Here is a 57,671-nt window from a genome sequence, read left to right as displayed (position 1 = left end):
GGAGGAGAGCGTTGTAGACGCGGCTCTCCACGTAGCGCGGCAGCAGGGCGTCGAGGACGTCCTCCGCCGAGGGCTCGAAGTCGTACAGCGGAAGGATCTCGCCCTTCGGCGCCCCCGCGGCGGCAGCCGCTGATGTCTCGGTCTTCGCGACCTCGTCGAGGCTGAGCGGCAGCAGACGGTCGTCGAGCGCCGTCTGCGTCATCATCGAGACGAACTCGGTGAAGACGATGTGGAGTTCGTCCACGCCGCCGTCCGCCGTGTCCTTCTCGATGGCCTCGATCAGCGGACCCGCGACCTTCTTGGCGTCCGCGTACGTCGGCTCGTCCGTGAAGCCCGACCACGACTCCGCGACCTTGCGCTCACGGAAGTTGTAGTGCGCGAGACCACGCCGGCCGACGATGTACGTGTCGACCTGCTTGCCCTCGGCCTCGAGGCGTGCCGTCAGCTGCTCCGCGGCCTTGATGGCGTTGGAGTTGAAGGCGCCGGCGAGACCGCGGTCGCTCGTGAGGAGCAGCACCGCGGACCGCACGACCGTCTCGGCCTGCGTGGTCAGCGGGTGCTTCGTGTTCGAGCCGGTGCCGACCGCCGTGACCGCGCGGGTGAGCTCGGTCGCGTACGGCGTGGAGGCCGCCACCTTGCGCTGCGCCTTGACGACGCGCGAGGCGGCGATCATCTCCATCGCCTTGGTGATCTTCTTGGTCGCGGTGACGGATCGGATGCGACGCTTGTAGACCCGGAGCTGGGCTCCCATGAGTCAGGTCCCTTCCTTACGTCACTTGGCCGCGGCCGGGGCGTCCTCGCCGAGAAGCTTGCCGTCCGAGGTCTCGAACTGCTTCTTGAACTCGGCGATGGCGTCGGCAACAGCGGTGAGGGTGTCGTCCGACATCTTCGCGCCCTCCTTGATGGAGGTCATGAGGCCCTGCTCCTTGCGGTGCAGGTAGTCCAGCAGCTCCTTCTCGAAGCGGCGGACGTCGGAGACCGGGACGTCGTCCATCTTGCCGGTGGTGCCGGCCCACACGGAGACGACCTGGTCCTCGGTCGGCATCGGCTGGTACTGCGGCTGCTTCAGCAGCTCGACCAGGCGCTGACCGCGCTCCAGCTGCGACTTCGACGCCGCGTCCAGGTCGGAGCCGAAGGCGGCGAACGCCTCCAGCTCGCGGTACTGGGCGAGGTCGAGGCGGAGCCGGCCGGACACCTGGCGCATGGCCTTGTGCTGGGCGGAGCCGCCGACGCGGGAGACCGAGATGCCGACGTTCAGGGCCGGACGCTGACCGGCGTTGAACAGGTCGGACTCCAGGAAGCACTGGCCGTCGGTGATGGAGATGACGTTGGTCGGGATGAACGCCGAGACGTCGTTGGCCTTCGTCTCGACGATCGGCAGACCCGTCATGGAGCCGGCGCCCAGGTCGTCGGAGAGCTTCGCGCAGCGCTCCAGCAGACGGGAGTGCAGGTAGAAGACGTCACCCGGGTAGGCCTCGCGGCCCGGCGGGCGGCGCAGCAGCAGGGACACGGCGCGGTAGGCGTCGGCCTGCTTCGAGAGGTCGTCGAAGATGATGAGGACGTGCTTGCCCTCGTACATCCACTGCTGGCCGATGGCCGAACCGGTGTACGGCGCAAGGTACTTGAAGCCGGCCGGGTCGGACGCCGGGGCGGCGACGATGGTCGTGTACTCCAGCGCGCCGGCCTCTTCGAGGGCGCCACGCACGGAGGCGATGGTCGAGCCCTTCTGGCCGATGGCGACGTAGACGCAGCGGACCTGCTTCTTCACGTCACCGGAGCGCCAGTTGTCGCGCTGGTTGATGATCGTGTCGACGGCCAGGGCGGTCTTGCCGGTCTGACGGTCACCGATGATCAGCTGACGCTGGCCACGGCCGATCGGGGTCATCGCGTCGACGGCCTTGTAGCCGGTCTCCATCGGCTCGTGCACCGACTTACGGGCCATGACGCCGGGAGCCTGCAGCTCCAGGGCACGGCGACCGGACGTCTCGATCTCGCCGAGGCCGTCGATCGGGTTGCCGAGCGGGTCGACGACACGGCCGAGGTAGCCCTCGCCGACGGCGACGGACAGGACCTCTCCCGTGCGCGTGACCGGCTGGCCCTCTTCGACGCCGCTGAACTCGCCGAGGATGACGGTACCGATCTCGCGCTCTTCGAGGTTGAGCGCAAGACCGAGGGTGCCGTCCTCGAACTTCAGCAGTTCGTTGGCCATGGCCGAGGGGAGGCCCTCGACCTTCGCGATGCCGTCGCCGGCAAGGGTGACCGTACCGACCTCCTCGCGCGAGGCCGCGTCCGGCTTGTACGACTGGACAAAGTTCTCCAGCGCGTCCCGGATCTCCTCCGGCCGGATCGTGAGCTCCGCCATCTGGGTTCCCTGCTCTCCTTGTTGGGCCCGAAGTTTCACTTTGGGGGGATGGGGACTCCCCCCTGAAAGAGGTGAATCCTCTGCACGGCCCAACCAGGGCCGCCATCAGTTCGTACTGCGGTCTTGAGTTGCTGCTAGCTCGCCATGCGGCGGGCGGCGTCCTCGATGCGGTCCGCGAGGGAGCCGTTGATCACCTCGTCGCCGACCTGCACCCGGATCCCGCCGAGGACCGCGGGGTCCACGTCGAGGTTGAGGTGCATCGGGCGGCCGTAGAGCTTGGCGAGGGCGGCGCCGAGGCGCTGCTTCTGCGGGTCGCTCAGCGGTACCGCCGAGGTGACGACGGCGACCATGCGGTCCCGGCGCTCTGCGGCGAGCTTGGACAGGGCTTCGAGGCCCGCTTCCAGGCTACGTCCACGGGGCGCGGTCACGAGGCGCGTCACCAGTCGCTCGGTGGCCGCGTCGGCCCGGCTGCCGAGCAGGCTGCCCAGCAGCTCGCTCTTGGCCGAGACGGTGGCCTTCCGGTTGGTCAGTGCGGCGCGCAGCTCGGTGTTCGAGGAGACGATCCGCCCGAAGCGGAACAGCTCGTCCTCGACGTCGTCGAGCGTGCCGGCCTTCTGCGCGGCCGTGAGGTCGGCGATGGACGCCAGCTCCTCCAGCACGTCCACCAGGTCGCGGGACTGCGACCAGCGGGAACGCACCAGGCCGGACACCAGGTCGGCGGCGGGGCCGCTGATCCGGGAGCCGAGCAGACGCTGGACCAGCTCGGCCTTCGCCTCGCCGGCCTGCGCCGGGTCGGTGAGGACCCGACGCAGTGAGACCTCGCGGTCGAGCAGCGCGGTGACGGTCGCCAGCTCGCCGGCGAGCTGTGCGGCGTCCACGGACGTGGAGTCCGTGAGCGCGTCGAGACGCTCACGGGCTGCTGCGAATGCCTCGCGGCTCGCTCCGTGTGCGGTCATCGAGACGCCTCGGCCTTCTCCTCGAGCTCGTCGAGGAAGCGGTCGATGACGCGGCTCTGGCGGGCGTGGTCCTCGAGGGACTCCCCGACGAGCTTGCCGGCCAGTTCGGTGGCGAGCTTGCCGACGTCCTGGCGCAGCGCGGACGCGGCGGCCTTGCGGTCCGCCTCGATCTGGCTGTGCCCGGCGGCGACGATCTCCTCGCGCTGACGCTGGCCTTCCGCGCGCATCTCGGTGATGAGCGTGGCGCCCTGCTCCTGCGCCTCCTGGCGCAGCCGCGCGGCCTCGTGGCGGGCCTCGGCGAGCTGGGCCTTGTACTGCTCCAGAACGCTCTGGGCCTCGGTCTGTGCGGCCTCGGCCTTCTCGATACCGCCCTCGATGGCCTCACGCCGCTGCTCCAGAACCTTGTTGATGTTCGGGAGGAGCTTCTTGGCGAGGAAGCCGAAGACGATGACGAAGGCGAGCAGGCCGATGACGAGCTCAGGGATCGGCGGAACGAGGGGGTTTTCCATCTCCTCGGCCGCCACGATGAGCATCTGGCTCATGTGTATGCCTTTCGTCTGGTCGGCTGGTCCGGGATCGGCGATCAGTAGCCGTAGACGAACGGCATGACCAGACCGATCAGGGCCAGCGCCTCACAGAACGCGAAGCCCAGGATCTGGTTGGCGCGGATCAGGCCGGCCGCTTCGGGCTGGCGGGCGAGCGCCTGCGTGCCGTTACCGAAGATGATGCCGACGCCGACGCCGGGGCCGATCGCGGCGAGGCCGTAACCGATGGAGCCGAGGGAGCCTTCGACAGCAGCAAGGGTCTGGGACATGCCAGTTCTTCCTTTTCTTTACGGACCGGTGGGGGTTGGCCACCGGACGACTCGGGGGAGGGGGGTGCTCAGTGGTGCTCGGCGAGCGCGCCCTGGATGTAGGTGCAGGTCAGCAGGACGAACACGTACGCCTGCAGGGCCTGGATGAAGAGCTCGAAGGCGGTCATCACGACGGTCATCACGAACGAGACACCCGCGTAGGCGATTCCGATGCCGTTCAGCAGGTACCAGCTGGCGATCGTGAAGAGCAGCAGCAGCGTGTGACCGGCGAACATGTTCGCGAAGAGTCGCACGGCGTGCGTGAACGGGCGGATGAGGATGTTCGAGAAGAACTCGATCAGCATCGCCAGCGGGAGCACCGGGCCGAGCGACTTGTCGTAGCCCGTCACGTTCTTGAAGAAGCCTACGAAGCCGTGCCTCTTGAAGGTCAGCGAGACCCACAGGACATAGACGATCAGTGCCAGCACCAAGGGGTACGAGATGATCGACGTGACCGGGAACTGTGCGATCGGCACGATCGACCAGAGGTTCATCATCCAGACGAAGAAGAAGAGCGAGACGATGAGCGGTACGTACTTCTCGCCCTCCTTCTTGCCGATGGTCTCGTAGACGACTCCGCGCCGGATGAAGTCGTAGCCGGCCTCGGCGACCATCTGCAGCTTGCCCGGGACGACCTGAGGCTTACGGAACGCGGCCCAGAAAAAGCCGACGATAATGATCGAGCCGAGCAGCGCCAGCAGCATCGTCTTGTTGAAGTACACGTTGCTGTCCCCGTCGCCCCAGATGGGCTCGAACAGGAACGAGTGCAGGCCGGGAGAGGGGAAGCCACAGCCGTCGAAAATGTGGCAATCGGTCTCGAAGGCGAGCACCTGCGTCGGGTCAGCACTCACCGCGGGCTCCTTCAGCGTGGCGCATAGGTACGGCAACCTCGTTGTGTCGGCGCGGCGCACGGCCGCGGTTCGGCACGGGACTGGTGGTTCGGATGTGGGGGCGGCTTGGGGGCATCGTGCCTCGCGATTGAGCAGGCGTCAGCTCGGATGCCCGCGCCCGCGATGCCGCAGTTGGCACCGGACGATAGCAGGAGATCCCAGACGTCTTTATCCCGGCCCTACCCCTCACGACGAGTGCCCCGATTTGGCGGGCGTCTCGCCCTTCGAGGACGCCGTCGGCGAGGACGGTTCGGGTTCGACGTAGAGGATCTTGGACTTCATGTGGGCCCGCGTCTGGGCACCGATCCAGGCCAGCGTGCCGGCGAGCAGCGTGACCGCGAAGGCCCGGGGGTTGAACAGCGTCGTCTCCTTGAAAGCGGCCAGGAAGACGAACAGCAGCAGGATCTGCGTCGTGTACAGCAGCAGGCCCATGCCTTGGAACAAGTGCGGAAGCGACCTGGCGGTGCGCTGCAGGACGTAGAGGCCGAGCCCCATGAAAGCAATCACCACGACCGTCGCGACACCGGCTCCGATGGCTCCTTTACCGTCCGCGACCACGCCGCTGACGACGGTGGCGATCGCACCGACGGCAACAGTGGGAACGGCGGCCTGGGCCAGGATCCGGACGTCATTGGACGGCATGGCGGCAACTCCGCTTTCAAAGGGGGCAGGTGTCGTCATGGACGAGCGTAGTCCCGGTTCGAGGGGCGAAAGAACTGACGCCTGCCTCGCTCCGAAGAGCCCGCGCACTGGGGCTCTTTGGTTCTGTTCGGGGTTCTCGTGAACCGTATCACAAACTATTTGATGAGGTCTTTACCTGGATGGTGTGCGTACTCTCACACATGAGAGTGACAGTGCGCGTCTGTGCAGAAACCGGGGTGGCTTGTCTGGTAATGGGGGCTTTGCCCACCCCGCGCTCTCCCACGACTTGGCAATGCTCTCGTCAGATTCTTACCTTGGAGCTGCGCCGCCCGCCGATCGCAGTGGCCCCGTTGACCCCCGTCACCCCGACCGTGACAGGCGTCTGACGCTCCTCCTCCGCGCGGGCCGGGACGGGCTCCGCATCCGCCTCGGACGACTCGACGCAGGCCGCCGCGGGCAGCTGCCTGCGAGCGGCCGCGGAGCTCCGCCGGCGCCGGTAGCGCGGCGGGACGAACGCCTCGGCCCACCGCGGGGTGCGCGGCGTGAAGCGCGGCAGCAGAAGCAGCACCAGCCCGATCGCGCTGAGGAACACGACGCCGAGGACGATCCACATGGAAGCCGAGTTGACCGAGTAGGCGAGCGCGCCGAAGGCGATCAGCGCCGACCAGAAGTACATGATCAGCACCGCGCGGCTGTGCGAGTGGCCGATCTCCAGGAGCCGGTGGTGCAGATGCCCCCGGTCCGCGGCGAACGGCGACTGACCGCGCCAGGTGCGGCGCACGATCGCCAGGATGAGGTCGGCGGCCGGGATCGCGATGATGGTCAGCGGCATCACCAGCGGGATGTAGACCGGCACCATCTGGTGGACGGCGGCGCGTTCCGAGCCGGAGAACAGCTTCATCACATCGGGGTCGACCTGACCCGTGACGGAGATCGCGCCCGCGGCCAGCACCAGCCCGATCAGCATCGAGCCCGAGTCGCCCATGAAGATCCGGGCGGGGTGCATGTTGTGCGGCAGGAAGCCCAGGCACATGCCCATCAGGATCGCCGCGAACAGCGTCGCCGGGGCGGCCGCCTCGATGCCGTACGAGTACCAGATGCGGTACGCGTACATGAAGAACGCGGCGGCGGCGATGCACACCATGCCGGCGGCGAGGCCGTCGAGCCCGTCCACGAAGTTGACGGCGTTGATCGTGATGACGACCAGCGCCACCGTCAGCAGCGTGCCCTGCCACTGCGTCAGGGCGACCGTGCCCACCAGCGGCACCGGCAGCCACAGGATCGTCAGACCCTGCATGACCATCACGCCCGCGGCGATCATCTGGCCGCCCAGCTTGATCAGGGCGTCGATCTCGAACTTGTCGTCCAGAACGCCGATCAGCCAGATCAGGGCGGCTCCGGACAACAGGGCGCGCGGCTCGTTCGACTTCTCGAAGACCTCGTTGAGGTTGGTCAGATGGTCGGCGACCAGCAGGCCGGCGCACAGACCGAAGAACATGGCGATACCGCCGAGCCGCGGAGTGGGTTCCCGGTGCACGTCACGGGCCCTGATCTCCGGCATCGCTCCGGCCACGATCGCGAACTTGCGTACCGGCCCTGTCAGCAGATACGTCACCGCGGCCGTGATGCAGAGCGTCAGCAGGTATTCACGCACGGGCTTCCCCACATGTCTCGCCGGCCATCTCAGTCCCACACCCTAGCGATCGACTACGTCACGGCGCATATGTGTGAGGACTTCCGGGTAGTGACGATGGTTTCACGTGAGCCTGTGCACCGTGGCGTACCGGGGTGTGCAGCGGGGGCGCACAGAGCGCGTCTACCCCGGTTCAGGCCGGATAGGGCGGGAACGCGCGGGTCAGTTCGCGCACGTCCTCGCGGGCCGTCCTGGCGTCGGTCTCCTCCCGCAGCACCCCGGCCAGCAGCGCCGCGATCCGCGTCATCTCCGCCTCCCCCATGCCCTGCGTGGTCACCGCCGCCGCGCCCAGGCGCAGGCCGCGGGCGTTGCCGTGCGGCAGGGCGCAGCAGTCCAGGACGATCCCGGCGGCCGCCAGCAGCCCCCGCGCGGCACGCCCGTCGACCCCTAGGGGCGCGGTGTCGGCGGTGAGGAGATGCGTGTCCGTGCCGCCGGTCGTCACGACCAAACCCTCCCGTTGCAGCGCGGCCGCGAGAGCCCTCGCATTGGCGACCACCTGATGGGCGTACGCGGCGAACGCCGGCGTCGACGCCTCCCCGAACGCCACCGCCTTCGCCGCGACGGTGTGCATCTGCGCGCCGCCCTGCGTGAACGGGAAGACCGCCCGGTCCACGCGCTCGGCGAGATCCCTGCCGCAGAGGATCATCCCGCCGCGCGGCCCGCGCAGCACCTTGTGGGTCGTGGCGCAGACGATGTCGGCGTACGGCACCGGCGAGGGCGCCGCTCCCCCGGCGACCAGGCCGATGGGATGGGCGGCGTCGGCGATCAGGAACGCGCCGGCCTCGTCGGCGACCTCGCGGAAGAAGGCGTAGTCGAGGTGCCGGGGATAGGCGATGGACCCGCACACGATCGCCTTGGGCCGGTGCGCCCGGGCCAGCGAGCGCACCTGCTCGTGGTCGACGAGCCCGGTCTGCGCGTCCACCCCGTAGGGGACGAAGTCGAACCAGCGTCCGGAGAAGTTCGCCGGCGAGCCGTGGGTGAGATGGCCGCCGTGGGGCAGGCCGAGGGCCAGCACGGTGTCGCCGGGCCGCAGCAGGGCGGCGTAGGCGGCCAGCACCGCCGAGGAGCCCGAGTGCGCCTGGACGTTGGCGTGCTCGGCGCCGAACAGCGCCTTGGCACGGTCCACGGCGATGCGTTCGGCGACGTCGACGATCTCGCAGCCGCCATGGTGGCGGGCGCCCGGATAGCCTTCCGCGTACTTGTTGGCGAGCGGCGAGCCGAGGGCGGCGAGCACGGCGGGCGAGGTGAAGTTCTCGGCGGCGATCAGCTGCAGCGTCGACGCCTGCCGCTCCCGTTCCCCGAGGACGACCCCGGCCAGCTCGGGGTCCTGGCGGCGCAGGACATCGGTCTCGGGGGCATGGGTGACCGACATGGTGCGCTCCGGGCGTCGACGGTGACGTACGTCCAATGTAGGCCCGCACCGCCCGCCGCGCCCCGCGCGCGCACGGTCAGGCTCGCGTCGGCACCCCGGTCAGGGCCGTCACCACCGGGTCCAGGGCCTGGTGTATCTCGTCGCCGATGGAGCGGAAGAACGGCAGGGGCGCCCCGTACGGGTCGTAGACCTCGTCGGCCTCCAGGGTCGGGGCCAGGAGCCACCCGCGTAGCGCCGCCGCCGCGCGGACCAGCGCCCGTGCGCGCATCACCACGCCCTCGTCCAGCGGCGGGAGCGTGGCCGGGTCTATGGCGTTCACCAGGCGGGTGAACTCCTTCAGGGTGAAGGTGCGCAGCCCCGCCGAGTGGCCCATGGAGATGACCTGGGCCCGGTGGTCGCGGGTGGCCGTCAGGACCAGGTCGGCCATGATGACGTGCTCGTCGAGGAGCTCGCGCCCGGTGAACCCGGTCGCGTCCGCGCCGAACTCGGACAGCACGGTCTCCGCGTTGGCCTCCATCGGCGCGCCCTCGTGGCCCCAGGTGCCCGCGCTCTCCACGATCAGCCCGCCGCCCAGCAGGCCGAGCCGCTGCGACACGAAATGCCGGGTCAGCCGCTCGGTGATCGGCGAGCGGCAGACGTTGCCGGTGCTGACGTGGAGGATGCGGAAGGTGTCGCGCGGATATCCGAACGTCGTCGTCTGCTCCGCGGCACGTTCCCCGTTGCCTATGCCACGCCCCGCGTCAGGGGCTGTCAATTCGCCACCTCGAGGTCGGGTACGACCTTGCGCAGCTCTTCCGCGGAGATCGCGCCCGCCCGCAGGAGCCGCGGCGTCTCACGGCTGACGTCGACGATCGAGGACGGCACGTTGCCGGGGGTCGGACCGCCGTCGAGGTAGACGGAGACGGAGTCGCCGAGCATCTCCTGGGCGTAGTCGCAGTTCTCCGGCGCCGGGTGGCCGGTGAGGTTGGCGGAGGACACCGCCATCGGGCCGACCTCCGTGAGCAGCTCGATGGCGACCGGGTGCAGCGGCATCCGCACCGCGACCGTGCCCCGGGTGTCGCCGAGGTCCCACTGCAGAGACGGCTGGTGCTTGGCGACGAGCGTCAGCGCGCCCGGCCAGAACGCGTCGACGAGCTCCCAGGCCAGCTCGGAGAAGTCCGTGACGAGGCCGTGCAGCGTGTTCGGGGAGCCGATGAGGACGGGGGTGGGCATGTTGCGGCCCCGGCCCTTGGCGTCCAGCAGGTCGGCGACGGCCTCCGAGGAGAACGCGTCGGCGCCGATCCCGTACACCGTGTCGGTCGGGAGGACCACGAGCTCGCCACGGCGGACGGCGGACGCGGCCTCGCGCAGACCGGTGACCCGGTCGGTCGCGTCGTTGGTGTCGTATCGCCGAGCCATCTAGCGAGCCTCCTCGTACACGGAATACACGAAGTACACGAATGCGGACGCGTACACGTCCTGCTGCGGGTCGAGAGTGCGGGGGGCGCTCACGGCATCGCCCTGCGGGCGGTGGCGAAGCGCGGACGGTTGTTGAGGTCGGGGTGGTCGGCCGCGTCGGCCCAGCCCCGCTCCTCGGTGAAGATCCACGGCACCTGGCCGCCCTGGGTGTCGGCGTGCTCGATGACGACGACGCCGCCCGGACGCAGCAGCCGGTGCGCGGTGCGCTCGATGCCGCGGATCAGGTCGAGCCCGTCCTCACCGGAGAACAGGGCCAGCTCGGGGTCGTAGTCACGGGCCTCCGGGGCGACGTACTCCCACTCGGTGAGCGGGATGTACGGCGGGTTGGAGACGACGAGGTCGACCTGCCCGTCGAGGTCGCGGAACGCGTCCAGCGCGTCGCCCTGCCGCAGGTCGACCCTGGAGCCCTCCATGTTCTTGCGGGTCCACGCCAGGGCGTCCTCGGACAGCTCGACGGCGTGCACCCGCGAACGCGGGACCTCCTGCGCGAGGGCGAGCGCGATGGCGCCGCTGCCGGTGCACAGGTCGACGATCCTGGGCTCGACGACGTCCATGGCGCGTACGGCGTCTATGGCCCATCCGACGACCGACTCCGTCTCGGGACGCGGCACGAAGACCCCGGGGCCGACCTGGAGCTCCAGGTACCTGAAGAAGGCCCGGCCGGTGATGTGCTGGAGCGGCTCGCGCTGCTCGCGCCGGGCGATGGTCTCCCAGTACCGGGCGTCGAAGTCGGGGTCCTTCACGGAATGGAGCTCACCGCGCTTCACACCGTGCACGAAGGCGGCGAGCTCCTCCGCGTCGTTGCGCGGCGAGGGCACGCCGGCGTCGGCCAGCCGCTGGGTGGCCTGAGCTACCTCAGCGAGCAGCAGACTGCGAGGGCTCGGGGGGCGTCCCCCAAATGATTGCTGCACGCAAGTCCTCCGTGTCGTCCTCGTCGTGCGTCCGTCCTACAACGCCTACGCGGCCGCGAGCTTGGCGGCCGAGTCCGCGTCGACGCAGGCCTGGATCACCGCGTCCAGGTCGCCGTCCAGGACCTGGTCCAGGTTGTACGCCTTGAAGCCGACGCGGTGGTCCGAGAGGCGGTTCTCCGGGAAGTTGTACGTGCGGATCTTCTCGGAGCGGTCGACGGTGCGGACCTGACTGCGGCGGGCGTCGGCGGCTTCCCGCTCCGCCTCCTCCTGCGCCGCCGCCAGCAGCCTGGAGCGCAGGATACGCATCGCCTGCTCCTTGTTCTGCAGCTGGCTCTTCTCGTTCTGGCAGGAGGCGACGACTCCGGTGGGCACGTGCGTGATGCGCACGGCGGAGTCGGTGGTGTTGACGGACTGGCCGCCGGGGCCGGAGGACCGGTACACGTCGATGCGCAGGTCGTTCGCGTTGATCTCGACGTCGACCTCCTCGGCCTCGGGCGTCACCAGGACGCCGGCGGCGGAGGTGTGGATCCGGCCCTGTGACTCCGTCGCGGGCACCCGCTGCACGCGGTGCACTCCGCCCTCGTACTTCAGTCGCGCCCAGACGCCCTGACCGGGTTCCGTCGCGCCCTGCCCGCCCTTGGTCTTCACCGCGACCTGGACGTCCTTGTAGCCGCCGAGCTCGGACTCGGTCGCGTCGATGATCTCGGTCTTCCAGCCCACGCGCTCGGCGTAGCGCAGGTACATCCGCAGCAGGTCGCCCGCGAACAGGGCCGACTCGTCGCCGCCCGCGCCCGCCTTGATCTCGAGGATGACGTCCTTGTCGTCGGACGGGTCCCGGGGCACGAGCAGCAGCCGCAGCTTCTCGGTCAGCTCCTCGCGCTGCTTCTCCAGCTCCTTGACCTCGGCGGCGAAGTCCGGGTCGGAGGCGGCGAACTCGCGCGCGGTCTCGACGTCGTCGCCGGTCTGCTTCCAGGAGCGGTACGTGCCGACGATGGGGGTGAGCTCGGCGTAGCGCTTGTTCAGCTTGCGCGCGTTGGCCTGGTCGGCGTGGACCGACGGGTCGGCGAGCTTCTTCTCCAGGTCGGCGTGCTCTCCGAGCAACTCCTCGACGGCCTCGAACATGGTGGGCTCCTGAATGACGTACGTGGGGGAAGGGCGGGCGACCAAAAACGCCGGTCCCGGCGTGTCCCGGGCGGGGACACTGCCGTGGACCGGCGAAGAGGGGCTCGCTACTTCTTGGAGCCGGCGGCGGCCTTGCCGAAGCGGGCCTCGAAGCGGGCCACACGGCCACCGGTGTCGAGGATCTTCTGCTTGCCCGTGTAGAACGGGTGGCACTCGGAGCAGACGTCGGCGCGGATGGCACCGCTTCCGATCGTGCTGCGGGTGGTGAACGACGCGCCACAGGTGCAGCTGACCTGCGTCTCGACGTACTCGGGGTGGATGTCGCGCTTCAAGGTGTCTCCTAGTTTCGGGAGGGCGCCGGGTCGCTGCCGCGGGATGCGGCAGACGTGAACCGGAGCCGACGTACCAGTCTGCCAGCACTGGCCGTATCCCCCAAAACCGGGGGGCGGGGCGATCTATTCCCCGGGGGTCCACGGCGCCCGGGGCGGGCGGACCCGCGCCGCTACGGCGAGGTCACGACCCCGGCCGCCTCGCCGCTGGCGTTGCCCTCGGTGGCGGCCTTCGGGACGGGCCGGTCGTTCTTCAGGGCCGTCCACACCTGCTCGGCCTTCGTCTCGGAGACCAGGACGCGGTTGAGGTTGGACGGGTCGTACCGGACCGGCATCGTCACCATGGTCATGTCGTCGGCGCCGATGCCCTTGAGGCCGCCCGCGAAGGACATCAGGGAGTTCAGCGACCCGAGGTGGGAGTCGGTGGTGACGGCCTTGGTGGCGGTGTCGGCGAGGTCGTACAGCTTGGCGCCGCCGGAGAGCAGACCGATGTGCTTGACCTGCTCGACCAGGGCCTTGAGGAAGGCCTGCTGGAGCTGGATGCGGCCGAGGTCGGAGCCGTCGCCCACGCCGTGCCGGGTGCGGACCAGGCCGAGCGCCTGGCCGCCGGTGAGCGTGTGGGCGCCCGCGCCGAGCCGCAGATGGCTCTCGGGGTCGTCGATCGCCTTGGTGGTGGTGACCTGGACGCCGCCGAGTTCGTCCACGAGCTTCTCGAATCCGGCGAAGTCGACTTCCAGGTAGTGGTCCATGCGGATGCCGCTCATCGCCTCGACCGTCTTGACCGCGCAGGCCGCGCCGCCCGTCGAGTACGCCGAGTTGAACATCACGTCGGACGCGGCGGGGTGCGCGCCGCCCTTGGCGTCCGTGCAGGCGGGCCGGTCGATGAGGGTGTCGCGCGGTATGGAGACCACGCCGGCCCTCTTGTGGCCTTCGTAGACGTGCACGACCATCGCGGTGTCGGAACGGGCGCTGCCGTCGTCCGCGCCGCCGCCGAGCTTCTTGTTCGCGCCGGAGCGGCTGTCCGAGCCCAGGACGAGGATGTTCTCCGAGCCGTTGTCGACCTTGGCGGGCCGCGACGTGCCCAGCGCATGGTCGATGTCGACGCTCTTGATGTTGCCGTTGAGCGTGAAGTACAGGTATCCCGCTCCGGTGCCGCCCAGCACGAGGACGCCCGCGGCGCTCCACGCGGCGATCAGCAGGCCTTTGCGTCGGTCGCCGCGCTGCCTGCGGTGGCGCGGACCGCGCCGACCGTCATGGCCGCGCCGACCGCCCGGACCGCTGCGGTCGGCTGCCCCGTTCGTCGTGCCGGCCTCACCCGGTGTGCCGGGCTCCGGCGTGCTCTCGGCAGACATGTGCTCCTCTGTTCTCGTGGAACCTCACCATCGTCGCCCCGTCAGGGCAGACGGGATAACTCGGGACAGGGTTGCACGACGCTCTGTGCACGAAACGGGGCGCACCGAGCACGGAACGTGATCGCAGGTGAGGGCCGAGTACGGCTCCCACCTGCGATTTCGCGAGGCTTCAGCCGAAGATGTCGTACTGCTTGAACGTCGTCCCGAGTGACACCCTTGTGGCAAAGATCGCACTCGTGGGCTTTCCGGTGCCCTTGTACAGATAGAGCGTTCCGGCGGGCGTGCGGGCCAGCAGGTCGGCGATGCCGTCCCCGCTGACGTCGCCGACGGCTGCGACGGCGTTGTACGTCGCGGTGCTCCAGGCGGCGACCTTGACGCGGGCCGCGAAGGCGGAGGCGGCGGCGCCGTTGCCCCGGTACAGGTAGACCGCGCCGGTGCTCTTGTTGCGGGCGATCAGGTCCGCCCTGCCGTCGGCGGTGAAGTCGCCGTGTCCGCGCAGGACGTCGTACTGGTTCCAGCCCGTGCCGTTCTTGACGCGCGCCGCGAAGGAGCCGGCGCCGTTGCCCGGGTAGACCCACAGGACGCCTGCCGAGTCGACGGACACCAGGTCGGGAAGCCAGTCGCCCGTGACGTCGCCGGGGGCGACGATCTGGGTGCGGGTCTTCCAGTTGTCCGCGATCAGCTTGGTCGCCCAGGTGCCGCTGGAGGGCACGTAGTGCTTCCAGAAGACGTCGCCGTCGGAGGCGCGCCGCAGGACGAGGTCCTGGACGCCGTCGCGGTCCAGGTCGGTCTGCAGGACGAGGTTGAAGCCGCTCCAGGTGCCCCAGGACTCCCGGGAGCCCAGCGAGGCGCCCTTGGAGTCCATCTCGTACCCGGTCTTGGTGGACGCGGTGCGCGCCCACAGGTCGGCCAGGTGGTCGCCGCTGAGGTTGGCGTCGTCGACGCGCGGGTAGGCGCTGCCGACGTACGCGGAGACCTTGCTGAAGACGCTGTACGCGCCGCTCTCGACGCAGTTGGTGACGCCCCAGGAGACGACGCCCACGATCCTGTCCTGACCTGCGGCGTTGCGCACGATCAGCGGCCCGCCGGAGTCGCCGTTGCAGGCGGAGACAGTGCCCGCGTCGACGCCGGTGGCGGGCGTGCCCGCGCACACCATGTGGCCCTTGCGGTAGTCGGCGCCGTAGTAGTCCGAGCAGGCGGCGTCCGACTTCATCGGCAGCACGGCCGTCTTCAGCGTCTCGGAGAGGTCGTCCGTGGCGGAGGTGGTCCGGCCCCAGCCGTACAGCGTGGCCTTCGTGCCGGACGCGTACGAGGCGGTGTCCGTGCTCGTCGTCATCTTGATCGGCGTGGCCCTGACCGGCGTCTCCAGGGTCAGCACGGCGATGTCGTTGTCGATGGTCGTGGCGCTGTAGGACGGGTGGTTCCACTGCCGGCGGACGTAGGCGCCGGTCCCGCCGTGCAGGCTGCCGTCGTCGGACATCAGCTGGGTGCTGCCGGTGACGACATAGCCGTGGGCCTGCCAGTTGTAGCCCTTGACGCAGTGCGCGGCGGTGAGGATCTTCGTCGGCGAGACGACCGAGCCGCCGCAGAAGAAGCCGACGTCGTCGGAGGTGGTGCTGGTGCCCCGGTCGTCGCCGTACCAGAGCTGGGCCATCCACGGGGCCCGGGCCACGGTCGTCGTCGTACCGCCGATGATCTTCGGGTCGACCCTGGTGGCGCCGACGCTCGTGCGCCCGCTGAGGGAGGCCTTCGCGGCCTGTCCCGGCGTCTCGTCGCCGTTGACCGCGACGTCGATCAGCTTCCGCAGCTCCTTGGCCGACTTCGTCGCGGCCGTGGCGGGCGCCGGAGCCGTCTCGGCGGCGTGCGCGGACGACAGGAACAGGGCGCCGGCGACGGCCGCCGCCAGACCTGCCGCGGCGACGGGCAGGGCGATCCGTATCCGGCGTCTGTGCCGGCCGCCGCCCCCGGACATGGGTATACCCACGCGAGTCCCCCCTCAGGGATCAGGATGGTGGAAGAGCGAGATCGTATCCCGCCCGTGAAACGCGGATCAGGGCCGCCCCGGCGTGCGGGGACGGCCCTGATCCGATGTCGGGGCTACGACGTCAGTCGTTGTTGTTGCCCGGCGACGGCGTCGTCTTCTGGATCTGCATCAGGAACTCGCCGTTCGACTTCGTCTGCTTCATCTTGTCCAGGAGCAGCTCGATCGCCTGCTGCTGGTCGAGCGCGTGCAGCACTCGGCGCAGCTTCCAGGTGACCGCGAGCTCGTCGTTGCCGAGCAGGATCTCTTCCTTGCGGGTGCCGGACGCGTCCACGTCCACCGCCGGGAAGATGCGCTTGTCGGCGAGCTTGCGGTCGAGCTTGAGCTCGGCGTTGCCGGTGCCCTTGAACTCCTCGAAGATCACCTCGTCCATGCGGGACCCGGTGTCGACCAGCGCGGTGGCGAGGATGGTCAGCGAGCCGCCGTCCTCGATGTTGCGGGCCGCACCGAAGAAGCGCTTCGGCGGGTACAGGGCCGTCGAGTCGACGCCGCCGGACAGGATGCGGCCGGAGGCCGGGGCGGCGAGGTTGTACGCACGGCCCAGACGCGTGATCGAGTCGAGCAGCACGACGACGTCGTGGCCCAGTTCCACCAGACGCTTGGCCCGCTCGATGGCGAGCTCGGCGACCGTGGTGTGGTCCTCGGCCGGACGGTCGAAGGTCGAGGAGATGACCTCGCCCTTGACCGACCGCTGCATGTCGGTGACCTCTTCGGGACGCTCGTCGACCAGGACGACCATCAGGTGGCACTCGGGGTTGTTGTGCGTGATCGCGTTGGCGATCGCCTGCATGATCATGGTCTTGCCGGTCTTCGGCGGGGCCACGATCAGACCGCGCTGGCCCTTGCCGATCGGCGCGACGAGGTCGATGATGCGCGTGGTCAGGACGCCCGGGTCGGTCTCCAGACGGAGCCGGTCCTGCGGGTACAGCGGCGTCAGCTTGTTGAACTCGGGGCGTCCGCGCCCGGATTCGGGAGCCATGCCGTTCTGCGAGTCCAGGCGGACGAGCGCGTTGAACTTCTCGCGGCGCTCCCCGTCCTTCGGCTGACGGACGGCGCCGGTGACGTGGTCGCCCTTGCGCAGACCGTTCTTGCGGACCTGGGCGAGCGAGACGTACACGTCGTTCGGGCCCGGCAGGTAGCCGGAGGTCCGGATGAACGCGTAGTTGTCGAGGATGTCCAGGATGCCCGCGACGGGGATCAGCACGTCGTCGTCGGCGAGCTGCGGCTCGGGGGCGCCGATCTCGTCGCGCCCGCGGCGGCCCCGGCGGTCGCGGTAGCGGCCGCGACGGCCACGCCGGCCGTCGCCGAACTCGTCGTCGTCCTGCGGGCCGTTGTCGCGCTGCTGGCCCTGACGGCCGCCGCCCTGCTGCTGGCCCTGCTGGCCGCCGCGCTGCTGCTGGCCGCCCTGCTGGTCGTCGCTCTTGCGACGGTCGCCGCGCTCGCCGCGGTCACCGCGCTCGCCACGGTCGCGGCCGCGCTCACGGCGGTCGCGGCGACGGCCCTCGCCGCCGTCGGCGTCGCTCTTGGCGTCACCGTGCGGCTGGGCCTGGGCCTGCGCGTCGGCCTGGGCCGGCGCGGGCGTCTCGGCCTTCGGCGCGCTCTTGGCCTCTGCGGCGACCGTCTCCGGGCTGCCCGCGTCGGCGGTGGCACGACGGCGACGGCGCTCGGTGGGCGCGTCGGCTCCCCCGCTCTCGGCTTCGCTCGAGCGGGCGGTGCCCCCAGCCGGCTGGCCGGGAATCTCGATCTGCTGCTGGGCCACGGCCTTCTCGGCGGCCTCGGCCGGGGCGGCGTCCGCCTTCCTGTCGGCGGCCTCTCCCGTGCGGGCCTTGGAGGCGGCGCGGCGCTTGGGCTTGGCCTCGGCGGCCGGGTCCTCGGCCTTGGCCGGGGCGCCGCCGCCTCCCGCCTGCGCCTCCTTGATGACCTCGATCAGCTGGCTCTTGCGCATCCGCGCGGTGCCCTTGATGCCGAGGCCGGATGCGACCTGCTGCAGCTCGGCCAGCACCATGCCCTCGAGGCCGGTACCGCGGCGTCGCCGGGAGCCTGCACCGGTGGCAGGCGCGGAGGCGTCCGTGGCGGGCGCGGCAGCGGTCTCCTCGACACGTGCGCCCATCAGATCGGTGGTGTCGCTCACGAAGGGTCCTTCCCTGGAGCGGACGTCGGCCTGTCTGGCTCGGCGACCGTTTGTGCTGTCCGACTTCGGTCCTTGCTGAGGCGAAGCCGGGGCGGTGGTCCGCCTCATGCGGCGGAAGAGAATTTGCTGGTGATGGCGCTTCCCCGACGAGTCGTGACACCCAGTGTCACGTGGCGTGGTCAAGCACCGATTCCGGAGCTCCCCCAGAGGGGGTACCCCCACTTGCGGACCGTTCAGCGTCGTTGCACGGCGTACTGCCCAGGTACGACGTACGGAACGCAGTGCGGCTTGGGGAGCTCCCGGAAGAATGTCTGTCCCGAAGCGGGACACGAAGCACCTCGCCGTGGTGGGGTCGGGTGCAGACTTGAGGTTAACACTACCGGATCCAACAAACATTCCCCCTCTCGAAATCCGGCAACCGAGCGCTTTTAAATGTCGCCGGAGGGCGCAAGAGGCAGCACGCACGCCCCTTGCAGGTCCATGGCCAGGCGATTCGCGGCCCAGTCCGCGCCGGCCGAGGACTCGATCTTGTCGGCGGTGTCCGCGTCGGCCAGCGCCATCACGGTCGGTCCGGCGCCGGAGATGACGGCCGGGATCCCGTCGGCACGCAGCCGCTCCACCAGCGCGGCGCTCTCCGGCATCGCCGGCGCGCGGTACTCCTGGTGCAGACGGTCCTCGGTGGCGGGCAGCAGGAGCTCGGGACGCCGGGTGAGGGCTTCGACGAGCAGTGCGGCCCGGCCGGCGTTGGCCGCCGCGTCGACGTGCGGGACGGAGCGCGGGAGCAGGCCCCGCGCGGTCTCGGTGAGGACCGGCTTCCCGGGCACGAAAACCACCGGAACGATGGAATCGGCGGGCTCCGTCCTGATCGCACGCGCCGCGCCGGCCTCCATCCAGGACAGGGTGAAACCGCCGAGCAGACAGGCCGCCACGTTGTCCGGGTGGCCCTCGATCTCGGTCGCGAGCTCGAGCAGCGCGGCGTCGTCGAGCCTGCTCTCGCCGCCTATGGTCACCGCGCGCGCGGCGACGATGCCCGCGCAGATGGCGGCGGAGGAGGAGCCGAGGCCCCGGCCGTGCGGGATGCGGTTGGCGCAGACGATCTCCAGTCCGCGCGGCTGGCCGCCGAGGACGTCGAAGGCGGTGCGCAGGGAACGGACGAGCAGGTGCGTCTCGTCACGCGGCAGCGTCTCGCTGCCCTCGCCCGCGATGTCGATGTGCAGCCCGGAGTCGGCCACCCGGACGACGACGTCGTCGTAGAGCCCCAGCGCGAGGCCGAAGGCGTCGAAACCCGGGCCGAGGTTGGCGCTGGTGGCGGGAACGCGCACGCGCACGGGGGCGGCACGGAAGGCGGGACCGGCCATCTTGCGATGACTCTCCTTGAGCTGCGGGGCTGTCGAATGAGATGCGCTACGTACTGGGGGACCCTGCCGCCGCTACGGCGACGCGGCACCGCGGCATATGCGGCGGGCGGGTTCGGTACAGCCTATCGAAGGAAGGTTCTGCGGCGACATAGGGCGCACAGGAGGCGCACGATGCGTGTCGTAAGCCCCCTGTGCACCCCTGATGGGGAAGTCCCGTCGGGGTCTCTCGACGACTCGCCGTCAGCCCGCCGCCGGACCGTCGTCAGGCGGCTGTCGGACTGCCTTCAGGCTGCTGCCGGGCCGCTGCCATGACGCCGCCGGGTCGTGCCGGGGTCTTCGCCGAGGTCTCGGCCCGCATACCGCCCGGTGGGTGTTCCTGGCGGAAGCGGTGTCGCCGGCGTTTCCAGTCGTCCTGGTGTTCCCGGTGTTACCCGTGTTGCCGACCGTTTCCCGTGTTCCCGGCGTTTCCCCTGTTCCCGGTGTTTCCGGGCGGGTGGGCCGCCGTGCCTCCGTCGGCCGGCGGGCGCCCGTGGGCCGCCCGCCGGTCGGTGGAGGAGTCGGTTACGCGAGTCCGAGGCGTTCGGCCGCCGTGACCGCGTCGACCGGGACGGTGACGGGCTGCGGGGCGCCGGCCACGGCCCAGTCGGGGTCCTTGAGGCCGTTGCCGGTGACGGTGCAGACGATGCGCTGGCCGGGGTCGACCAGACCCTGCTCGGCGGCCTTCAGCAGACCGGCCACCGAAGCGGCGGACGCGGGCTCCACGAAGACGCCCTCCTGAGCCGCCAACAGCCGGTAGGCACGCAGGATCTCACGGTCCGTCACCTCGTCGATGCGGCCGCCGGACTCCTCCTGCGCCGCCAGCGCGTACTTCCAGGAGGCGGGGTTGCCGATACGGATCGCGGTGGCGACGGTCGACGGGTCCTTGACGATCTCGCCGCGCACGATCGGAGCGCTGCCGGAGGCCTGGTAGCCCCACATGCGCGGCGTCTGGGCGGCGATCTTGTCGGCGGCGTACTCCTGGTACCCCTTCCAGTACGCGGTGATGTTGCCCGCGTTGCCGACCGGCAGGACGTGGATGTCGGGGGCGTCGCCGAGCATGTCGACGATCTCGAAGGCGGCCGTCTTCTGCCCCTCGATGCGCACCGGGTTCACCGAATTGACCAGCGCCACCGGGTAGTTGTCGCTCAGCGAGCGCGCGAGGGTGAGGCAGTCGTCGAAGTTGCCGTCGACCTGGAGGATCTTCGCGCCGTGGACGAGGGCCTGCCCCATCTTGCCGAGCGCGATCTTGCCGCGCGGCACGAGCACGGCCGAGACCATGCCCGCGCGGACGGCGTAGGCGGCCGCGGAGGCAGAGGTGTTGCCCGTTGAGGCACAGATGACTGCCTGCGCGCCCTCCTCCTTGGCCCGCGTGATCGCCATCGTCATGCCGCGGTCCTTGAAGGACCCCGTCGGGTTGGCGCCCTCCACCTTGAGGTGGACCTCGCAGCCCGTGCGCTCGGAGAGCACCTGCGCGGGCACGAGCGGCGTGCCGCCCTCGCGGAGCGTCACGACCGGCGTGCTGTCGGATACCGGCAGCCGGTCCCGGTACTCCTCGATGATTCCGCGCCACTGGTGGGTCATTGGTTACTCTCCTTCAACCCGCATGATGCTGGCGACACCCCGCACGGTGTCGAGCTTGCGCAGCGCCTCGACGGTCCCGGTGAGGGAGGCGTCGGACGCGCGGTGGGTGACGACGACGAGAGAGGCCTCGCCGTCGCTGTCCTGCCGTCCCTGCTGGCGCACCGTATCGATGGACACCCCGTGCTCGGCGAACACGGTCGCCACCTGGGCGAGAACGCCCGGTTTGTCGGCGACGTCCAGACTGATGTGGTAGCGCGTGACGACATCGCCCATGGGCGACACCGGCAGGGCGGCATACGCCGACTCGCCGGGCCCCGTCGCCCCGCTGAGCCGGTTGCGGCAGACGGCGACGAGGTCGCCGAGCACGGCGGAGGCGGTGGGTGCACCGCCGGCGCCGGGGCCGTAGAACATGAGCTGGCCGGCCGCGTCAGACTCGACGAACACGGCGTTGTAGGCGCCGCGGACCGAGGCGAGCGGGTGGCTCAGCGGAATCATGGCGGGGTGCACCCGCGCGGTCACGGAGCCCCCGTCGGCCGCCCGCTCGCAGATGGCGAGCAGCTTGATGGTGCAGCCCATCTCCCGGGCGGAGGCGAAGTCGGCCGACGTCACCTCGGTCATGCCCTCGCGGTAGACGTCGTCGAGGCGCACGCGCGTGTGGAAGGCGATCCCGGCGAGGATGGCGGCCTTGGCGGCCGCGTCGAAGGCCTCGACGTCGGCGGTCGGGTCGGCCTCGGCGTACCCGAGGGCGGTGGCCTCGTCGAGGGCCTCCTGGTAGCCGGCGCCCGTGGAGTCCATCTTGTCGAGGATGAAGTTGGTGGTGCCGTTCACGATGCCGAGCACCCGGTTCACCTTGTCGCCGGCGAGGGACTCGCGCAGCGGCCGGATCAGCGGGATGGCGCCGGCGACGGCGGCCTCGTAGTAGAGGTCCTTGCCGTGCTCGTCGGCGGCGGCGTGCAGCGCGGCGCCGTCCTGGGCGAGCAGCGCCTTGTTGGCGGAGACGACGGAGGCGCCGTGCTCGAACGCGGCGGTGATGAGCGTGCGGGCCGGCTCGATGCCGCCGATGACCTCGACGACGACGTCGATGTCCCCGCGTTTGACGAGGGCGGTGGCGTCAGTGGTGACGAGGGCGGGATCGATGCCCTCGCGGACCCTCGAGGGCCGTCGCACGGCGACACCGGCGAGCTCCACGGGAGCGCCGATCCGCGCGGCGAGGTCGTCGGCGTGCGTCGTCATGATGCGCGCCACCTCTGAGCCGACCACTCCACAGCCCAGCAGCGCCACCTTCAGCGGACGCGTACGCATCATCCGACCTCGTTTCCTGAATACCGTCTACGGCTGTTTCCGGTTGGTTCAGTCTCACTCACCGGACCGGGGTTTCTATCCCTGGTCCGGATCGTGAGACATGTATTTCATTTTCGCAGAGGCGGCAGACAGGAGATCTTCCGTCCTTTCCTCTCCGCCGCCCCATTCTCCTTCGCGGCGCCGGTTTCCCGGCCGGCCGCTCAGCCCACGTCGAGCCGCAGCAGGTCCTCCTCCGTCTCCCTGCGCACGACGACCCTCGACTCCCCCTCGTGCACGACGACCACCGGCGGCCGCAGCACGTGGTTGTAGTTGCTGGCCATGGAACGGCAGTACGCCCCCGTCGCGGGGACGGCGACGAGGTCACCGGGCGCCAGGTCCGACGGCAGGAAGGCGTCCTTCACCACGATGTCCCCGCTCTCGCAGTGCTTGCCGACCACGCGCGCCAGCATCGGCTCGGCGTCGCTGGCACGCGAGACGAGCGCGACGCTGTACTCGGCGTCGTACAGCGCGGTGCGGATGTTGTCGGACATGCCGCCGTCGACGGAGACGTAGGTCCGCAGCCCGTCGAGCGGCTTGACGGTGCCCACCTCGTACAGCGTGAAGGCGGTGGGTCCGACGATCGCGCGGCCCGGCTCGACGGAGATGCGCGGGGTGCGCAGCCGTGCGGCCTCGCACTCCCGGGTGACGATCTCGGTCAGCGCCTTGGCGATCTCGTGCGGCTCGCGGGGGTCGTCGTCGCTGGTGTACGCGATGCCGAGACCGCCGCCGAGGTCGATCTCGGGCAGCTCGACGCCGTGCTCGTCCCTGATCACCTTGAGCAGCCCGACCACGCGGTGGGCGGCGACCTCGAACCCCGACATGTCGAAGATCTGCGACCCGATGTGCGAGTGGATCCCGACCAGCTCGAGTCCGTCGAGCTGCAGGGCGCGCCGCACCGCCTCGGCCGCCTGACCGCCGGCGAGCGGGATCCCGAACTTCTGGTCCTCGTGGGCGGTGGCGATGAACTCGTGCGTGTGGGCCTCGACGCCGACGGTGATGCGGATCTGGACCCGCTGGCGCTTGCCGAGGGACTGCGCGATGTGCGCGACCCGCACGATCTCCTGGAAGGAGTCGAGGACGATGCGCCCGACGCCGGACTCGACGGCCCGGCGGATCTCCTCCGTCGACTTGTTGTTGCCGTGGAAGGCGATGCGGTCGGCGGGCATGCCGGCCGACAGGGCGGTGGCCAGCTCGCCGCCGGAGCAGACGTCGAGGTTGAGCCCCTCCTCGTGCAGCCACCGCACGACGGCCCGGGACAGGAACGCCTTGCCGGCGTAGAACACGTCGGCGTCGTCGCCGAACGCGGTGCGCCAGGCGCGCGCCCGGCCACGGAAGTCCGCCTCGTCCAGGATGTAGGCGGGGGTGCCGTGCTGCTCGGCGAGGCTGAGGACGTCGACGCCGCCGACGGTCAGCACACCGTCGGCGTTGCGTGTGACGGTCTGCGCCCAGACCTTGCCGTCAAGGGTGTTCAGATCGGCGGGCGGCGCGGAGTAGTGGCCCTCGGGCAGGACGTCGGCGTGACGGGGCCCGGCGGGGTGGGCGGAACGGCTCATCTGGGCGTGCTCTCTCAGAGGTGATCGGGTGCGTCGATGCCGAGCAGGGACAGGCCGCCGGCCAGCACCGTCCCGGCGGCTTCGGCAAGCGCGAGCCGGGCACGGTGGGCGGCCGAGGGTTTCTCCTCACCACGGGGCAGGACGCCGGGAAGCAGGACGAGGGTCACGTCGGCCAGCGCGAGAAGGTGCCGGGCGAGACGGGAGGGAGCGCCGGCGTCGAGGCCGGGGGTGACCGGCTGCGGGACGTCGATCACGGCCGTGGCCAGGATGCGGGGGTAGTCCGCGAGAAGGGCGAGCAGGTCATGGTCTTCGGGGGCGGTGTTCGCGAGGGCGTCGCGCGGACCGGGGTCGGACCGGGGCCCGAACCCGAGATCGGCGGCGTTGCGACTCACGGCCCGGGTGCGGGCGTGCGCGTAACGGACGCGGAAGAGGGGATTGCTCTCCCGCTGGACCAGATGATCGGCGGTGATCCGGGGCCGGTCGTGCGGAGCCGGATGCAGCAGGGCCCAGCGTGCGGCGTCGGGCCCGAGCGGGGCGGGGTCCTCGGGGGCGGGCGCGGGCCGCAGGGTGACGGGCCCGTCGTGACTGATGTCGACGCGGCCGCCCTGCGCCCCGACGATCCGCGCGAGCGCGTCGGCGACGACCTCAGCCCGCACCTCGTACGGCACCCGCAGCGCGAACACCTGCCCGGCGAGCCTGTCGTCGTGCCCGTACCGCGGCCCCTCGGCGAGAACACGCCGGACGAGGACGGCGGCGGCGGAGCCGTCGAGGCGGAGGTTGAGGAACCCGGGCCCGGTGATCTCGACGCCGGCGACCCCTTCGGAGGCGGCCAGGTACGACCGCAGCACTTCGGCGACACGGAGCGGGGGCTGCCCGGCCGGGCGGGCGAGCTGCAGGGCGATGTTGGTGGCGTAGTCCCCACGCCCGCCGGGTCCCGGCGGCGCGACCACGGCACGTGCGGGAACGGCCACGCTGAGCTCCCCGGCCTCCACGGCACGACGCACCGCGCACAGCACGGTACGGGAGAGCTCGACGGGGGTCACGGCACAAGCGTAGGGGAGAAGGGGGGCGGGTATGCGAACCGGTTTCCGAGAGGTCCGCAATGTGGACGCCAGCACGGAGGGGGGCCGCGGGCGGCCGGGCGGGGATGGGGATGCTGGGTGCCGCCGGGGGCGGAGGGAGCCGCACGGAGTGCAGGGGGCGAGAAGCACAGCCCCAGGCACAGGCACAGGCACAGGCACGACTGCGCCATGCTCGCGCCATACTCGTCGAAACCCGGCCCCTTCAGGTCCCTACTGCGGTCATGCTTTCAGGTCCCTACTCGGTCATTGGCCCCGCGCCGGACCCGCCCCCCGTCCCGGCCCCCACGCCCTCCCCCGCGCCGCTCTCCCGATCCATCAAGGTCCGAATGAGCAGAACGAGTTCGGCGGGATCGAAGGGCTTGGCGAGGAACGCGTCGACACCGACCTCCAGACCGGCCTCCACCTCGTACTGCGTGCACGCACTGATGATGGCGAGCGGAAGATCGCGCGTCCGCGGATCGGTACGCAGTCGAGCGGCGGTACGCAGCCCGTCGAGCCGCGGCATGGCGACATCGAGGGTCACGAGATCGGGTCGCACCTGATGGACGACTTCCAGACACTCGACACCATCGGACGCGGTCACGACCTCGATGCCCTCCAGCTCGAGGTTGACCCTGATCAGCTGCCGGATGACCTTGTTGTCGTCGACAACAAGCACCCGGCCCGACGCGCCTGGCACACCTCGAGAGTAGGTCGGGACCGGCCACCGCGTCCGGGTTTTCCCCACTTCCACCCCTCGCGGGCGACGCTCCGGCCCGCGGAAACACGTTCATGAACACCCCGAGGGAGCTGGTAGTGTTCTACCCGTCGCCGCGAGCAAACAACTCCGGCCCGACACGCCCCCGTAGCTCAGGGGATAGAGCAACGGCCTCCGGAGCCGTGTGCGCAGGTTCGAATCCTGCCGGGGGCACTGCAGGCCAGAGGGCTAAAACGCCAACTGACCAGCGCAGATGCCAAAACGAAGTAACTGCAGCTATATGCAGCCGAGGGCCAGCGAAAGCAGCCGTAGGACGCACACTGCGGGACATACGCGGGATCGGACATTGGGTTACCAAACGCCCGATCCGCCACATAGCAAACGCCCCGAGGGTTCACCCCCGGGGCGTTCAGTGTGATCATCGTCACTCGTATTCGAGCAACAGATCCTCGATTCGTTTGTTGGCCACCACATGCCTCCCATGGAGACACTTCGCATACCGAGCCAACAGCACCTCCACGGTGTTTCCGGCTCGCTCTGCGACCTCCGTCGGATCGACTCCGGCGTTCAGCCACGTGGACAGCGCCGAGTGGCGCAGGTCGTACGGACGGTCCGCAAGTGGACTCGCGACGAGTTCCGGTGGCAGGCCAAGCTCTCGGGCCTCGGCCCACACGCGCGAGTAGGTCGAGGAGCCGACCAGTCCGCCTCGCTCGTTGAAGAAGAGTCGGCCGTCATCTGCCGTGCCGAACGTGTCGATGCTGTCGCGCCAGATGGCCACGAGGGCCGGCGGCAGAGGCGTCGGACGCACCTCCTCGGGATCGCGGTTCTTCAGCCCGCGGTCGTCGTGGACTTCGCCCGTCTTGGTCCACTTCTTCCCTGCCGTCGGTCTGGTCCGGTGGAGGTTCGCCAGCCCCCAGCCCTCCTCGGGGAGGTGGCAGTCCTGGACCGCGACGCCGACGGTCTCCGCCGGGCGCATCCCGGCGTAGTACATGCCAGCGAACATGCCCACCAGTCGTCTGCCCCTGGCTCGGTGGTAACCGCCCACGTACGACACAGCGCCGATCAGGTTGCCGGCCTGCTTCGGGTTCGCCACGACGCGGGGGTCAACGGCAACGATTCTTGACGGTTTCTGCATGGAAACCGAGTTGACGGGATTCTCGTCGAGCTTGCCCAGCTCCGTGGCGTAGTTGAGCGCGTTGACGAGGACCTTACGCTTGCGCTTGAAAGTTTCACTCGACGCCGCTTCTCCATCGAGTTTCAACTTGAGCGCTTCCAGCACTCCTCGCATAACTGCGGGCTTGGCCAGATCGGCAAGCGGCGGAGAATTTCTGGCCACCCAGTCGACCACGGCTCTGACCTCGGGCGGGATTTCGCGATCTTCCGGGCCGGGAAGAACGAATGCGCAGTCCCGAAGCGCCCGCTGCATTGCTGTATCCGTCGGCCGGCCGGGCCGCTTCGGCATGAGCGCCTTTGTGACACCCGTCAGCGCCTCATTGATCTCATCCCGATAGTTCGGCGCTGCATGCGGCCACTTCACCTTCAGATACTTCAAGGCGAAGGCGTACCAGGTGAGAGCCGGCGCCTTTTCCTCCATCGATGGAGGAAACCCTGTCTCTGTGTCGAACTGCTCCCCATTCTCCTGGGCCATGAGGAGTTGCGCGCGCAGCTTGTCGGCAAGCCCCTTAGTGCGACGTGAGCGGGATACCTCGCGCCCCGCCACGACCCAGCGCACCTCATAGGTGTCCTTGCCCTGGCGCTGCTTTACCCTAACGTCCCATATCCGAACGTCGGTCGTCTTCAAGCTGCGGCTTCCTCTCTCTCATGCAGCCATTCCATAAATACGCTCCGCCAGACGCGCAACTCGCCGTTCGGGAGCTTCAGTACCGCAGGTCCCGTGCCCATCTCTCGCCACCGATAGAAAGTTCGGCGGGAAGTCCCTTTGAGCTCCGCCAGCACCTCGGGGACAGTCATCAACTCGTCACCTTTATCGCCCTTCCTCACTCAGCGCCTCCCGCGCCGAGCCGCCAAGAATCGAAGCGCCGCTGTGCAGCAGCCGGTACGCCATCAGGCACGAAGAAGCTTTGCGGCCAGTGCGCACGACTCGGTTTTTGGGCAGGGGGTATCACGAAAGGGCGCATGAGGGTTCCTTACGAGGTGGCGCAGAATCCACCGCGCTGCGGCGGGCGAATGACCGTTTGGCGCGGTTGGTGCCTTTCTTGGATTCACGGGGTCTGGTCCTGCGCGCTGAACAGGCGCTAGACGACGTCTGGGCACCAGGACGGCGCTGTCCGCTCCAGGTCCACCGCCAAGTAGCCGGTGCGAACGACATCAATACTCCGGACGATCGCCGGTTTGGCTAACCGGCGATCGTCGGCTATGTTGCGCGCCGCCCGCACAAGGAAGTCTCCGGACACTCCTGGAGGAGAAGCTCAGGAGACCAGCCGGTACGACCAGAGACCGAAGGGCGCGCCGTCCGTCACGACTACCAGGAGCCCATTGTCAGAGAGCCGGTCGAGGCTGCGAGCCACGACGCACTCGGGAGCACCAAGGGCTCGGGAGACGTGTCGGGGTGCGGCTCCGGGGTGTGTCGCGATGTGCGCGAGCACCGCTCGCTTCCGGCGGTAGCCGCGTGCAGCAAGTCCTCGCCGAACAGCCTGGTCGCACAGGGCTGTAGAGACGGCGCCGTAGTCGCCTCGCTGCTGTGTGGTCGCGTTCAGGGCGCCAAGCGCCAAGCGGATGGGAGAAGTGAAACAGGCGGATCGGAGAGCGGCATTCGACATGTACTCCTGGGGGCGGGATCTCTGCGACGAGGCCGAGCAGCACGAGGTACCAGCTACCGTTATGGCCGACCTGTCTGTTGGTCGGCCCGGAGGCCCGCCTGCTGACCTGGTGTTTCCGGGACGTTGTACGTTGACATGATCCCGGACCACGTTCCAGTGTCTTGGGGCTCTTTCTCGTCTGCCGTGGGCGAATCCGGCGGGAGACTGTCCTTTGACAGCCAACTCAGTCCGGTCGAAAGCTCCTGACCTGCGACCCTGCGACGACTGGATTGACTGTCAAAGCCCCCGCGGTATCGAAGCGCAGCAGGTTGAGTCCGCTGACCTGGGACGACTCGGTTGGATGGCAAGGATCGGCGTCGACTGGGTTCGCTGTCGAAGGACAGAGACGCCCAGCACTGCGACGGCTGTGGCTGGGCTTATCCGGCATCGCAGGTCTCCCTCGCCCTGATCGCGTAAGGGCTGGGCGATCTCATCGATGGCAGCTTGGTCGCCACCGGCCCGGCCACGCCACCTCGGCTTGGCGGAGGTCCGCCCTCAGCCCGACGACGGATGCTTGGACCTGCGCGTGGGTAGCGGATTCACCGAAGGCAGCGTAGCCGCGGCAAGCAGTGCCACTCGCCGCCCAGGGGGGTGACGCCGCGTGAGAGCCAGCGCGGATCCGACTTCACGGAGGGTGCGTACAGGCGTCCACTGCCGAGAGCGCGCTGAAGAGGTCGGAAAACGGCCTCTCTGCCCCGACCCCAGGTCGATTGTCAGTGGCGTCTGTCAGGGTATGTGCAATGCGTGGCGAGACGAGGGGCGGCATAGGTGTTTCAGCGTGATGACTCGGGAGTCGCCGAGTCATTCGATCTTGATTCGTTGACGGTGGGTGACCGCCTGCGCCTGTTCAATTTCACGCAGCGTGATGATCCTTTGGCATATCTGTGGGTGCTGCGGGCGATGAACGTGCTCCGGGCCGTTCACCAGCTGCAGGTCCACCCCGACGACGTGGCGAACGCACTGAGCGAGCTCGCGGTAGCGCACGATGAGGTGCCGTCCGCCGCGGACTTGAACCTGCGGGGCATGCTCGACAACCTCTCCTCGGACACTGAGCAGGTTCTCTACCGGGTGGAAGACCCGTTGCGTTGCGGCAATCTGGCCGCGTACCGAAACCGGCAGTCGGTCTACCAGTTCACGGAGATCGGCTACCGCGTCTACTGCGCGGTGGAAGAGGTCATCGGCTCCCGGGTACAGGACGCGAACCTGTCGCGGCTGGTGTTCGCCGACATCCTGGCGGACTTCAAGGCGCTGGCGAGTGCGAACCGGGAGGGCGACCAGGACGAGGTGTATCGCAAGCTCGCCCGGCTGGACAACGTGCTGGAGGACATGACGCAGCGGGCGGCACGCTTCTACCTGACCCTCAACGATGTGGCGCGTACGACGGACGTCTCCCCTGAGACGTTCCTGCGGTACAAGCACGCGCTGCTGGCGCACATGAGTGAGTTCACGGCAGAGCTGGAGCGTTACGCGCCCCGGCTGGCCGAGGCCGTGTACGAGGTGGAAGACAGCGGGGTGGAGACGCTGTTGGAGCGGGCCGCCGCGGTGGATGAACGGCCGATGATGCGGCCGGCCGCGCGGCTTGAGGACTGGCGGCGGCGGTGGATGGGGCTGCGCCAGTGGTTCTTGGCCGACAGCCGTGGGGAGACGAGGGCCGCTCAGCTGCAAGGCGCCACTCGCACTGCCATCTCCGGGGTGATTGCCCTGCTGCGGCAGGTGACGGAGTCACGCCGAGGTGGGGTGAGCCGGACCACCCAGCTGCGGCATCTGGCCGCCTGGGCTGCGGCTGCGCCGGACGAGCAGGCGGCGAACGCGCTGGTGTCCGCCGCTTTCGACTTGCGTTCGGTGCGGCATCTGTCGGGTGCCCACGACGACGATGACCAGATTTCGCCGCGGGCGACGTGGTGGGATGCGCCTGGTGTGGAGATCAGCGTCAGCCTGTTCCGGCATGGCAAGCGGCCTGCGCCGGGCGGGCCTCAGCCGATCCGGACGCCTCGTGGCGCGCACGCCCGGCTGCGAGAGCAGCAGCTGGCGGCTCGGGCCGCGGACCGGGAGGCCGCCACGGATCTCCTGGACCGCGGTCCCCACGACCGGGTGCTGAGCGAGGCGGAGACCCGAGCCGTGCTCAAGCTGCTGACCCGTGCCCTCCAGGCACGAACCGTCGTCGCGGGACGGCTGCGTTCGGGTACCGGCAGCAGCGACGTGCTGACGCTGCGTCTGGTCCCGAACGAGCGCGGCAGCCGGCTGCGGACCGAGACCGGCACACTGCACCTGCCCGGCTTCGCCCTGGAGATCAAGCCCCACGGTGCGATGCGCCGGCGCCGAACGGAGAAGCCCTGATGCCCGCCCATCGCGTCGCCTCCTCGGTGGAGCCTGCGGACCTCGGCTCGTACCAGCAGGCTGCCCGGCTCATGCTGTTGCACGGCGTCGTCACCGAGAGCTACCCCCGAGCCAAGGCGCTCGCTCTGGTGCTGCAGTGGTCAGAGGAACTGGCCAAGGACTTCCGTGACTTGTTCGGATACTCCTTGCAGACCAGCGCCCGGCACGCACGGCTGCTGAGGCGGCTGGACGCGTTCGATGCCAGCCAGGCGTTCCTCACGGTGAAGAGCAAGAGGCCGTTCGACCGGCGGCGTCTGGCCTACCTGTGCCTGATCCTGGCGTGCTTGCACCGATCACGCATCGAGATCAACCTCGCCGATCTCGTCAAGCTGCTCACTCCGTCCGCCAACGCGATCGAGCACCTGGGCTTCGATGCGACCGCGCCGGGACACAAGGACGCGGTCGTGGATGTGATGGACTGGCTTGTCGACCGGGGTGCGCTGCGGATCTCCGATGGTTCTATGGAGGACTGGGCCCGTGACCACGACCGCGGCGATGCGCTGTTCGACATCGACCACGACACCTGCGCGGCGCTTTTCAGGCCGAACAAGCCGCTGCAGCACCTGGTCAGCGCTGCCGGCCTGCTGGACACCCCGACCGCCGGCACCGGACGTGACCCTCGTCGGCGGTTTGCTGCCCAGCGAGCTCGCCGACTGCTGATCGAGTATCCGGTGGTGTATTTCAGCGACACCGACGCGGAGACGGCGATTGCGCTGCGCCAGCCCACCCTGGCGGAGGACATCGCACGGCTGACCGGATTGCCGGTCGAGCGCCGCGCAGAGGGGATCATGCTCGTCGACACGACAGGGCACTTCACTGACAAGCGATTCCCCGGCCGCGGCGGGGCGGTCAACCGCACGGCCGGGCTGATGCTCGCGAAGATCGCGGACTTGCGGGAAGACCCGGACCGGGCCGCCAGTCTTCAGTACCTCCTGCCCGCCGGACCAGGGGAGGAACAAACGGACCTGCTGAGCCGCATCGACATGGCTCTGCCGCAGGCCGGCACGCTCGCAGCCTTGGCGCAGGACCCACATGCGGACGCTGGCTGGCACGCGGACGATGCCGATCCGGACGTGCCGGTGCATGAAGGGCAGACGGGCCTGCCTTTCGTGGAACACGGCACGTTGGAGCAGATGATCAACGAGCTCTACGAAGAGTTCGGCCCCTCCTCCTTCACCAACAAGTGGCAGGCCGACCCCGGCGGCCTGCTGGCAGAAGCGGTCGCGCTCCTGGCCGACCTGCGTCTGGTCCACACCGTCCCCGGCGGGATCCTGGTCCGGCCCGCGGCCGGCCGCTACCGCAACATCACCGCCGTCCTGCCGCGCCCCGCGCACGGCCAGTTCGCTCTCGACTTCCCCCTTGAGGACACCTCTCGATGACTCTCATCCCCCACTCCCGCGCCGCTGACGAGTCGGAGGTTCGCTTCAAGCCCACCCGCGCCGGGGTGATCGGCCTGTGGGACTACACCGACGAGGAGTTCGTCTTCGCCGATGGCCGACTGGTCCTGCGGGGGCACAACGGCTCCGGCAAGACCAAGGCCCTCGAAGTGCTCTTCCCCCTCGTGCTGGACGGTGTCCTCGACGCACGGCGTCTTGATCCGTTCAGCGGCGAGGAGCGGACCATGAAGTCGAACCTGCTCTACAAGGGGCAGGAGTCCGCCTACGGCTACGTGTGGATGGAGTTCGCCCGCACCGCCCCGGACGGGGAGGTCCTCGAAGCCGTCACCGTGGGGATCGGCATGCGGGTGACCAAGGCGATGTCCACACCCGCGCGCTTCTTCTTCGTCACCGACGGCCGAGTCGGCATCGACTTCGGCCTGCTGGACGGCGCCTCGCGCCCGCTGCGGGAGAAGGCCCTGGAGACGCTGCTGGGCAAGAAAGCCATCTTCAATACGGCGGAGGCATATCGGGAAAAGATCGATGACCGGCTGTTCGGGCTGGGCCGTGAGCGCTACAGCCAGCTGGTCAACCTTCTGCTCCAGCTGCGGCGCCCGCTGCTGGCCAAGGATCTTGACCCGGTCAAGCTGTCCGACACCCTTACCGCCGGCCTGCGCCCCGTCGACGATGACCTCATCCTGCAGGCCGCCCGCGACTTCGAGAACCTCGCCGAGATCCAGGCGCTCCTCAACGCCTTGACGGGGGCGGATACCGCGGTCCGTAACTTCCTGCGTGAGTACACCACTTACCTGCGCGCCCATGCCCGTGACCGCGTCGACCAGGTCACCGTGCGCATCCAGGACACGGCCGCCCAGTGCGAGAAGATCATGGAAGCCGCGCAGGACCGCCGCACCTCGGAGCAGCAGCTGGCTTCCGCACAGCAGGAGCGGGATGCCGCCGAACGCCAGTGCAACGAAATCGGCGCCCGCTTGGCCGAGTACAAGAACCACGACGCCATCAAGCAGCGGGACGGGCTCAGAGAACTGCGCGAGCGCGTACGCGCAGAACGCCGGGGCATCGCCGACAGCGAACGCCACCTCAACCAGGCCCAGAAGAGCTTGGCGGCCCTCAAGGGGGAGGCGGAGCGCGCTGTCCAGCGGCATGACGAGCTGTGCAAAGCGGCCTCCCGGCACACCCGTAACCTGATGGACGCCGCGCGCCGCTGCGGCATCCTGCACGACGACGCCACGCTGGATCTTGGTGCCGAGCTGGACGCAGACGTGGCCGGTCGCGTAGCCGCGCGGCGCAGCGAACTGGAGGACGTACGCGCCCACCTCGCCGCGTTTGAGGACGCCAAGAAAGACCAGGACCGCGAGCAGGACCACTGGGACGCGGCCAGCGGTGAGCTGACCGAGGCCGAGCGGCAGTCCGCCGCAGCCGCCGAGCAGCTCGAGACCGCCCGCACCACGGCCAGTCAGAAGCTGGACGAATTCATCAGCCGCTGGAGCAGCGGCGACGGCATCGCGGTCCTGGCTGCCACCGACGGTGACGCGCTGCGCGCGGCCATCGACGCCGTGGGGGAACCAGAAACGGCCCCGCTGCCGGAGGTGTTTCATTCCCTCACCGACCAGCGCCGCACTATGGCCATGACCCGCGTCGAGACCTTGAAGCGGGAGCACAGGGACGCTGCGGATGCTCTGCGCAGCAGGCAGGATGAGCGCGACACCGTGGCCGCCGAGGCCGATGACGCGCCCCCACCCAGTGACCTGCGCCCTGCCAGCCGCGTTGACCGGCCCGGCGCCCCGCTGTGGCAGCTCGTGCGGTTCGCCGATCACATCCCCGACAACCACGCAGCCGCCGTGGAGGGCGCCCTGTATGCGGCCGGCCTGCTCACCGCCTGGCTGCACCCCGACTCCGCACTGACCGACCAGGCGCTGCACGACAAGGTCGCCGACGCCTACCTGCGCCCGCTGCCTTCCGCGCAGCGTCCGAGCGGACGAACCCTGGCCGATGTGCTGGTCGTCGAAGATCAGCAGTCCGTCGACGCCGCGGCCGTCCAGGCGGTCCTGGCATCCATCGCCATCACGGACGACATTCCTGCAACGGGCGACGCGCTGTCCCATCCCGCGGTCACGACGGGCTCACACTTCTGCCTCGGCGTCCAGATCGGCGCGCATCCCAAGGACCAGCCGGAGTACATCGGGGCCACCGCGCGAGCCGCTCGTCGGCGTGAACGGCTGCGCCTGCTCGACGAATCCATCACCGCCCTGGAAACTCAGCTCGCCGACATTGAAGAACGGCAGCGGTACGCGCAAGAAGCATTCGACGACTTCGACCGCGCCAGGAACGAGCTCCCCCGCACCCAGCCGATCACCGATGCGGTAGGCGAGGTGGCCGTGGTGGCGGAGAAGGTCGCCGGCGCCCGCCGCCGCCTCACCGAGGCCCGCAAACGGCTCGACGGGGCGATCGCACGCGCCCATGAGAAAAACCGGCAGCTTCGGCAGGCCGCCACGGCCGCACGGCTGCCCACCGTCCGTGAGGAACTGAACAACGTCGCCCAGGCCATCGGCGACTTCGCCGACGCCGGCAAGGCGCTCTCCACCTGCCGTGAGCAGGCCGACGCCGCCGAGCGCGACATCGCCGGCCGCAGAGAGATCATCGCAGCGCACACGGAGTCCTGCGCAGAACAGGCTGAGGCGCTACAGGCGCGCAAGGATGAGTTCGCCGTTCAGGAGGAACGTCTACACACCCGGGAAGCGACGCTCGAAGCCCCACTTCAGAAGCTTCTGCAGCAGATCGCGGACGCGGAGGAGCAGCTCGCCGCGGCACAGAAGACGTACGGCCGTGCGAAGAAGGACGCGGAAGATCAGCGAGACCGGCTTCTGAAGGCTGACCATGCCCTGGAGTTCGGGCGTACAGCGCTGGCCACGGCCGTGGCTGAGCAGATGCGCACCACGCTCACTCTGGAGCCGTATGCCCGGCCAGACCTTCTCGGCCTCCTCGAAGCGAACGCCGAGACCGTCTGGCTGCCGCACGACATGTGGCCGAGCCCCGAGCAGGCCGTCCAGGCCCTCATGGACCGCCTGACCTCGCCCGGCGCTTCCCTCACAGGCGTGGAGGCCGCCCGGAACGTCGTCCCCGCATCCGTCGCCTCCCTGATCAACGCGCTCGACGAGGCGACCCGAGGCCGGCCGATCACCGCGAGCCTCCTGAAGACCGTGACAACCAAGATCTCTACCGCTATCACCGCGCTGGAGGCAGCCCTGCTGGAGTCCGATCAGGGCTACCTCTTCGAGTGGGAGCCGGCCGGTGACATCATCCTGGCCCGGGTCACCGACAGCGAAGGGCCGGCTCCCGTGGCGGACTTCGCCCGCCGCCTGGCCGAACAGCTCGCCGATCAGAGCGTGCTGCTGGAAGACAAGGAACGGACCGTCCTGGAGGACGGCCTCCTGACCGGGCTGGCCGAACAGATCCACGACCGCACCGTCGCCGCCCGCGACCTGGTCAGGAGCATGGACGCCGACACCCGCTCCAAGCCGATGTCCTCCGGCACGACGGTGGGCATCAACTGGGTGATCTCCGACGCGCTCACCGACTCCCAGCAGGCCGTCAACAAACTGCTCGACAAGGACGCCTCCGGTCTCGGCCCGGCCGGGCTGGCCGAACTCCGCTCCCACCTGCGCAGCCAGATCCGCGCCAAGGCCGCTGCCGACAAGAAGAGGAGCTACCAGCAAGTGATCGCGGAAGTCCTGGACTACCGCGCCTGGCGCAAGTTCGAGCTCCGTCTGTTCCGGCCCGGCATGAGCGAGGAGGAGCGGAAAAAGGGAGAACTGCTCACCAAGGCCAAGCACAGCGTGATGTCCGGCGGCGAAAAGTCCGCCTCCATCCACCTGCCGCTCTTCGCAGCGGCCCACGCCCAGTACACCTCCGCGTACCCGACCTGCCCGCGGCTGATCGCCCTTGACGAGGCTTTCGCCGGCATCGACGAGAAGTACCGCCCCGACCTGCTCGCCCTCACGGCCAAATTCGACCTCGACCTCTTCATGACGGGCTACGACCTGTGGATCACCTACCCCGACGTGCCCCAGATCTCGCACTACGACATGAAGCATGACGAGGCGTCCCACACCGTCTCCGCCATGCTGCTCGTCTGGGACGGCGAACAGGTTCTCGATGACCTTGAGTACCCCGGATCCGACGATCTGGCCGCCGAACTCCTCGGCTTCACGCCCCGTCGGCACGTTCCCGCCCAGGCAGGACTGCTCGCGGACATCCCCGAGGACGAGCCGATGAACGACGAGGCCGAGGAAGCGGAATGACTGGGTCGACAGAGGCGTACGAGCGCTACCGGGCTCCTGAGTTCCGCCGGCTCCTGGCCGCTGCCCGTCGCTCGCTCGAGCGTAACGGCGGCAAGGTCAAGGGCTCCATCGGCCTGGCCAACCCGACCACGGCCGAACGCAACGCCATCATCGGCATCACCGGTACGTACCGGTCGGCCGACGTCCGCCGCATCACCATCCCCCTCTCAGCGTTGGAGCAGAGCGTCCGCAACGTCACGGGCATGTCGCTCCTCGATGTCCTGGAAGGGATCGGCCCCGAGCTTCGCTTTCGCGCCGATGAGCGGACCGCGCTCGATCAGGCACGGCAGTCGATCCTCGCCAAGGGCGAGGCCAGCCCGCTGCACGCCGCGCACTCCTGGTACCGGCAGTGGCTGGCCAGCCTCGCATCATCCGACGGCACGATCACAGCACTGATCAATAAAGAGGACACCCACCTCTTCAGCCAGGCCGTCCGCGTCCTGGAACACCTCTACAACCGGCCCAGTGACGCTCCACCGATCATGCTCCCTGCCTTGGCCGACGCCACCACAGGAGACACCAAAGCCCTCAACCCCGGCCGCGGCTCGCTGCCGACTCTGGTCCTGCGAGCCCTGGCCATGGCACGTGGAATCCCACTCGAATCAGGAGCCGAGGCTCGGCGCGAGCTGTGGGACGCCTTCGACGTCATCGTCGACGACCTCGCCAGCCGTGTCCTCGTCCTCAACCTCCCCGCGACCGGCCAGGGACTGGGCCAGTGGCTCACCGACGCCGCCCGCTACGGCACTCCCTTCCACGTCACCCTCCACCAGCTCATCACCCTCCCGATCGCCGTGAACCTGCCAACGGTGTACGTCTGCGAAAACCCGGCTGTTCTCCGCCGCGCCGCCGGTGAGCTCGGTGCCGGCAGCCCGCCGCTGATCTGCGCCGAGGGCCGTCCCTCGACCGCCTTTCACCGGCTGGCGCGACTGATCATCGAAACTGGCGGCATCTTGCGCTATCACGGGGACTTCGACTGGCCCGGCATCGACATGACCAACCAGCTCCGCGCCCGCTACCAGGCCGAACCCTGGCGGATGAGCGCCGCGGACTATCTCAGTGCTGTTCGCGCCGACAGCGATCACGTCCCCCTGAGCGGCAAAGCACAGGACACCGCCTGGGAGCCAGGACTCGCTGAGGCCATGAAGCGGGAGAACCGCGCGGTCTACGAAGAGGCCGTCGCTGACGTCCTCCTGGCGGATTGGAAGGGCCCGGCCAGGAAGGAGGGCGACGGGCAAGCGCCAGGGCTACGGCACGGCCTCCCCCATGAGATACAAGCGCGTGCCCAGTGACGCTCATCGCTCAAGCACCTTTTTCAGGCCAATGTCGGTCCGCGGTCCACCCAGCCGCTTGGAGCGTCGGATCATGGTCATGCCCTGCGTGGCTTTCGGGAGCGGGGCTGGTTGTCAGGAGTGTTCGGATAACAGGCAAACTGATGGGCGACGTGAATCTGGGAGTGCGTACGTGGAAGGGCGTGGACTGAGCTCATGACCAAGAGCCCCACTCTGATCGGCCGCTACACGGTGGCGAGGGAGCTCGGCTCGGGCGGCATGGGTGAGGTCTACCTTGCGTACTCCCCCGCAGGGTCTCCGGTAGCGGTGAAGGTGATCCGGAGCGACAAGCTCGACCCCATGACACGGGCGCGCTTCGAGAAGGAAGCATTGATCGCCCGGACGGTGGTGGGCACCAACCGCGTGGCGCGGTTCCTGGACGCCGACCCATACGCGGACCGGCCCTGGCTGGCCATGGAGTACGTGGCCGGACGCACGCTGCTGGCCTGTGTGGACAGCGACGGCGTCCTTCCGCTTTCTCTGGTGGCCAGCCTTGGCGCGCTGCTGGCAGAGGGCCTGGATGCCGTACACCGCGCCGAGCTGCTGCACCGGGACCTGACGCCGAAGAACGTCATCATGGGGGGCGACGGCCCGATGATCATCGACTTCGGACTGAGTGCGTTCATGGATGCTACTCAGGAGTCCTTGTCACACAGCGGCATGATCGTCGGCACTGTGCGTTGCATGCCTCCCGAGCAGGCGAGCGGCCATCCGCAGGTGACGCCGGCCGCTGACGTGTACGCCCTTGGGACGGTTCTGCTGTACGCGGCGGCCCGCCACTACCCGTACGACGGGTCGCGGTGGGAGGCCATCGTGGCTCAGATCGCCAACGCCGGGATCGCTCCGGATCTCAGCGGTGTGCCCTCTGGGCTGGTGCCGTTGCTGACGTCGATGCTCGCCTACGCTCCGGAGGACCGGCCGACACTCGATCGCGTCGCTGATGCGTGCGGCGAGCTCATGGCGGCTTCGGGGATGGCGCCGGCGGACGCGCGGCTCGCTCTGATCGCGCGCTCCACAGCGGAGCAGGTATCGGGGCCGTCCGTCGAGCCCTTGTCCCCTGCGGTCGAGAAGGTCCTCGCAGAGCAGGCTGCGCTCTTCGAGACCCCGGCCAGTCCGCTCGATGTACCACCGGGAGCAGATGCAGCCGCCGTGGCGGAAGAACAGGAGGACCAGCAGGCTACGCCGTCCGAACCGCCCGCGAGTCCGCACAAGAAGGCTGCGCGTCCGTCGCGCCCCAGCCGGCCACCGGCGTCCGAGCGGGTGGCCGGGGAGCTTCGATCGGCGTACGCAGCGGCCGCAGCCCTCTGACCACGGGCGCTGTCGGTGCCCGGTGGAAAGCTGATGCGACGGGTGTGTACCCCGCCAAGACCGGTGGCGTATGTATCTGGTGGACGACGAGCGGCAGCCAGTGCTGCTGGTGAGGGAACGGAGCGTACGTTGAGCGTCGAAACTGGGGCCACGGGCGGCCAAGGCGATGCAGTGTGGGACGCCTCGGAGCCCGACGAGCCGCCAGCGGGCGGGCAAGGCCGGTTGTCGGCCAGCTACGCACCAGGGGCTCAGGTACTGATCCGCGACGAACTGTGGCTCGTACGCAAGGTCACCAACACCCGGCATGACGGGTGGATGGTCGAAGTCACCGGCGTCTCCTCATTCGTCCGCGGCACCGACGCCGTGTTCTATGACCGGCTGGACGACATCCAGGTCCTCGATCCCCGCGAGACGCAGCTGGTGCCAGACGACTCATCCAACCATCGGCGCGCCCGCTTGTTCCTCGAAGCGGTGATGCGCAAGACGTATCTGCCGCAGACCGAACACGGCCTGGCCCTGTCCGACGGCTTTCTGATGGACCAGCAGGTCCATCAGCTACGGCCGGCGGAGCTAGCGCTGTCCATGAAGAACCCACAGCCGCGGATCCTGATCGCGGACGTGGTGGGTCTCGGAAAGACCCTGGAGATCGGGGTGCTGCTGGCCGAGCTCATCCGGCGCGGGCGCGGTGAGCGGATCCTGGTGGTCACCCCCCAGCATGTGCTGGAACAGTTCCAGCGCGAGCTGTGGACCAGGTTCGCGATCCCCCTCGTGCGACTGGATTCGACCGGCATCCAGCGGGTGCAGCAGGAGATCCCGGCCGGACGCAATCCGTTCGCCTATTTCAAGCGCGCGATCATCTCCGTGGACACGCTAAAAAGTGATGTCTACGCCCATCATCTGGAACACACCGACTGGGATGCGGTCGTCATCGACGAATCACACAACCTGGTCAACCGGGGCACAAAGAACAATGTGCTGGCCCGGCTGCTGGCGCAGAAGACCGACGCCCTCGTCCTCGCCTCAGCCACGCCGCACAACGGTGACGCCGCCTCGTTCGCCGAGCTGATCAAGATGCTGGACGAGGCCGCGATCGCCGATCCGTCCAAGTACGAGGTGAAGGATCTCGAGCACCTTTACATCCGGCGTACGAAGACAACCGCTGAGGTACGCGAGGGTCTCAAGGGTGCGTGGGCCGACCGTGGCCCCTCACAGCCCCTGCACGTGCCGGCCGGGGAGAAGGAGCTCGCGGTCTTCAGGGAGCTGGCCTCTCGCTGGATCCCCGCCGACCCTTCGAGGCCGTCCGTGAGTACTTATCAGCTCGTCCCTTACCAGCTGCTGAAATCGTTCTTGTCCTCGCACCGAGCCCTGCTGAAAACGATCAAGACCCGCCTGGCGAACCTGGACAAACCACCGGCCGAGAAGCCGGCCACCAACGCCAAGCGCAAGACGCGCCCGGTTGATCCCGCAGTCCGCGAAGCAGCCCGCAAGGCAGAGCGGGCCGCTCTGGTCGAGCTGCAGGCCCTCGCCGAGCAGATCCAGGACGACGACTCCGCGAAACTCGCCGCACTGCTGAAGGAGCTGCGCGCGCTGGGCGTCGGACCCGGCTCGGACACCCGGGTCGTGGTGTTCTCCGAACGCATCCCGACCCTAAAGTGGCTGGCGGAGACGGTGCCGGCGGCTCTGGGCTTTCCTCGCGGCACCGCTGCCGATCCGAGCAAGCCCTGGCTGGACTTCGGCGGAGCGGTGCAGGTCATGCACGGCGATGCCACCACTGACGAGGAACAGACCGACATCGTCGAGAAGTTCGGGCTGCGCGATGACCCGGTGCGCATCCTGTTCACCGGTGACGTCGCCTCGGAAGGCGTCAACCTGCACCAGCAGTGCCACCTACTGATCCACTACGACCTTCCGTGGTCCCTGATCCGCATCGAGCAGCGCAACGGCCGCATCGACCGCTACGGACAGGAACATCAGCCACAGTTCAGGGCGCTGATCCTTACCAGCGACATCCCGTGGCGCACCGACGAAGCCACCGGCCAGCCCCGCACACTGGATGACCGTCTGGTCGGCGAGAAGCTCCTGAAGCGCGAGGAGCAAGCACACAAGATCGAAGGATCGGCCGAGGCCGTCACTGGCCTGTACCGGGCCCAGGAGGAGGAGAACCGCCTCACTCAGGATCTGATCGCTGGCCGTACCGTCGAGGACTCGATCAAGCAGTCCCAGCAAAGCGGCGCCGCCTTCCTGACCGGCCTCCTCGGCCAGGTCGGTGCCGTGCCCGAGCACCCCGAAGTGCCCCGCGCAGCGGTCCCCAAGCTTTTCCGCTCCACGGCCGACTACTTCAACGAGGCGCTGCGGCAGGTCTGCCATCCCAATCCCGAGGATCAGTTGTCGTTGCTCCGCTACGACGACGGCACGATCGCCTTCGAACCCCCACGCGACCTGCTGTACCGGCTGAAGTCCCTGCCGAAGTCCTACCTAGACGAACAGCGGATCCTGCCGCGCAAGAACGAAAAGGGCCGGATGCGCATCACCTTCTCCAAGACACTCGCCACTGCACGGCTGAAGGCTGCCCGGGATTCCTCCAAGTCGCAGTGGCCCAACGTGTCCTACGTGAGTGATGTGCACCCGGTGCTGGACTGGCTCACCGACAAGGTGCTCGTGCAGGTCGGCCGCCACCAGGCACCGGTGCTCGCAGCCGGGGCGAACCACCCGGTGTTCCTGGTCCAGGGCATCTACTCCAATGCGATGGGCCGCCCCACCGTCGTCGAGTGGATGGCCGTCACTGGCCTTCCCGACGCCCCCGAGATCAAGCCGCTGACCGCACAGCTGCTGGAAGACTACGGCGTCGGCCCGAACATGCCGGGCCGCGCAACTCCCGTTGACCTGCCGGGACTCGCCGAACTCGTGCCTGCCGCCATCGACGAGGCCGAGCGCTTCCTCAAGAGCAGGGAAGAGGACTACAAGCTCCAGATCGACAAGACACTCGCTCCATACCGCAAGCGCGTCACTCACTGGAAACAGGAAGCCCTCTTCGCCGGCACACGCCACGACAAACAGGAAGTCGACCTGACCGCCAGCCGCCGCCTGAGCCTGGTCAAGTCCCTGGAAACGGCGGGCAAACCGATGCTGCGTCTGCTGGCCGTCCTGGAACCGCACGCCGCCACCGCAGGGGACACCGCACAATGAGCATCGAGTTTGACTCCTTCACCAACCGCGGCGAATACCTGTCCGCGCACTACTTCGCCGAGCAACTCGGCAACGACCTCAAAAAGGGCCTGTTCGCCACCTGGACCATGCGCGAGGGCGACGACAACGACCCACGCAAGACCCCCCGCGAACAACTGCGCACCCTGCGAAGCACCTACCACACCCCGGAAGTCCGCGGCTACTTCGCCGAAACCACCCAGCTCGACGCCGCCGACGAATCCCGGCTACGCACCTACGACAACCCTGAGTGGACCAAGCGGCTGACCTCCTGGCACCAGGATCTGCTCAAGACCCTCGGCTACGACGCCGCCCCCGGCGATCTCACTGTCCACCGCGCCGGCCGCACACACACCCTGCCCGTTGCCTACCACGGCCACGGCATCATCGCGATCGACTGCGGATGGGCCGCCGACAACGACGCCGCCCTCGACCCCGACGGGCCTGGACGCCTGCTGTCGCCCCAACACGTGAGCAGCGGTGAAACCTACGAGGCCGGGGCGGCCCTGGCCTCCTGGCTGTTCCAAAGCGAACTCGGCAAACCCGGTGGCCCGCACCCGCGGTTCATCCTGCTCCTCCACGGCGGAGTACTCCTGCTCGCCGACCGCAGCGCCTGGAACGAAGGTCGCTACCTGGCCGTCAACCTCGACGCCGCTCTGGAGCGCAACGACCGCACCCAGCAGGGCGAACTCGCCACCATCGCCGCCCTGTTCAGCCTGGAGATACTCCGGCCCGGCGAGAACGACCAGACCCGCCCCATCGACGGCCTCCTCAAGTCCTCCAGTGCCAACGCCGCTGGCGTCTCCGGCGAACTGCGCTATGGCCTGCAGCGCTCCGTCGAGATCATCGCCAACGAAGTCCTGCGGCGCATGGCCGAGCCGCAGAACAACGTCATCCCGGCCGACATCGAAAGCCCCAAGATCCCCTTCACCCGGGAACTCACCCGCGAAGCCCTGCGCTACCTCTACCGCATCCTCTTCCTCCTGTATGCCGAAGCCCGGCCCGAACTCGGCATCCTCCCCGCCGACGACGGCACCTACGAGGCCGGCTACTCCATGGCCCGACTGCGCGAACTCGTGGCCACCGACGAGGAACTCATCGACGAGGAAGCCAAGAACGGCTTCCACCTTTTCCAGTCCCTCGACGTCCTGTTCAACAAGGTCAACTTCGGCCATCGCCCGTACGGCACCGAAGCCGACGACGACCAGCCCGGCGACGATGAGGCGACCCGCAAGGCCAAGGCCGGCCGCCGCAGCGAAGCCCGTTTCGGCCTGCGCTTCGAGCCCCTACGCAGCGAGCTCTTCGAGCCCGCCGCCATCCGCCTCATCGGCCGCGGCGTGCTGGACCCGAACCGCGACGAGGACAGCGCCCCGCGCTGGCTCGACCTGCGCCTGCGCAACTCCGCCCTGCACGAAGTGCTGCGCCTGCTGACCATGAAGAGAGGCAAACGCGGCGAGCGAGGCGGCTTCATCTCCTACCGCAACCTCGGCATCAACCAGCTCGGCGCCGTATACGAGGGCCTGATGTCCTACACCGGCATCATCGCCAGCGAGGAGCTGTGCGAGGTCGCCAAGGGTGGCGACCCGGAGAAGGGCTCCTGGCTCATTCCCTCGCACCGCCAGGACCAGTACCCCGACAAGACTCTCGTTCACTACAACGAGGACGACGCCCGCAAGGGCCTGCGTGGAGTGAAGAAATACGCGAAGGGCGAGTTCGTCTACCGGCTCGCCGGCCGCGCCCGCGAGACGTCCGCGTCGTACTACACCCCGGAATCGCTGACCGAGGTCACCGTCGAACTCGCTCTCAAGAACCGCCTCGACCAGGAACGCGACGCCGACGGGAACATCATCAAGACCCGGGCCTCCGAACTCCTCAAGTTCAAGATCTGCGAACCGGCTCTCGGCTCGGGAGCGTTCTTGAACGAGGCCATCAACCAGGTCGCTGACGAGTACCTGCGCCGCCGCCAGGACGAGCTGGGTACAAGCATCCCGACGGCCGATGCCCTCACGGAGAAGCAGAAGGCCAAGGCGTACATCGCCCTGCACAACGCCTACGGAGTGGACCTCAACGCCACTGGCGTCGAACTGGCGGAAGTCTCCCTGTGGCTCAACACCATGCACCCCGGCATGCAGGCGCCCTGGTTCGGTCTCCATCTCCGCCGCGGTAACTCGCTCATCGGCAGCCGACGCGCCGTATATGCGGGGGACGACGTGGCCTCACCGGACAAGGCGTGGCTCAAAGCCAAGGGCGCCCTGGCACCGACCCCGTTGCCGTTCCTCAAGGAGGGCGTGCCGCAGCCGCTGCCTCAGGATGCCGTGCATCACTTCCTGCTGCCGAGCCCGGGATGGGCCGCGGTCACCGGGTCGAAGGAAGCCAAGGAACTAGCCAGGGAAGGCATCGAACAGCTGGCTGCCTGGAAGAAGGGCATCCTCCAGCGGCCCAAGCGCAGCACCGCGCACCTCACCAAGGACGGCAGCGCCAAGCTCGACCCGAAGACCAGGCAGCCGAAGGCGGAAGCCTCGTCACAGTTCACGCGACTGCGCGATGCCGCCCGGCGGGCTGAGTTCCTGTGGTCCCTCGTAGTCAAGCGGATGGAGATCTCCGAGCGGGAGATCTCGCGCAGGATCGATGTCTGGAAGGCCGACCCGGCCGACCCGGAGTACGCCTTCATGAAGCGCCCCGACCAGGCGGTGCCCAAGGAGAAGGTCTTCAAAGACCTCTTCAACACTGCCGACACCCCGTACTGGCGGCTCAAGCAGATCATGGACACTTGGTGTGCTCTGTGGTTCTGGCCGGCGGAGAAGGCGCAGCTGCTGGACGGCACGGACAACCTCTACAGCCAATCCGCGAGCATCAGCACCGTGGACAGCCTCAGCACCCTGCTGGGAGGTGTGCCGATGTTCGATGAACAGCCCAGCGATCCGGCCCCCGAGTCCGCCACCGCACCGGTGCCGACAGCCGCACCCCGGGTGGTGGAGAACATCGGCTTCTTCGAGGTGGAGAAGGGGCAGAAGACCCTGGAACACCTTGAGCTGACAACCGGCGACGAGGTCGTCGTCGAAACCAAACAGATCTCTCCCAAGACCCAGAAGTTGGGGCAGCGGAAGCAGCCCTCACGACGACCGGTCATCCCGCTCAAGGATCTGGACGACTGGCTGGACTTCCTGGAAGCGATGCTGGGTACGGCCGAAGTACCCGAAGGCACCCTCATCGACCAATTTGAGACACTCGACGAACTCAGTGAGTACGAGCGGACGCTCCCGGACTTCATGGGCATGGACACCCGTGAACCCGAAGCGCGATTCCCATGGCTGCATCAGGTGCGAAAGATCACCCAGAGCCAGGGCTTCCTGCACTGGGAGCTGGAGTTCGCGCTCATCTTCGCCCGGGGCGGCGGTTTCGACCTTCAGGTCGGGAACCCACCGTGGGTACGCCCTGAATGGAAGGAGAATGCTGCTCTGGCGGAGTATGAGCCGTGGTTCATGCTCACAGAGAAGCCCACAGTGGCGGAGAAGAACCGGCGGCGGGCCGCCGAGCTGGCCAAGCCCAAAGTCCGAGACTACGTCCTTGGCGAACTCACCACGACAGCAACCACAGCCGAGTACCTGTCCGCCTCGCAGATGTACCCGCTGATCGCCGGAAGCCAGCCAGATCTCTATCGCGCCTTCATGTGCCAGACGTGGGACCACACGGCGCCCCATGGCACCGTCGGCCTCGTGCATCCCGACACCCACTTCAACGGCGACAAGGAAGCCGTGCTGCGCGAGGCGGCGTACCGACGTCTTCGTGTGCATGCAGACTTCGTCAATTCCGGAAACCGCTTCTTCCCACCACCCGTGGGCCGGTCCAGCCACTTCGGCCTGCACATCTACGGCGAACGCGGTGAGATCGACTTCGACCACCTTTCGTGGCTCTTCTCCGTCGACTCGCTACGGCTATCGGCGGCACACGACGGAAGCGGCGACGCACCCGGCGTGAAGTATCAGGGGGATTGGGACGAGCGCCCGCATCGGGAGAGGGTCATTCGCGTCACTCCGAATACCTTGGCTCGATGGCAGCGCCTCTCTGGCGAGCAAGACTTGCCGGTCGAGCACGCCCGTCTGCTAACGCCGGTAAGTACAGCAGAGGACCCAGCCATCGACGCGCTGTCTGGGTACCCATTGCGCCTCGGGGCGCTCGATCCGCAGATCAGTAGCGGCTTCCACGAAAGTGGCGCCAAAAAGTCCATCTACGGTCCGAACAGAGACACTCCACTTATCGACTACAACAAGCGCCAGGAGGGGCGCACGGACTACCGGGCAGATTCCTGGAAGGATGTCATCCTCAAGGGCCCACAACTTGGCGTCGCAAATCCGCTGTTCAAGCAACCCAGCCAGGGCGGCGGCGAAGTGCGCGGACTGAACCACGAGGAAATCCCGTCAGACGCAGTGCCGGAATCCGAGTACCGTCAGGTGGCGCCCGACTCTGTATACCGTGCGGCACAGGACCAGTGGCTCGACCATGCGCTATTGGAGGAGCTGCGCCTGTCAGAGGACGAGTTCAACGCGACTCGGACGAAGTTGGCCATGGCAATGAAGTGCCCCGAGGCCGAAATCACTGATGAAGCGGTGGATGACGCATTCAGCGTCCAGGCTACCAAGCCGTATAGCGATTTCTACCGGCTTGCCTGGCGGAGGCAGATCGCTCCTGACACTGAGCGGGCATTGTACGCGGCACTGATTCCCAAGGGGCCGGCGCACGTTGAAGGCATCCATAGCCTTCGACACGAGTCCACAATTCAGACGGCTCTCGTAGCCGGGTTCTGGTCTGCAATTACATTGGACTACCTCCTACGCATCACTGGGCGGGGAGATTTGAGAGCAGCTGGAGTCAAAGCACTTCCTGCCCCGGCTCTTGATCACCCCCTCGCCCCCGCCCTACTCGTCCGCACTCTTCGTCTCAACTGCCTCACTACCGCCTACGCAGACCTCTGGAAGGAGCTCTACGCCCCTAGCTGGCCTACCTCTGAGCGCTGGGCGTGTACCTGGAAAGGGATGAAGACGGAACTCCACGCCGTAACCCCCGAATGGCAGCGGCGCACTCCACTCCGCTCCGAGTACGCCCGTCGCGCTGCTCTTGTCGAGATCGATGCCCTTGTAGCTGTATGGCTCGGCATCGACGCGGACACGTTGGTCACCATGTATCGGGCTCGTTTCCCGATCATGCAGGATTTCGACCTGGTCACGTGGTTCGATGCCAATGAGCGGAAGATCGCCGGCGATCGGTACACCTACGGGCACGAGCAAGACAAGGAACACTGGCAGCAATTCCAGGCATATCTGAAGGACCACAACGAATCGCCGCCCGACGGCTACACCGCACCCTTCTACAAGGCGGATCGCGAGTCGGAGATGCGGGAAGCGCACGCAGTGTTCCAGGCGCGGCTGGATGCCGCGGTCGCCCGCGGTGAGTGGGACCCGGAGAAGCAGGAGGTACCGAAGCCGTGAGGCCGACGCTGGAGGCGCGGGGGCTCAAGGAGAGCCTGCTGCAGTACTTGTCGACAACGTACGCGCTGACGGACGAGGGGGCGCGTGAGGCGCTGCACCGGTTCCTCGGGGACGAGACGTCGGGGATGTTCCGGGGCCCGTTCCTGAGGATCCGTACGCCGTTCACGGTGGCCGGTGAGGAGTGGCGCGCGCACCTGGAGTGGCAGCGGGAGGGATGGACGCCGTACGCCCACCAGGCGGCTGCCTTCGCACGCTTGACGTCGGCGAACGGGCACACTCCGCAGCCGACACTGGTGACCACGGGCACGGGCTCGGGCAAGACGGAATCGTTCCTGTACCCGGTGCTGGACCACTGCCGCCGGGAGCAGGCCGCGGGCAAGGCCGGCATCAAGGCGGTCTTCCTGTATCCGATGAACGCGCTTGCCACCGATCAGGCACAGCGCATCAACGAGCTCCTCACCGGGAACGAGACGGAGCTCGGCAAGCTGTCGGCGGGCCTGTACATCGGGGACCGGGCGGCGACTCGGTACGAGAAGGTGTACACACGGCGCTCCGACATGCAGCTCTCCCCGCCGGACATCCTGATCACGAATTACAAGATGCTGGATCTGCTGCTGCAGCGTTCTGACGATGCCCCACTGTGGCGGGATGCGGACATCCGCTATGTGGTGGTGGATGAGTTCCACACCTACGACGGCGCGCAGGGCACCGATGTGGCGATGCTGCTGCGCCGGCTCGCCGCGGCCGTAGGCGCGGCCGAGGAGGACCGGCCCCTCGGTCGTATCTGCCCGGTGGCGACGTCGGCGACGCTCGCGTCGGGGACCGACCGGGCGGGGATGGCCAGCCTGCTGGAGGTCGCGACGCAGGTCTTCGGCACGGAGTTCACCGCCGAATCCATCGTCGGAGAAGACCGGCTGTCGGTGGAGGAGTTCATCCCCCTGACGGCGATCAAGATGCAGCCGCAGCCAACACCGGACGAGCTGCTGGCGCTGCCCGATCCCACCACGGGTGATGACGCCCTGTTGGACCTCATCGAGGCCGTGACCGGGGTGCGCGATCCGGACCCGTTCGCGCTGGGCGACAACCTGAAGCGTCATCTGTTCACCCGAGCAATCATGCACGGGCTGGGCGGTGAGGTCAGGACCAGCGCCGAGGTGCTGGATGTCATGTGGCGCGCCGGAGCGGCCGGCTGGTCGGAGGCGGTGGCCAGCAGACCGGAGCAGGCCGCCGAGGCACTGGCCCGTTTCGTGGCTCTGCTCTCCTACGCCCGTGATCCCGAGTCCAAGCCCGGGGAACCGCGTCCGTTCGTGCATCTCGAGGTGCATCAGTGGGCCCGCTCGGTGACCCGGCTGCTGCGCGGCGTGCTGCCGTGGCCGAAGGCGGAGTTCCGCTGGGACATGGCGGGGGCGACGGATGCCGGTGCGGCAGACAGTCACCGCATGGCGCCGGTGACCACGGCGACATCCGGGCAGAGCGCGAATCTGTTCCTGCCGGCGATCTACTGCCGGGACTGCGGGCGGTCCGGGTGGGCGGTGTTCTCGCCGGAGAGTGACGACCACGACGTCCAGTTCGACACCTACAAGATCCGTCGCGCCTCGACCGGGCAGGACAAGATCCGGGTGCGGAACCTGATCGCGGCCTCCGACCAGGAGGCCCGCGAGGGGTCCGGGGCGGCCCCGATGCCGGCCAGTGGCCGAAGTGGCAGGGGTGCCTCTCCTGCGCTGCAGGGGGCCGGCGGGATGCTGATGGTGCTGGACGGGGCACGCAAGCGGCTGCGGCTGCCCGATCCGCTCAACGACTACGACAAGGACACCAAGGAACCCCGCCTCACGGCCCGGGACTCGGCGTTCGTTCTGGTCCACTTCGGGGCGACCGCGAATACGGCGGCCAGGGAGGACTGGTGCCCGGCCTGCGGTGAGCACAACGCGATTCGCTATCTGGGTACGGGCGCGGCGGCGATGGCGGCGGCGTCGATCACGCGGCTGTTCACGGGCGGGGAGCTCGACAAGGAGCTGCGCGAGGACAAGACGCTGATGTTCAACGACTCGGTGCAGGATGCCGCGCACCGGGCAGGGTTCGTCGCCAACCGTTCGTACACCTTCTCGCTGCGCGCCCTGCTGGCCCGGCACCTGCGCCACGACGCTCCCACGGCGCTGAATGACTTGATCGCGAACGTGGTGCAGGCGACCACCGACAAGGACACGCTGTCCGCCGTGGTGCCTCCGGATCTGCACGGTTTCAAGGGGGTGGACCGTCTCCTGTCCGGACAGGGCCGCGGCGGCGACTTGAAAACGTGGCGGCTGATCGGTCAGCGGCTGGCCTTCGAAGCGCTGATGGAGTTCGGATTCCGCTCCCGTAACGGCCGCACGCTGGAATTGACCCGGACCGCTGCGGCCCAGGTACGGATCGAGGATCCGGCCGCGGCGGCGGCCCTGGTCAAGCGCGTCCACGAGGAGTGCAACCGCGACGACCTGACGTTGGTGGAGCAGAGCGACGACCGGTACCTGGCGTTCCTGCGGGTTTTCCTGGAGCGGCTGCGTACCCGAGGTGCGGTATCCCATAAGTGGCTGGACAAGTACGTGGATGAGGCGGGCACCACCCGCTATTTCATCTGGGGCAATCGTCCTCCGGGCATGCGGGCCTTCCCCAGGGGTGTGGCGGCACCGGTGTTCCTGCTGGGCCAGCCCAAGGACCGCAGCGAGTTCGACTTCGCCACCGGTCGGCTGTCCTGGTACGAGCGGTGGGCCGGACGCTGCCTGGACGTACCGCGGGAGGTGGCGCCGGAGTTCTGGAGCCGTCTGCTGCCTGAGCTGGCCGGGGCCGGGCTGCTGTCGGTGCGCACCCCGAACGACAGCTCACTGCGCGTCTACGGCCTCAAGCCGGGAAACATCGAGGCGCTGCTGCTGGACGACGAGCAGGTGCGGCACTCCTATGTGCGCTGCCCGGTGTGCTTCTGGGAGCAGACGGTCCACCCGTCGCTGCTGGATCAGTGGCATGACCAGCCGTGCCCCTCCTACCGGTGCCGCCGGGGCCGGCTGGTGGCCGGTGACCGGCCCGAGGCCCTCGGAGTCCATCACCGCGACCGGGACTACACCCAGGACTACTACCGGCGCCTGTACCGGAAGGCGGGGCCGTATCAGGTGGTCGTCGCCGAGCACACGGGGATGCTTACCCGGGCGCAGCGGGAGAAGGTGGAGGAGGCGTTCAAGCGCGGCGGGGGTTTCAAGGACCCCAACGTGCTCTCCTGTACCCCCACGCTGGAGATGGGTATCGACATCGGCGACCTGTCCGCGGTGGTGCTTGCCGCGCTCCCGCGCCGCCCGGCCAACTACGCGCAGCAGGTCGGCCGGGCCGGGCGCCGGACCGGCAATGCGTTCTTGCTGACCATCCCCGACCGGCGCCGTCGCGACCTGTACTTCCTGGAACGTCCCAAGGACCTGATCGCGGGCACGATCGTGCCGCCGGGCTGTTACCTGTCCGCGGTGGAGATCCTGCGCCGCCAGTACCTGGCGCACCTGCTTGACCTCGCGGCAGCGGGACAGCTCGTGCGGGCGGACGGCATCGTGCTGCGCGCGATCCCGAACAAGGCGCCCGCCCTGTTCGGTCCGTCGGGCTACCTGATCGACCTGGTGGAACTGGCCATCGCCCAGGGCGAGGTCCTGGTCGACAGGTTCCTGAAGATGTTCCCCACCGGCATCAGCGACCAGGCGAAGGCCGATCTCAAGGCGTATGCGACACACGGCTTGCGCGGCAAGGTGGAGGAAGCCGAACGCGAGTGGCGCCAAAGCGCACAGGACCTGCGGGCGCGGCTTCGCGAGATCGATGAAGCCTACGGCGAGCTGCACGACACCGATCCCGAACAGGCACGGCAGAAAGCCGAGCTGGACGCTGAGCGGCGCGGCGTGGGCAAGCGGCTCCTGGACCTGGGTGAGACGCCGGCGCAGAGCGCGCTGTGCGACCTGGGTCTGCTGCCCAACTATGCGCTGATCGACTCGACCACCACCTTGTCCGCGACCTTGTACGGGGTGGAGGGGATCGACCCCAGGACGGGGAAGGTGGTGTTCACCTCCACGACCACCGCCTACGAGCGACCGCGCCGCTACGCCCTCCAGGAGTTGGCCCCGGGCAATACCTTCTACGTCAACGGCTACCGGCACGAGATCACCGGGCTGGAGATCTCCACGGGCGGCGGGCAGGCGTGGCGCAGCTGGCGCGTGTGCCCGGGCTGTGGATACGTGCGCACCGAGGACGCCGCCACCGACCGCTCGCCCTGCCCTCGCTGTGCCACCAGCCAGATCGCGGATGACGGCTCGTGCCTGTTCCAGATCGTCGAGCCGACCACCGTGACGTCCAGGGGCAAGCGGGACGATGCCCGGATCCGCGATGACAAGGACGACCGCGACCGCCGTTTCTATACGGTGGTGGATGCGGTCGACATTCCTATCGAGGACATCGAACCGGGTTCGTGGCGGCATACGGAGCAGACCTTCGGCGTCGACTATTGCCGTACGGCCATGATCCGCCGGATCAACGTCGGACCGGTCCGTTACGACGCCCCGGCGCGTGACGACTTCGCCGGCCACTATGTGCGGCTGAACCCGTTCCATGTGTGTACGGCGTGCGGCGCGGCGGTCGCGGACGGCAAACCCGTTTTCGACTATGACACCGATGCGCTGAGCTCCTCGGCCGCGCGCACCCCGCAGCTCAAGCACCACCGTCCGTGGTGCCCGCTGCGGCGCGGCAAGCCGGGCGGGGTCACCCAGGAACCGGTGTTGCTCGCTCACCAGTTGAAGACCGAGGCTCTGCGGGTGCTGATCCCGGCCGCCACGGCGGACATCGACTCCAAGGTGCAGTCCTTCCGGGCCGCGCTACGGCTCGGGGTCGATCTGCACTTCGGTGGTGACCCCCAGCACCTGGACACCACCGTGTCGTCCATGCCGGACGCCGAGAGCGGTGAACGCCGCTGGTTCCTGGTCCTGTTCGACTCCCTGCCCGGCGGCACCGGCTATCTGGACCGGCTCACCAAGCCGGATGCCTTCCGCGAGACCCTCGCCAAGGCGTACGACCTGCTCAAGCAGTGCCCGTGCCAAGAGGAGCAGCGCCGGGCCTGCCACCGCTGCCTGCACCGCTATGCCCCGGAGCAGTTCCAGGATGTCGTCTCGCGCAATGCGGCCCTGGCCATGCTGGAGTCGCTGCTGTTCAAGGGCGAGGGAGAGGACGGCTGGGAGACCACCGAGGTCCGGCACACCGGAGTGGTCGGCCTGGACAAGCAGGTCGAGTCCGACTTGGAGGCCCGGTTCCTGGCCGCGCTGCGGGGCTGGGTGAAGGTCACCGACGATGCCGCCCTGGACGAGGACGGGCATGCCAGCGGGCATCTGCGCTTCACCAGCGGCTCGGACGTCATGCACTGGCGGCTGACCGCGCAGCAGCAGCTCGAAGGGACCCGGACCGACTTCACCTTCACCCGTGTCGACGGTCCGGTCCAGAGCGTGAAGGTCTATCTGGAAGGTTTCCGTTTCCACGCCAGCCGCGAACACAACCGGATCGCCACCGACGCGGCCCAGCGCACCCGGCTGCGCGCCGGCGGCGAAGTGGTCTTCCAGGTCACCTGGGCAGACATCGACCTGTTCGAGCAGCGCCCCACCAAGTCAGCACCCGTCTGGCCGCCCTACCCCGGCACCGCGCAGGAACAGGCCAAGGCCGCCTACGAGCAGTACGGCGGACAGCGCGCCCATTTCGCCGAAGCGGTGTTCGCCAACCCGATCGACACGTTGATCGCCTATCTGCGCGACCCCGACGCCGCGCGCTGGGCCCGTCGTGCCCGGGCCTTGGTCACGGGGCTCGTCGCCACCGCCGGCGCCACCCAGGTCGCCGCGACTGGGCGGCGCACCGAGCTGGTGGCCGCCCTGCGCAACCAGCTCGCCACCTTCATCGACGGCCAGCGCAACGATGCTCCCCTGGCACCGGACGCCGCCCAGATCGGCCCCGTCCACGTCTTCCGGACCCAGGACAGCAGCGGGCTGCCGATCCTGTTCACCCTGGACGCCGCCGACCCCGAGAACCCCCGTTGGTCCGCTCTCGCGGTCCTGGACAACACGGACGCTGTCCTGGAGACGGAAGAACACAAGCTGCGCTGGCGGTCTTGGCTGTACTGGACCAACCTCACGCAGTTCCTGTCCCTGGCCGGCGGCGACGGAGTCCAGCTGGCCACCAGCGATGCCGCTGGCTTCGAAGTCGAGGTCCTCGCCGTGTGCGGTGGGGTCGGTGAACTCGAGTCGCTCAACGGCGTCACCGCTCCCGCCACCGCCCAACCGGCCGTCCTGGAACCTGCTGCGGAGGCCCCAGCTGCCCCGGCCCCGGCACCTCGGGATGCGGCCTGGGACGAGGACATCCTGGAGATTCTGCGCGAGGATCCCAGCGAGGCACCCGAACTCCTGCGCCTCGCTGAGATCCTGGCCGACCACGGCAAACGCGCACCGGTCTTCGGCTACGAACTCGGCAACAGCGGCTGGCAGGCCGAGTTCGCCTGGGACACCCCCGGCATCAAGATCGCCGTGGTGACGGCCCCCCACGGCACGGACGACCCTGAGGCACAGCGACGCGATGCCGCGTACGCCGAGGCCGGCTGGACGGCGCGCACCGCCGCCGAATGGCTCGACCACCTCGACGAGCTGCTCCCCCAGCTCCCCCGTACGGAAGGCACCACCCGATGACCGCCCGGCTCAGCCTGTACCGCAAGGCCGAACAGGAGCTCCACAAGCTCGATCTCTCGATCAAGACCGACTTTTACGACTTCTGCCATGCCTTCCGGGACAACCCCGACCAGCAAGGGCTGGTCAAGCGGAAGCTCAAGGGTGACTCCCGGATCTACCGCGCCGAGATCAACCAGCACTACCGGGCGCTTCTGACCCGCACCGGCACCGACGCGGACGGCACCGAGGACTGGCTGATCATTGCCGTCCGACACCGCAAGGACGTCTACGAAGAGCTCCAGGTCGCCGTCAACCGTGTCACCGGCGAGATCGAGTTCGTCGACCTCGCCGTCGTCGGTGACAGTGCTCTGCGCCGCGCCGGCATCACCCTGACCCCCGCCGAACCGGACGACGCCCCTAAGCCCCCCGTCGCCGAACCGGCACAGCCCGAGGCAGCGCCCGCCCTGCTCGCCGGGTACAGCGCCGACGACCTGCGCGGGCTGGGCGTTGCGGACCAGATCATCGACCTTGCACTCACCGTCACCGACAGCCAGGAACTCGATCAGCTGGTCGAGGGCGCCCCCCTGCTGTCCAAGGACATCCTGTACGGCCTCGCCGCCGGCATGGGCATCGACGAGGTCCGCAAGGAGATCACCGCACCGGTCGAACTCCGCCAGGAGCCCGACCCCGACGATTTCGCAGCCGCCCTTACCCGCACCAAGGTCACCACGGTCGACGACGCGGTACAGGCCGTCATCGAGGAAGGCGACTTCCGCGCCTGGAAAGTCTTCCTCCACCCCACTCAGGAACGCATCGTCCACCGCCACTACACCGGCCCCGCCCGTGTCTCCGGCGGTCCGGGCACCGGCAAGACCATCGTCGCGCTGCACCGTGTCAAACACCTCGCCGAACAGCTGCCCCCCGGGCACAACAAGCCGATCCTGCTGACCACCTTCACCAAGAACCTCACCACCGATCTGCGGCTGCGCCTGGCTTCCCTTGTCGAGCCCGAACTCCTGGCCCGTGTCGAGATTGCCCACATCGACCAGCTCGCCTCACGCGTCCTGGGAGAGAACACCGCACCAGGCCGCGGCAAACAGCGCGTCTACGACAACGTGGCACTCAACGAGATGCGCCAGCTGCTCGCCGAGCTCGACGACCGCCGCTGGGAACCCGAGTTCCTGCTCGAAGAATGGGAACAGGTCATCCTCGGCCAGTCGGTACCGACCCGCTCCGCGTACTTCCAGGCCCGCCGCGCCGGCCGGGGCCGCGCCCTCACCCGCCCCGAACGCAACCACGTCTGGAAGCTCATCGAACAGTTCACCGCCCGCCTCGACAAGCTCGGTGTTGAAACGTGGGGACAGGCCGCAGAACGTGCCGCCCGCTATGAGATCGAGCGCGCCGCGAAGATCCAGGCCCGCCGCGCGCACAAGGCCGAAGTCGGCGGCAAGGACCTCATCCACCGCGACGACAGCTCCGGCATGCGCTACCTCAACTACCGTTATCGGCACATCGTTGTCGACGAGGCCCAGGATCTGCGCCCAGCGCACTGGAAAATGCTGCGCGCCATGGCCGACCCCGATCTGCCCAACGATATGTTCATCGCCGGTGACACCCACCAGCGCATCTACGACCACCAGGTCGCCCTCGGCGCCCTTGGCATCAACATCCGCGGTCGCGCTTCCCGCCTCACGCTGAGCTACCGCACCACCAAGGAGATCCTCGCCGAAGCCCTGCGAGTCGTGGAAGACAAACGCGTCACCTATGACGACCTCGACGACGGCACCGACAATCTCGCCGGCTACCGCTCCGTCCTCCACGGCCCCGCCCCCACCTTCACTCCTTTCCGCTCCTGGGACGACGAGCTCGCCGGCCTCGCCTCCACCCTGCGTGCCTGGCGCGAGGAACTGGCCACCGGCGGCAACGGCCCCTACCGCGACCCCAGCGGCCGGATCGCCGTGTGCGTCGCCGACCGCGACATGGTCAGCCAGACCATGTACTACCTGATCACCAAGGCGAACATCACCTGCGCCGAACTGACCAAGGACGGGCCCAAAGGCGACGGCGAGGTCCACGTCGGCACCATGCACCGCTTCAAGGGCCTCGAATACCAAAAGCTCGCCATCGTCGGCGTCAGTGACGGCATCATCCCGCGCACCAGCATCATCGAGCGCTACCGCACGGACGACCCGCCGCGCTACGAGCGCGAGCAGCGCAAGGCCCGCTCCCTCCTCTTCGTCGCCACCACCCGCGCCCGCGACGCGCTGAACATCAGCTGGCACGGCAAACCCAGCCCGTACCTGCCGGTCTGACAACACAGGTGCCGGCCTTCCGCCCTGCCCTCTGACCGTCTCGCGCATGGTGGAGGGCAGGGCCAGGCCGGCACTCCGCTGCATGCCCCGATCAGGCGCTCGACAGAGAACTCGCCTCGTACCGCAGCTGGTAGGCGCGCACCCCACTGCCGTTCATCCGGTAGATCGTGATCGCCGACAAGAACTGCTCCTTGACCTCCAGGGCGCGCCACCGCTCCTTCTCTGCGATACCGCTGATCCACCGCTCCACATGCTCCGGGAGCTTGAACGCCAGCTCGTATGCCCCCTCGGCGGCCACCGGCGAAACGGTCCACTCCGCCGCCGCTCCGTGTCCCCGCCGCCTGATCCGCACCGCATGGTCCGGCATCGACTCCGCGTAGGCCAGGAATCCTTTGTGGTCATCAGCCGCAAGGGGAAGGATGAACGGAGCCGACGGGAACCCGAGCAGGAGTTCCGCATCGTTGTGCTGCTGGAGCACCGCGACGAACTGCGCGATCGCCGCTTCGGCAGCCTGCTTGAACTTGCCCTCGCCCAAAGACGCCGAAGGCAGCAGGTGTGAACGATCACGTAATTCCCCGGGCCCGGCGTCACGTAATTCCCCAGGTCCTGACCTCGTCCATGTCTACTTGATCGAGGGCTTGTTTGTCTT

The 57,671-nt window shown here is 68.5% G+C and carries 35 protein-coding genes and 1 tRNA gene (1 of these 36 running past the window's edge); 10 read left to right on the top strand and 26 right to left on the bottom strand.

The window, feature by feature from the left end; genetic code table 11:
* The 23 genes from ABT300_RS11730 to ABT300_RS11620 all read right to left on the bottom strand — a co-directional run.
* Positions 1-751, bottom strand: the 5' portion of a protein-coding gene (locus ABT300_RS11730) for a F0F1 ATP synthase subunit gamma (protein ID WP_351674168.1). The gene continues 191 nt to the left of window position 1, outside the view; the window shows 751 of its 942 coding nt (coding positions 1-751); its start codon is at positions 749-751; its stop codon lies beyond the left edge, outside the window.
* Positions 752-772: 21 nt separating this feature from the next.
* Positions 773-2,362 carry a F0F1 ATP synthase subunit alpha gene (gene atpA / locus ABT300_RS11725; RefSeq protein ID WP_351674166.1) on the bottom strand — a complete coding sequence of 530 codons (1,590 nt, stop codon included), beginning with the start codon at positions 2,360-2,362 and terminating at the stop codon, positions 773-775.
* Between the two features lie 134 nt (positions 2,363-2,496).
* Positions 2,497-3,318, bottom strand: coding sequence for a F0F1 ATP synthase subunit delta (locus ABT300_RS11720; RefSeq protein WP_306949250.1), 822 nt, complete (start codon positions 3,316-3,318; stop codon positions 2,497-2,499).
* Entirely contained in the window at positions 3,315-3,860 is a 546-nt protein-coding gene (locus ABT300_RS11715) for a F0F1 ATP synthase subunit B (RefSeq protein WP_329413641.1), read from the bottom strand. The genes ABT300_RS11720 and ABT300_RS11715 overlap by 4 nt, the downstream gene beginning before the upstream one ends.
* Positions 3,861-3,901: 41 nt before the next feature.
* Positions 3,902-4,132, bottom strand: a complete 231-nt coding sequence (gene atpE, locus ABT300_RS11710; RefSeq protein ID WP_009321656.1) for an ATP synthase F0 subunit C — start codon at positions 4,130-4,132, stop codon at positions 3,902-3,904.
* A gap of 68 nt (positions 4,133-4,200) precedes the next feature.
* Positions 4,201-5,022: a F0F1 ATP synthase subunit A gene (gene atpB, locus ABT300_RS11705; RefSeq protein ID WP_319171262.1), complete on the bottom strand. Its 822-nt coding sequence runs from the start codon at positions 5,020-5,022 to the stop codon at positions 4,201-4,203.
* 225 nt (positions 5,023-5,247) lie between these two features.
* Positions 5,248-5,703, bottom strand: coding sequence for a Cg1360 family ATP-synthase-associated protein (locus ABT300_RS11700; RefSeq protein WP_351674176.1), 456 nt, complete (start codon positions 5,701-5,703; stop codon positions 5,248-5,250).
* A 301-nt stretch (positions 5,704-6,004) separates the two neighbouring features.
* Complete coding sequence (locus ABT300_RS11695) at positions 6,005-7,357, bottom strand: MraY family glycosyltransferase (RefSeq protein WP_351674162.1); 1,353 nt, start codon at positions 7,355-7,357, stop codon at positions 6,005-6,007.
* 172 nt (positions 7,358-7,529) lie between these two features.
* A complete protein-coding gene (gene glyA, locus ABT300_RS11690; RefSeq protein WP_351674160.1) occupies positions 7,530-8,768 on the bottom strand; it encodes a serine hydroxymethyltransferase in 1,239 nt (412 codons plus the stop codon).
* 76 nt (positions 8,769-8,844) lie between these two features.
* Positions 8,845-9,522, bottom strand: a complete 678-nt coding sequence (locus tag ABT300_RS11685; protein ID WP_351674158.1) for an arsenate reductase/protein-tyrosine-phosphatase family protein — start codon at positions 9,520-9,522, stop codon at positions 8,845-8,847.
* Positions 9,519-10,166 carry an L-threonylcarbamoyladenylate synthase gene (locus ABT300_RS11680; protein ID WP_351674156.1) on the bottom strand — a complete coding sequence of 216 codons (648 nt, stop codon included), beginning with the start codon at positions 10,164-10,166 and terminating at the stop codon, positions 9,519-9,521. The genes ABT300_RS11685 and ABT300_RS11680 overlap by 4 nt, the downstream gene beginning before the upstream one ends.
* Before the next feature lie 89 nt (positions 10,167-10,255).
* Positions 10,256-11,095 carry a peptide chain release factor N(5)-glutamine methyltransferase gene (gene prmC, locus ABT300_RS11675; RefSeq protein WP_351674175.1) on the bottom strand — a complete coding sequence of 280 codons (840 nt, stop codon included), beginning with the start codon at positions 11,093-11,095 and terminating at the stop codon, positions 10,256-10,258.
* A gap of 87 nt (positions 11,096-11,182) precedes the next feature.
* Complete coding sequence (gene prfA / locus ABT300_RS11670) at positions 11,183-12,259, bottom strand: peptide chain release factor 1 (RefSeq protein WP_057584061.1); 1,077 nt, start codon at positions 12,257-12,259, stop codon at positions 11,183-11,185.
* 107 nt (positions 12,260-12,366) lie between these two features.
* The gene (gene rpmE / locus ABT300_RS11665; RefSeq protein ID WP_055632551.1) at positions 12,367-12,591 is read right to left on the bottom strand and encodes a 50S ribosomal protein L31; all 225 of its coding nucleotides are present in this window, start codon (positions 12,589-12,591) and stop codon (positions 12,367-12,369) included.
* Between the two features lie 170 nt (positions 12,592-12,761).
* Positions 12,762-13,940 (bottom strand): LCP family protein, encoded by a 1,179-nt coding sequence (locus ABT300_RS11660; RefSeq protein ID WP_351674153.1) that lies wholly within the window; start codon positions 13,938-13,940, stop codon positions 12,762-12,764.
* A gap of 169 nt (positions 13,941-14,109) precedes the next feature.
* Positions 14,110-15,912: a trypsin-like serine protease gene (locus ABT300_RS11655; protein WP_351674173.1), complete on the bottom strand. Its 1,803-nt coding sequence runs from the start codon at positions 15,910-15,912 to the stop codon at positions 14,110-14,112.
* Positions 15,913-16,045: 133 nt separating this feature from the next.
* Positions 16,046-18,112, bottom strand: a complete 2,067-nt coding sequence (gene rho, locus ABT300_RS11650; protein WP_351674151.1) for a transcription termination factor Rho — start codon at positions 18,110-18,112, stop codon at positions 16,046-16,048.
* A gap of 428 nt (positions 18,113-18,540) precedes the next feature.
* Positions 18,541-19,470: a homoserine kinase gene (thrB, locus tag ABT300_RS11645; RefSeq protein WP_351674149.1), complete on the bottom strand. Its 930-nt coding sequence runs from the start codon at positions 19,468-19,470 to the stop codon at positions 18,541-18,543.
* A gap of 561 nt (positions 19,471-20,031) precedes the next feature.
* Complete coding sequence (gene thrC / locus ABT300_RS11640) at positions 20,032-21,090, bottom strand: threonine synthase (RefSeq protein WP_351674147.1); 1,059 nt, start codon at positions 21,088-21,090, stop codon at positions 20,032-20,034.
* A gap of 3 nt (positions 21,091-21,093) precedes the next feature.
* Positions 21,094-22,392 (bottom strand): homoserine dehydrogenase, encoded by a 1,299-nt coding sequence (locus ABT300_RS11635; RefSeq protein WP_351674172.1) that lies wholly within the window; start codon positions 22,390-22,392, stop codon positions 21,094-21,096.
* A gap of 200 nt (positions 22,393-22,592) precedes the next feature.
* Positions 22,593-23,984, bottom strand: a complete 1,392-nt coding sequence (gene lysA, locus ABT300_RS11630; protein ID WP_351674145.1) for a diaminopimelate decarboxylase — start codon at positions 23,982-23,984, stop codon at positions 22,593-22,595.
* Between the two features lie 14 nt (positions 23,985-23,998).
* Positions 23,999-25,027, bottom strand: a complete 1,029-nt coding sequence (gene nrtL, locus ABT300_RS11625) for an ArgS-related anticodon-binding protein NrtL (RefSeq protein ID WP_351674143.1) — start codon at positions 25,025-25,027, stop codon at positions 23,999-24,001.
* A 274-nt stretch (positions 25,028-25,301) separates the two neighbouring features.
* The gene (locus ABT300_RS11620) at positions 25,302-25,793 is read right to left on the bottom strand and encodes a response regulator (RefSeq protein ID WP_351674141.1); all 492 of its coding nucleotides are present in this window, start codon (positions 25,791-25,793) and stop codon (positions 25,302-25,304) included.
* Positions 25,794-25,904: 111 nt separating this feature from the next.
* On the opposite strand from ABT300_RS11620, the gene ABT300_RS11615 reads away from it, so the two are divergent.
* Positions 25,905-25,976, top strand: a tRNA-Arg gene (locus ABT300_RS11615).
* A 211-nt stretch (positions 25,977-26,187) separates the two neighbouring features.
* On the opposite strand, the gene ABT300_RS11610 is transcribed toward ABT300_RS11615, so the two are convergent.
* Positions 26,188-27,564 (bottom strand): tyrosine-type recombinase/integrase, encoded by a 1,377-nt coding sequence (locus ABT300_RS11610; RefSeq protein WP_351674140.1) that lies wholly within the window; start codon positions 27,562-27,564, stop codon positions 26,188-26,190.
* Entirely contained in the window at positions 27,561-27,734 is a 174-nt protein-coding gene (locus ABT300_RS11605; RefSeq protein WP_266965365.1) for a helix-turn-helix transcriptional regulator, read from the bottom strand. Before ABT300_RS11605 ends, ABT300_RS11610 begins: the two co-directional genes overlap by 4 nt.
* Positions 27,735-29,350: 1,616 nt before the next feature.
* Between ABT300_RS11605 and ABT300_RS11600 the strand changes: the two genes are divergently transcribed.
* The 9 genes from ABT300_RS11600 to ABT300_RS11560 all read left to right on the top strand — a co-directional run bounded on the left by ABT300_RS11600 (position 29,351) and on the right by ABT300_RS11560 (position 57,022).
* On the top strand, positions 29,351-30,919 hold the full coding sequence (locus ABT300_RS11600; protein WP_351674138.1) for a TIGR02677 family protein: 1,569 nt from the start codon (positions 29,351-29,353) through the stop codon (positions 30,917-30,919).
* Positions 30,919-32,337 (top strand): DUF2398 family protein, encoded by a 1,419-nt coding sequence (locus ABT300_RS11595; RefSeq protein WP_351674136.1) that lies wholly within the window; start codon positions 30,919-30,921, stop codon positions 32,335-32,337. The genes ABT300_RS11600 and ABT300_RS11595 overlap by 1 nt, the downstream gene beginning before the upstream one ends.
* On the top strand, positions 32,334-36,653 hold the full coding sequence (locus ABT300_RS11590) for a TIGR02680 family protein (RefSeq protein WP_351674135.1): 4,320 nt from the start codon (positions 32,334-32,336) through the stop codon (positions 36,651-36,653). Before ABT300_RS11595 ends, ABT300_RS11590 begins: the two co-directional genes overlap by 4 nt.
* A complete protein-coding gene (locus tag ABT300_RS11585; protein WP_351674133.1) occupies positions 36,650-37,981 on the top strand; it encodes a TIGR02679 family protein in 1,332 nt (443 codons plus the stop codon). The genes ABT300_RS11590 and ABT300_RS11585 overlap by 4 nt, the downstream gene beginning before the upstream one ends.
* Before the next feature lie 195 nt (positions 37,982-38,176).
* Entirely contained in the window at positions 38,177-39,328 is a 1,152-nt protein-coding gene (locus ABT300_RS11580) for a protein kinase domain-containing protein (protein ID WP_351674131.1), read from the top strand.
* Positions 39,329-39,457: 129 nt separating this feature from the next.
* Positions 39,458-42,514 (top strand): SNF2-related protein, encoded by a 3,057-nt coding sequence (locus tag ABT300_RS11575; RefSeq protein WP_351674129.1) that lies wholly within the window; start codon positions 39,458-39,460, stop codon positions 42,512-42,514.
* Positions 42,511-48,018 (top strand): hypothetical protein, encoded by a 5,508-nt coding sequence (locus tag ABT300_RS11570; RefSeq protein ID WP_351674127.1) that lies wholly within the window; start codon positions 42,511-42,513, stop codon positions 48,016-48,018. Before ABT300_RS11575 ends, ABT300_RS11570 begins: the two co-directional genes overlap by 4 nt.
* Positions 48,015-54,731, top strand: a complete 6,717-nt coding sequence (locus ABT300_RS11565; RefSeq protein WP_351674125.1) for a DEAD/DEAH box helicase — start codon at positions 48,015-48,017, stop codon at positions 54,729-54,731. The genes ABT300_RS11570 and ABT300_RS11565 overlap by 4 nt, the downstream gene beginning before the upstream one ends.
* Positions 54,728-57,022: a UvrD-helicase domain-containing protein gene (locus ABT300_RS11560; protein ID WP_351674123.1), complete on the top strand. Its 2,295-nt coding sequence runs from the start codon at positions 54,728-54,730 to the stop codon at positions 57,020-57,022. Before ABT300_RS11565 ends, ABT300_RS11560 begins: the two co-directional genes overlap by 4 nt.
* Before the next feature lie 91 nt (positions 57,023-57,113).
* Here ABT300_RS11560 and ABT300_RS11555 read toward each other — a convergent pair whose 3' ends face one another.
* Positions 57,114-57,557 (bottom strand): hypothetical protein, encoded by a 444-nt coding sequence (locus tag ABT300_RS11555; RefSeq protein ID WP_351674121.1) that lies wholly within the window; start codon positions 57,555-57,557, stop codon positions 57,114-57,116.
* Between the last annotated feature and the right edge of the window lie 114 nt (positions 57,558-57,671).

This window comes from Streptomyces sp. NPDC001027, assembly GCF_040299045.1.
Classification (GTDB): domain Bacteria; phylum Actinomycetota; class Actinomycetes; order Streptomycetales; family Streptomycetaceae; genus Streptomyces.
This window is presented reverse-complemented; position numbering and strand designations above follow the sequence as displayed.

Excerpts from the sequence above, each read along its gene's own strand:
- ABT300_RS11700 (WP_351674176.1), bottom strand. The coding sequence starts at position 5,703 with ATGCCGTCCAATGACGTCCGGATCCTGGCCCAGGCCGCCGTTCCCACT.
- glyA (WP_351674160.1), bottom strand. The coding sequence starts at position 8,768 with ATGTCGGTCACCCATGCCCCCGAGACCGATGTCCTGCGCCGCCAGGAC.
- ABT300_RS11585 (WP_351674133.1), top strand. The coding sequence starts at position 36,650 with ATGACTGGGTCGACAGAGGCGTACGAGCGCTACCGGGCTCCTGAGTTC.
- atpE (WP_009321656.1), bottom strand. The coding sequence starts at position 4,132 with ATGTCCCAGACCCTTGCTGCTGTCGAAGGCTCCCTCGGCTCCATCGGT.
- ABT300_RS11715 (WP_329413641.1), bottom strand. The coding sequence starts at position 3,860 with ATGAGCCAGATGCTCATCGTGGCGGCCGAGGAGATGGAAAACCCCCTC.
- ABT300_RS11680 (WP_351674156.1), bottom strand. The coding sequence starts at position 10,166 with ATGGCTCGGCGATACGACACCAACGACGCGACCGACCGGGTCACCGGT.
- ABT300_RS11720 (WP_306949250.1), bottom strand. The coding sequence starts at position 3,318 with ATGACCGCACACGGAGCGAGCCGCGAGGCATTCGCAGCAGCCCGTGAG.
- ABT300_RS11660 (WP_351674153.1), bottom strand. The coding sequence starts at position 13,940 with ATGTCTGCCGAGAGCACGCCGGAGCCCGGCACACCGGGTGAGGCCGGC.
- ABT300_RS11560 (WP_351674123.1), top strand. The coding sequence starts at position 54,728 with ATGACCGCCCGGCTCAGCCTGTACCGCAAGGCCGAACAGGAGCTCCAC.
- atpA (WP_351674166.1), bottom strand. The coding sequence starts at position 2,362 with ATGGCGGAGCTCACGATCCGGCCGGAGGAGATCCGGGACGCGCTGGAG.
- ABT300_RS11605 (WP_266965365.1), bottom strand. The coding sequence starts at position 27,734 with ATGACTGTCCCCGAGGTGCTGGCGGAGCTCAAAGGGACTTCCCGCCGA.
- ABT300_RS11590 (WP_351674135.1), top strand. The coding sequence starts at position 32,334 with ATGACTCTCATCCCCCACTCCCGCGCCGCTGACGAGTCGGAGGTTCGC.
- prfA (WP_057584061.1), bottom strand. The coding sequence starts at position 12,259 with ATGTTCGAGGCCGTCGAGGAGTTGCTCGGAGAGCACGCCGACCTGGAG.
- lysA (WP_351674145.1), bottom strand. The coding sequence starts at position 23,984 with ATGAGCCGTTCCGCCCACCCCGCCGGGCCCCGTCACGCCGACGTCCTG.
- ABT300_RS11635 (WP_351674172.1), bottom strand. The coding sequence starts at position 22,392 with ATGCGTACGCGTCCGCTGAAGGTGGCGCTGCTGGGCTGTGGAGTGGTC.
- ABT300_RS11655 (WP_351674173.1), bottom strand. The coding sequence starts at position 15,912 with ATGTCCGGGGGCGGCGGCCGGCACAGACGCCGGATACGGATCGCCCTG.
- ABT300_RS11570 (WP_351674127.1), top strand. The coding sequence starts at position 42,511 with ATGAGCATCGAGTTTGACTCCTTCACCAACCGCGGCGAATACCTGTCC.
- thrB (WP_351674149.1), bottom strand. The coding sequence starts at position 19,470 with ATGGCCGGTCCCGCCTTCCGTGCCGCCCCCGTGCGCGTGCGCGTTCCC.
- ABT300_RS11580 (WP_351674131.1), top strand. The coding sequence starts at position 38,177 with ATGACCAAGAGCCCCACTCTGATCGGCCGCTACACGGTGGCGAGGGAG.
- ABT300_RS11595 (WP_351674136.1), top strand. The coding sequence starts at position 30,919 with ATGCCCGCCCATCGCGTCGCCTCCTCGGTGGAGCCTGCGGACCTCGGC.
- thrC (WP_351674147.1), bottom strand. The coding sequence starts at position 21,090 with ATGACCCACCAGTGGCGCGGAATCATCGAGGAGTACCGGGACCGGCTG.